Origin of the sequence: Mycobacterium sp. SP-6446, assembly GCF_001954045.1 — a bacterium.
Classification (GTDB): Bacteria; Actinomycetota; Actinomycetes; order Mycobacteriales; family Mycobacteriaceae; genus Mycobacterium.
The window spans coordinates 1-47,219 of sequence record NZ_MBEM01000097.1 but is presented as its reverse complement, the minus strand read 5'-3'; the positions used below and the strand labels follow the sequence as shown (position 1 = coordinate 47,219).

Genomic DNA, 47,219 nt, shown 5'->3' with positions numbered 1-47,219 from the left:
ATCACGGCCGACGTGACCACGGCGCTGGCGCTGTTCGATCGATCGGCATGGTCTATCCAGAGATAACCCAGCGTGAGCGCGGCCAGCACCAGCCAGACGATCAGAAGCCGCTTGTTGAATTTGATCACCGATCACCTCACCACGTACAGCAACGCAAAGATGAGCACCCAGAGGAAATCGACGGTGTGCCAATAGGTGGCACACGTTTCGACAAGTTCCTGCGACCCCTGGGATTTCGGCGCCGCCGGGCCGCGAAGTTGGTAGACGATGACACCCAGCACGACGAAGCCGATCAGCAGGTGCACAAAATGGATCCCGGTGAGGAAGAAGTAGTAGGTGAAGAAGTCGTTGCTGTCCAAGCCATTTCCCATGCCGACCAGCCGGGCCCACTCAAACACCTTGGAAAACAGGAAGACCGCAGCCAACGCTGCGGTGATATAGACGTCCCTGAGCGCCGCTCGATACGCGCCGGCGCGAGAGGACTGAACGCAGCGCGCCACCGACCACGAGCTCAGCAGCAACACCAGGGTGTTGAAAACCCCGATCCGTACGTCCAGGTGAGCCTGGGAGTGCAGGAAAAGCTCGGGGCTTCGGGCGCGATAGAACAGGTAGAAGCCGAAATACCCGGTGAAGACCAACGTCTCGAACAACACGAACGCCCACATGTCGGGCTGGCCGGGCACGAATCTGGCCCGCTTGTCCTTATCGGCGACGTCGGTCATTGCGCGGTCGCCCTCTTCCGGGAGAGGTCGGGCAGTGGCCCGGCACCGAAGTCTTCACGTTGGATCATCCGAAAGAGCATGACGATGAAAGTGACTTGATAGACGCCGAACACGACCATGTCCAGCCACCAAGCGATTTGGCCATTCCATGCCAGCACGCCACGCCGGAAGATCCAGCACGGTGCTACGACAACCTCGGTGAGCGCGTTGCACAGATTGAGATAGCCGAACCACTTGGGAAACACCCGATTCTGGTCGAGCAGAATCGCCAGCATCCAGATCAGCGAACCGATCAGGAACACTCCCATGGTTCCGTCGAAAGACAGGAAGGCGAAATCGTAGAGCCAGCCGACCGCTTCGGGGTCTCGCTCAGGTCGAAGCGTCGCGACGATCAACGCGATACAGAGCAGCAGCATGCCGGGAATCGCACTGAGCGAGTAAATGAGCAGGTAGGAATAGCCGAACGCGCGGCTGACCGACATGCGTCGCATCGAATACGCGATCAGCGCATTGTTCACCGCGGTCATGCCCGTGACCGCGAAGATGATGCCAAAGCCGATCGGTATCCCGAGGTGGCGTTCGTGGAACCAATGAACCTGGGTCGCTAGGTCCCACGTCGGCTGCGGCGGCGGCTGAACTTGCGCCACGATGAAGAACACCGGGAAGAACAAGTTGTAAAAGACGATGAGCGTTGTCCACGCCAACCACAGCTCGCGCTTGGGACCGTGCCGCAAGTGCCAGGCGATCCGACGATGCAGCGGGCCCGCGGGTGGTGTGGCCGTGGATTCCTGCGGTGTCAGCACCGCGCTCATGCGGAGACCAATTCTTCGCCACGCCGCCGATACTCCGCGCGCTCGCGATAGACGGCTTGCCCCAGAACAACGCCCATCACGACGATCCAGACCGCAATGGCAACGTTTTTCACCCAAAAGGACAGAAGTCCATCCCAGGCGAGGGGCCCGGTCAGGGTCACGCCCACGAACGCGGCCGGGACTAGCGCGGCGGCCACCAGAAGGTTGAAGTGGGCCACCCAACGCTGAAATATCGGGTGCGGCTGGTCGTCGAAATAGATTGCCACGGCGAGGATCACGCTTTGCCCGATCAGAAAGGGGACCACGATGGTGAAGGTGATCCAGCCGAAATCGTTGAGCAATTGAGTCAACTCGGGACTGCGCTCTGGGCGAAAGGCGGCCAACAGCCAGCAGACGTTGGCGACGAGGAACAGGGTGGGACCGCCTGCCACACAGCCCAGCATCGCGTAGGAGAAGATCGGCGTGCGATGGGCCATCCTGCGGATCTGCATCACGATCAGGGTCAGAACCGGGACGAGACACACCCCGAACCAGTTGAACACGATCATGCTGTAGCGGATCTGCGGGAGGTGGGCGGGATCGCGGTAGAACGCGGCGACCTGCTCGGCCGTCATGCTGGGTGACATCGGCGGATTGAAGCCCGGAAACAGGAAAAAGCAGGCAACAAAAATGATCACCGTCACCGGCAACGTCCAGAGCAGGAGCAGCTCGCCGTCGGTACGGCGCAGCGCTGCCCGCGGAGATCCCCGGTCTGGTCCCTCGTTCCCGCCGATGTCGGACATCGTTGGCTCCTCCCGCCACGAAATCGCGTGGCCCACTCGGCTCGTCAGCGAAGCTAGCCGATCGGCTAGCTTCGGTCAATAGCCGATCGGCTAGCTTCGGTCAATAGCCGATCGGCTAGTCTCGTCGTGTGAGGACAGCACGACAGGCGGTTACCGACGGCGAGCTGAGGATCGTCCAGCACAGCCCCGCCCGCACGCGCGTACTCGATGCCGCCCTGGAGTTGATCGCCGAGCACGGCGCCAGCGGTACGTCGCTGCAGATGATCGCCGATGCCGTCGGGATCACGAAAGCCGCTGTCTACCACCAATTCCGGACCAAGGACCAGATCGTGCTCGCGGTCTCCGAGCGCGAATTCAGCCGACTGCTCCCGGCGCTCGAGGAAGCGGAAGCGCACGGCGACGGGTCCGAGGCTCGCGACGCGCTGTTGGTTCGCATGGTCGAGATGGCCGTTCACGATCGCCAGCTGGTGCGCACGCTGCAGTTCGATCCCGTGGTGGTTCGGCTACTGGCCGAACACGAACCGCTGCGACGCTTCATGGACCGCGTGTATCGAGTGTTACTCAGCGATGCCGGTCTGGACGGACGGATCGAGGCGGCCATGTTCTCGGGCGCGATCAGCAGCGCGGTGATGCACCCGCTGGTCGCCGATATCGATGACAAGACGCTGATCGATCGGCTTACCGACCTCAGCAGGCGACTACTTGGCCTGCATCAGCAATGAAACAGCGCGACTACGTGTCGCCGCGCACCCAGCTCGTTATGCCGTCATGGCCTACGCAGACGAGAAAGAGGCCATCGGGCGCCTGCGCGACGTAGTTCAGGTACTCGTGACAGTCGGCGCCCTCGTCCTTGACTCCCGCCATCGGAGGTGAGCGGAACCAGCGGGGCTGGTATCTCCTCGGCGAGCCGCAGAACATCAGCCGCCCGGGCTCTGAGGCGAAGGAGACGTAATAGTCCGCGGTCCCGAATGCGTAATAGGTGGTGTTGTCGCACGGCGCGCCCAGGACCTGATGCGCCATGATGCCCGGAGTGCAGGCGGGGTAGTCGCACACCGTCGGCCCCGCGGAGACGGGCGGCGCCGCCAGGAGGCCGGCACCGAGCAACGCAGCAACCAGCGCCACGATCGATCGCACCCCATTACTTTGCCACACCCGAAAAGCACTGGAAAGAAAATTCTCCTGATTGGAGAAGATGATTGTGGGGCTCGCTTGACGCCCGCGTCAACGCCCTTGCCCGCGCGGCTGGTTGGCCACAAAACAACGCACTCGGGTAGCGGCATCGCCCGGCGCGACTCCCATGTCCACCAATCGCTGGACTATTTGGGCAGAGGGAACACCACCATCGAAATCGTGCTGGATCACATAAACGCTCGGAAACCAAACTTCTGCATTTACCCCCGGCGGCGGCGGCTTAGTGTCGCCGCCTACGCAACTTACGTAACCATCGATCCCAGTGTCAGCGTGAGCAGACGGCACCCCCATTAGCACGCCCGGGGCGATGAGCGAGACGGCGATGGCCATGCCGACCACCGCGGTAACTCGCTGACCGGTGCCGAAATTGGGGATCTGCATCGTAATCTTCTCCCAATACGTCATGTAGCCAACATGGTCGCTTCACGCTACTCGTTTTCAAACGGACCCACTAGCGATTGCCTCGGCACCAAGCGATGTGCGCGCGCAACGACCCGAACGCTCTTCGCCCCTTGGCAAGGGGTACATTTCCGCAGGTAAGAGGCCGCGCGGCAGGCGCCCGATGACGGGATTCAGCCCAGGCCCAAGTGATAAGCTACTGCTCCGTGCACGATCCGGAGGGGCCCGACGCTGACGATTTTGGTGACCCGACGGAGGTAACCGACCCCGCCGAACCGCAGTCGCGCTCAGGGAACGACGCCGGCGCTGTAGGTCACGCGCCGGATGCGGGCGCAGAAGACGAAGTTGCCGAGGCTGAAGCGCGCGCTGAGGCGGCCCGGGCGCGCCTCGTACAGCTGCGCGGGGCCGCGGAAACCGAGGACACGGACGACGACGCCATGTCCGGCGATGCCGAGCAACCTTCTCCAAAACAGACCCGGAAACGGCTACGGTTGCCGCGTCGTCCGAAGCGACCTCGGTGGCTCCACCGCCCGGGGCGGAAAACAGTAGCTGTTGCCGTCGGCGCCGTCCTCGTGTCCGCCTCTCTCGGCGCGAGCGGGTACATGCTGTGGCAGCACCACACCGCTGTGCATAAGCGACAGCTCACCGCCGAGTTCACCGCGGCCGCCCGGCAAGGGGTCACGGCGCTGATCTCGATCGACCCCGATCATGCCAAGGAGAGCGTCCAACGGATGATTGATGCCTCGACGGGCGACCAGAAGAACCAGCTTTCGGTGCTGTCCGTTCTCATCGTCAAGAAGGCCGAGGACACGAAGGTTGGCAGCAAGGTCACTATCGAAGGCGTCGCCGTCCAGTCGTTGAGCGACAATTCGGGAGTCGTGCTTGTGGCGGCGAAAACCGCTCCCTTTGGGCCGGATAACGTCAAACCGCCCCCGGCCTTGTTTCGGCTCAGTGTCAATTTGGACCGCGACGGGGGTCAGCTCAAGATGTCGAGAGTCGAATTCCTGTCATGACTGTCAAGCGTGGCGCGTCGCTGGATAGCAACGAAACAGCATTTGACGACATGGGGTCCCCCCGCGCCGAAGAGGATGAGCGGCCGCCCGCCGACGAGGGATCGGCACGCTTGCGCCGGCTGACAGCGGTCCGGTGCTGGGCGCGCCGGTATTCGGCGGAGTGGCGCTCAATAGTCGCGAGAACGTTGGTCGTCGCCGCCGTGGGAGCCGCCGCCGGCATTTACTTCATCGTGTACCGGCCGGATCAGCGGGTCGACGATGCGACGGCGCGTCGTGCCATCCAGGCGGCGTCAGATGGTGCGGTGGCGGTGTTGTCGTATTCCTACGACCATTTGAATCGCGATTTCGACAACGCGAAATCGCATCTCAGCGGCGACTTTCTGGCCTACTACAAGAAATTCAGCGACGATGTCGTCGGGCCGACGGCGCAACAGGGGCAACTGACGGCGACCGCCAAGGTGATTCGGGCCGCAGTTTCGGAATTGCATCCCGATTCGGCCGTCGTGCTGGTCTTCGTCGACCAGACGACATCAAGCCTGCAAAAAAAGGATCCTGAGAAAACCCAGAGCGCCGTTCTGGTCACGCTGAAAAAGGTCGGCGATTCCTGGCTGATCGCGAAATTCGATCCAACCACGTGAGCGCGCCAAATCTTGTTCCAGCCGTTACCTCCTCGGCCGAAGCGGTGTAACGTCATCGCTCGGGAACGCCGCAACCGACGGCGAAAAAGGTGCCACAGGCACTGTCGCATTACGCGTTTCGAGGAGCACCTGATGCGTTCAGTCAAAACACTCACCACCGCAACGCTGGTGGCCGCAACCGCATTCGGTGGTTTGAGCACTGCACCCACAGCCCACGCAATAACCAAGGAAGACGTGGCCCTCAACGGGACTTTCCGCGCCACGTCCATTGGCGATTGGGCGATGAGAAATGACCAGTACTTCGGCGAGCCGACGGTCTACCAAACGTGGACCATCAGTTCGTCGTGCGTCTCAACCCAGGAATGCCATGGCACGCTGACGAGCGACCAAGGATGGAGCGCGCCTCTCTATATGCTTGACGGGCAGATGTGGAAGGCGAAACACGAAGTGCCGGACTGGGAGCGGTGTCAGGACGGCGGCACCGCGTTCAGCGGAATGCAAACCTTCTTTTTCTACCCGGTGAACGACAATGGTGGATATCAACTCGGGTCGCGGACCCTCGCCGGCAAGGACAAGACAGTCGGCCCAAGCGGTGCCTGCGGGCAAAACCAGTGGCTTGATATCACCATGCCATTGCGCCTAGACCAGCTCTCCTGACCGGGCGGTCGTAACTTCACTTCTCCGCCCCTCGGGCCGGATTCAGGTGGGCAGCAGGTCCTTCCACGTCTTGGTTGCCTTCGAGGCCGCGAGATCCGACTGCTCGTACAACTTTCCGTCCGGACCGACGTAACGACCAGTATGCGGATCGTACTTTGCCACCACGACCGAGGGCGCCGGCTTAGATCCGTTGCCTCCGAACGAGCTTGGCGCAGCCTCGGGGCCTCCGCCGCTGACGATGTCGGCGGGTGCGGGATCGGGAGGAATGGCCGGTGCTGCGGGCGATGCTGGCGCGGCGGGCGCTGCGGGAAGTTCACCTGCTACCGGGACGTCGAGTGGCGCTATGGGCGGAAGGTCAGCCGACATTCTCGACATGGGCGCCAGCGGGGGCGGTCCAGACGACGGCACAGGCGGAACTGCTGCGCCGGCCGTGCCCGGTGGCGGATTTTCTCCGCGCGGGCCCGCGGGTGTGCCGCGCGGCACCGCGCCAGGTGGCAGCGGCGTGCCCTCGACCGGGCCGAAGATTCGGTCGTTGGCGGTAACCCGGTCATCGGGCGGGACGCCCTGGGCGATCAGGTTCGGGTCCAGTGGGTAGGGGCCGAGGGTGTGCTGGCGCATCGCCAGCGGCATGAACGGCTTGTCACTGTTGCAGATTTCGACGGTAGGCGCGCGCTTGCCCGGGTGACCCATGCAGGGATAGTTGCGGGCACCGCGAACCGCGATCGGTGAATCCTGCGGCAGTTTGCAATACAACCCGTCCGGCGTGTCGATGTCGGTGAGGTCGTCCGGGGATCGCCATTGGCTGGGTGGCATGAAGCCGACGGTGCAAATGGGCGGATCGTCGACCGTGAATGCGAAGTCACCGTGAGCCATACCATCCGTCTGGTTTTCACCCGTAGCGGCCTGCTCGACAGCAACCCCCGACGGCAGCAACACCAGCAGTTGCTCGAGCGAAGGGTGGTAGGTGACGCCGATCTGCCCGATGGTGGTCAGGTTGGCAAGCAACACCGGAAGCGTCGGTTTGATCTGTTCGAGAAGCCGGGACGCCTCGTTCGCCGCCTCAGGACCATTGCGCAATATGGTGCGGAAATTCGAATCGTCCTGCACCAGCACATCCGAAATGCCGGCGAAGCTACGTGCCCAGGTTCTGATCGAATCGGCGGTGCGCGCCTGCGTATCCAGCAGCGGCCCAGTGTCTTCGGTGAGAGCTTTGGTGCGATCGACGACGCCGTTGGCGTCGCGGGATATCGTCGTCGTGGAATCGAACAGTGACCCCAGGTCGTATCCGGTTCCGTTGAAACCCTGGAAGGACTCGTCGAGCAATTGTCCGAGTTTGGTCTTCGGGATGCTTTGGACCAAGGCATTGACCTGATCGAGCATCGGCCCGACCGGCTGCGGAATCGTCGTGTCGCGCGCGGCGATGACCGAACCGTCGTGCAGGTAGGGCGGCGAATCGGTTTTGGGCCGCAGGTCCACGTACTGTTCACCCACCGCGGAGACGCTGAGCACCTCCGCTGTCAGGTCCGCGGGGACCTTGGGTGAAGTGCTAAGCGACAGCGTGGCTTTCGCGCCGGTCGGCGTCAACCCCACCGAGGTGACCTTGCCGAGCTGAACCCCACGGTAGGTCACGTTGGAAAACCGGTACAAGCCGCCGGTGGAAGGCAGCTCTAGCGTCACCGTCATTCGGCCAATGCCGAGCAGGGTCGGCGCCTGGATGTAGAAGAGGACCATGGCGATGACGCCGATGATCCCGACGGTCGTGAAGATGGCCAGCTGGATCCGGACGAAGCGCGACAGCATCTACCCACCGCCTTCCGTCGGCGCCGACTCCGCACCCTGCGGCGGCCCGGGCGGGGGCCCAAAAGGCCCGGGCGGGGGCCCATAATTCGCCGGTCCCGGCCCCGGTCCCGGTACCGCACCCGGCGGAGGTGGGGGCAGCGGCAGGGCATTGGGATCGACCCACGGTGGCCTCAGGGGGTTATGCAATGGGTCGAGCGTGTATTGCAAGCGATACGGGTCGCCGGGCACCGGCGGCAGGGGCATGTCCAGCTGCCCCCAGTGGGTTCCCGGCAGCAAAGTCCTCTTGAGCCGTGGAATCGTCAGGTCGAAATCGAAATGCAGGTTGAAGTAGTCGCCCCGGACCGCTCGGTCGACGAAGTTCTGGGTGAACGGGAATACGAACGAAGCCGCGATCGCCGCGCCGAACTCCGGCCCGACGTCGGCGAGCGCTTTGATGGTGGGCTCCAGGTTTTTGAGATTCTTGACGAGGTCGGCCTGAGAGTCGTTGATCAACCTGTTGGCGGTGTTGCTGAACACGCGAAGATGATCCAGCGCGGCCGTTAAACGCGGCCGCTCCTTCACCAACACCTCGAGCGCCGGCGGTATCTTGCGCAGCGCGTCGGTGAGAACGTCGCGTTGGTCGGCGAATGTGCCGGCAAGCCGGTTCAGTGCCTGGATGGAGGCGACGATGTTGTCGCGCTGGTCGTCCAGCGTTCCCACGAAAGTGTCCAGGCGGGTAATCAGGTCGCGTATGGCGCCCTCATGGCCGGACAGGGCGGCGGAGAAATTGTGGATGACCTCCCCGATCTGTCCCAGCCCGCCGCCGTTGACGACCGCGCCCAACGACGACAGCGTCTGTTCCGTGGACGGGTAGGCCGATGACCGGCTCAGCGGAATGGTGGCCCCGGGCTGCAGCCGTCCGCTTCCCTGCTGACCGGGCGGAGTATTGAGCTCCACGTGCATCGAGCCCAGCAGGCTGGTCTGACCGACGGTGGCTACTACGTTGGCCGGGACGACGACATCGCGCTTGACCGAGATCTCGACATCGGCGTGCCAGGCTTGCACCCTCATCTCACCGACACTGCCGACGACGACGTCGTTGATCATCACCGGCGAATTCGATTCCATCGTACCGACATTGGGCAACTCGACGTGGTAGATGTTGGCGCCGGGCCCGCGTCCGACCGCACCGGGCAGGGGTAGTGAGTTCAGGCCGTGGAATGCGCACCCCGTCGACGTCAACACCACGCAACAGCCGACGGCGAACACCCGCCGAGCCGCCACCCGGGCGATCATTGTTGGGGCCCGTCTGTTGGCAGCAGCATGTCCGACACGGTCGGCGCCGGCGGCGGCGGTGGCGGTGTCGACGCGGGCGGCGGCAGCGGCATCGCCGCGCCCGGTATCCGCTCCGGCGGCACCGCCCCCGGTGGTCCCACCGGATCACCCGGCAGGCCGGTGTAGGCCGATACGGCGGGAGGGATCTCGGGTGGTCCGGGTTTCGGGCCCTCGCCGCCGGGCGCCAGGCGCTGTTCGGTGTACAGGATCTTGGACGGGTCAATCGACTTGGCGATGATCGGGTTGAGCGGAATTGGTGAGTTGTTGAAGTTGGTTAGTCGCAATCCGGGTCCGATGAACAGAGCGCACAGCTTGCCCGATTCGACCGAGGTGATGTTTGCGATGGCGCCGATCTGGTCGCAGCCCGGTACGGACAGCAGAACCTGGCCCCCCCATGTGGGATTGGCCATATTCATGAGCCCGAATCCGCCCACGATGGTTCCGGTGTCGGCGTTGTAGTCGTTGAAGAAGTTGCCGAACGCGTTCGGCGCGGCGTGCAGTATGTTTTCCAGGGCCATGTGGTGATCGACCAGGTTCTGCGTGACGTCGGCCAACCGGGCGATCTGCTCGCTGGTCTGGTTGCGAGTCCCGGCGATGAACCGCCGCACCTCGCCGACCGCGGTCGACAGATCGGTCAGCGCCGCGTCGAGGTCTGATTTGCTGTCGTTGACCACGCTGGTGAGCGTGGCCAGGCGGTCGTTGAACTGCACGAGCTGGATGTTGCTGTCGCGCAGCGCACCGACGAAGGTCTGCAGGTTTTTGATGATGTCGACGATGTTGCCGCTGCCGTTGGCGAGGATCCGCCCCACGCCTGACAATTGACCGAGCGTTTGGCGCAGCTTGTCGCCGTTGCCTTCGAGAGCGTTGGCGGCGCTGTCAATGAAGCGGCCCACCGATGTGCCCGATACTCCACTCTTGGGCCCCAAATCCGTTGCCAGCCGCATCAACTGGGTTTTGACCTCGTCCCACTCGACCGGCACCGCGGTACGTTCGACGGGTATGACGGCCCCATCGCGCATGACCGGTCCACTATCGCGATAGGCCGGCGTGAGCTGGAGGTACCGGGCGGCCACCAGATTCGGGGCAACGATGACCGCCTTTGCGTCCGCCGGGATGGGCACGTCGCGGTCGACCTCGAGGGTCATCTTGGCCCGGGTGCCTTGCGGTTCAATGGATTTGATGTTGCCGACTTTGACACCCGAAACCCGCACCTCGTCATTGGGGTAGATCGCGGTGGCGGTGGTGAAATAGGCGGTGATCGTCCGCGGGCCGAAGAACGTGTTGCGGACGACGACGGCGGCGCCGGCAACGATGAGCCCGACTAACACAACCGCCGCCACGGCCGCGAGCCGCTTGCGCGGGATCCGGGAGATCATTGTGACCCTCCGATCCGTCCGCCCAACGTGCAACCAGGGCACATCGGTATGGAGTTGTACGGCCAGGGGGTCAGCGACCGAGGTATCGGCGATGGGAAGCCGGGCCCCTTCGAAGTGTCAAAGGTGCGGAATCCCCAGAGGTAGTCGAACAACGCGTTGAAGAGTTGCGGGATAAGGAAGTTGGGGGCGAACGCCTGGTAGGCGTACATGCCGGAAATGGCCTCACCGACCGTGATCTGGAACTTGGCGAGACCCGGCAGCGCTTTGCCGATGTTGTCGCGGTTCTTTTCCAGCACCGCGGTCACGCGGTTCAGCCTCTCCAGCGTGGGCGCCAATATGGCTTCGTTTTCGTGCACCAATGCCGTTAGCTGCTTGGCCACCGCCGACGTGTTGGCCAGTAGGTCCACGATCTCTTGTCGCCGCGCCACGAGGACTTGGAGCAGATCGTCGGAGTTGAGGATGAGCTTGTTGACCTGCTGGCTGCGTTGGGAAAGTATGCCCGTGACGTCGCTGGCACTCTTGAAAAGGTCGCTCAAGTTCTTATTACGACTGTTGAGGGTGCGCGATAACCGGGTAAGCGCGTCGAACGCCGGGCCCATTTGGGGTGCGATCTGATCGAGCGTCGTCGACAGCGTGTCCAACGACTGATTCAGCGCCGCGGTGTTGGTTTCGGCGGTGTTCGATGCGAAGTCGCTGACCGCTTCCGTCAGCGAGTAGGGCGAGGACGTACGCGATACCGGGATGATCGCCATCGGGTGCATCGTGCCGCTGCCAGCGGACTCCACCGTCAGCATCCGCTCGCCCAGCAGCGTGCCCGTGCGGATGTGTGCGGAAGTGTCCGACCCGAGCAGGATGTTGCCCCTCATCGCGAACGTCACCAGAGCATCGCCGTGGCGCAGCTTCACATCCGACACCGTGCCGACCTTCATCCCCGACACAACTACGGGGTTGCCGACCGCAAGACCGCCGGCTTCCGAAAACAGCGCCTGGTAGCGGACCATCGTCGCCCATGAAATGAACCGGTCAGGCGACAGACCCACCAGGATGACCAGCACGATCAAGACCGCGCCGATGAATCCGGCCTTAATGAGCCCAGCTCCGCGATACTTGAGCATCAGGGTTCCGTGCACCTTCCTGCATCTGACCTAAAGATATTGGCGCGCACGGTCTTTCCCTGAAGATCCGTGCCGCGGAGCCCGAACTGGCAGATGTAGTACGGGATGGTGGCGCCGTTCACGCCGAGTCGCACCAGCTTGCGGTAGTTCTGTGGCGCCTTGGCGATTGCGGCGTCGAGGCGGTCCCTATCGCCATCGAGTATCGGCGCCAGCCGATTCAACTGCGCTATGGTGCCAGACAGCGGCGGGCGGGCCTCGGCGAGCAGATCCGCCAGCGAGGCGGTTCCCTGATCCAGAGCGTCAATGGCGGACCCGATCGTGTCGCGGTCATTCGACAGGCCGCTGACAAGCTTCTCGAGGCGATCGATCGTGCCGGAGAAATTGCCGCCCTCCTTGTCGATGTACGACACCACGGTGTTGAGGTTGTCGATCAGTTGCTGCACCGTTTGATCGTTATCGGCCAAGGCATTCGAAAATGACGTCGTCTTGGTGAACAGCGACTCGAGAGTCCCGCCTTGGCCCTGGAAGACCTGCAACAATCCCGACGTCAATGCGTTGACATCGCGCGCGTTCAGGCCCTGGGTAACGGGTTTCAGTCCGCCGAGCAGCAGATCGAGGTCAAGCGCCGGCGCGGTGCGGTCGACGGGAATCTGACCGCCGGAGGCCAGATGCCTCATCGACCCCGGACCATCGACGAGTTCGAGGTAGCGATCGCCCACCAGGTTGAGGTAGCGGACCGCCGCCCTGGTGCCCTCGGTAAGGACGACGTTGCGGTCGGCGTCGAACTTGACCACAACTTTTTTGTCCGGCCGCAGCGACACGCTATTGACCGTTCCCACCCGGATCCCGGCGACCCGCACCGACTGCCCCGCCTTGAGGCGGGACACGTCGGTGAACACCGCGGAATACTCGGTTGTCGAACCCGTCCGGTACTGGCCGAAGATGAAGAACAGGAACGCAGTGAGGACCGCCATCACGACCGCGAAGATGCCGAACTTGACCAGCGTGGCGCGCGTTCTCATCCGGGCATTCCAATCTGGGCGGAGTTGCGTGGCGGCCCGGCGATCGGCCCATACAACAGCTGTTTGAGAAGATCGGAGTTGAGCAGCAGCTGTGGGTTTCCGTACTGCGTCGGATTGGCGCCGATATCGGCGATCAATTGCGGCGGCGCCGAGTTGAACGGAATCTTCGGCAGGCCCACGCATCGCGGGCCGCCCGTCGCCGCGACCTTGGGCAGGTTAGTCGGATACCGGTAACGTTCGGCGCCCCACGTGAGGCTCGCCGAGATGTTGATGCTCGGTTCCGACAACGGCGCCCCGTGCGAAATCTGGATGAGGCCGCCGAAACTACAGGTGAGCGCCTCGTGGTACTCGTTGGTCAGATCGGTGGTCGGCACCAGCAGATGCAGCACATTCGTCAGCGGCTGGCGGTTCGTCGACAAGACGTCGTTGCCGATGTCGGCCAAGCCGATCGCACTGATCAGCAACGCATCCAGGTTGTGCTGCTCGTCGACAAGGGTCTTGCTGATCCGCGCCGCGTTGGCCGCGGTCTTCACCAGGTTCGGTGCCGCGTCGGCGTAGGCGTTGGATACCTCCGGTAAGACCGCGAGGTCATGCCTGAATGCGGGAAGGCTCGGCTCCAGCTTGGCCAGAAACGAATCCAGGTCGCTCAGTGCCTGGCCGAGCTGCGGGCCCCGCCCACTGAACGCTTGTGCCAGCGCACCCAGTGACTCGTTGAGCTTCGGCGGGTCGATGTGGGACAGCACCGACACCAATTGCTGGAAAACCGTGTTGATTTCGACCATGACGTGCTGGCCCTGCAGAGTCTGGCCACTGCGTAGCCGCTGTGCCGAGGGCTGCTCGGGTGGCACCAGCTCGACGGACTTCGCGCCGAACACCGTCGATGACGCGATGTCGACGAGCACGTTGCTGGGAATGAAGCGTAACTGCGACGGATCCATCGCCAAATGAATGGCCGCTTGGCCGTTCGGCAGCGAATCGATCGAGGCCACCTTGCCCACCTGCACGCCGCGCATCTTGACCTTGGCGTCCGGGTTCATGACCAGACCGGCGCGTTGCGAGATCACCGTCACCGGCACGGTTTCGCTGAAGCCGCCCTGAAACAGCGTTATCGCCACGGCGAAAATCGCGCAGATGATCGCGACGGTCAGCAGTCCGAGCAGCGGTGGCATGTAGCTGCGCGGCCCGACCCGACGGGTTGGCCCGAGATGGGCGGTGCGTGGGAGCCGGCCGCCGACTGAACCGCGACCCGCTGGCACGTTCTGCGTCACTGCCGTCCCACCTCCTCTGCTACCCGGATAAGTTGAAGTTGCCGTTGCTGCCGTAAATAGAAAGCGAGACCAGCAGCGTTACCGATACCACGACGATGAGCGAGGTGCGCACCGCGTTACCGGTCGCTTGGCCGACGCCGGCGGGCCCGCCGGCGGCGAAATAGCCGTAATAGGTATGTATTAGCAAGATCGTGATCGCCATCAGCGCGGCCTGTAGGAAAGACCACAACAGGTCGATCGGGTTCAAGAACGTCGAGAAGTAGTGCTGGTACAAGCCCTGCGACTGGCCGAACAAGTACGTTGTGGTGAATTGGCTGGCGACGAACGAGAGGATGACGGCGATACAGTACAGCGGCGTGATCGCCATCATGCCGGCGAGGATCCGAGTGCTCACCAAGTACGAAATCGGGCGAATGGCCATGCTTTCCAGCGCGTCGATTTCCTCGTTGATCCGCATCGCACCCAACTGAGCGGTCACGCCCGCACCGAACGTAGCCGCCAGACCGATCCCGGCGACGACCGGGGCCGCGATGCGCACGTTGATGAACGCGGCGAGGAAGCCGGTCAGGGCCTCGATGCCGATGTTGCCCAGCGAGCTGTAACCCTGGACGGCCAACGTTCCACCCGCGGCCAGTGTCAGGAAACCGACGATCACCACGGTTCCGCCGATCATGGCCAAAGTGCCTGCGCCCATGCTGATCTCGGCGATCAGGCGGATCACTTCGCGCCGGTAGTGCACGGCGGCGAAGGGCATCCCGCCAAGCGCCTTGCCGTAGAAGAGGGTGTGGTCGCCAATCCGCCCCAACGAGGCGACCGGCCTCTCGAGTTGGCGGGTCAATCGTGGATATGCAGCCCTCAGCGCCACCGGTAGCCCCCCTACTTCGCCGTCATCTTGATGCCGATCGCCGTGACGACCACATTGACGACGAACAGGGACATGAACGCATACACGACGGTTTCATTGACCGCGTTGCCGACGGCCTTGGCGCCGCCGCCGGTGATGATCAGGCCGCGATAGCAGGCGACCAATCCGGCGATGAGGCCGAAAAGCGCTGCCTTGACACAGGAAATGATCACCTCGGGCACGCCGGTGAGCAAGGTGATGCCCGCGGCGAAAGCACCGGGATTTACGTCTTGCACGAACACCGAAAAGACGTAGCCGCCCACAATCCCGATGATGACGACCAGGCTGTTCAGCAGCAGGGCCACCAGCCCGGAGGCCAGCATGCGCGGAGTCACCAGGCGCTGAACCGGATTGATACCCAAGACCTCCATCGCGTCGATCTCTTCGCGGATGGTTCGCGATCCGAGGTCCGCGCACATGGCCGTGGAGCCGGCGCCGGCCACGATCAACACGGTCACCAGCGGGCCGACCTGGGTGACGGCACCGAAAGCGGCGCCCGCCCCGGACAGGTCCGCGGCGCCCAGTTCACGCAACAGAATGTTGAGCGTGAAGCTGACCAGGACGGTAAATGGAATAGCCACCAACAACGTCGGCATCAGCGCGACCCGCGCGACAAACCAAGACTGTTCCAAGAACTCGCGTGCCTGGAACGGCCGGCGGAACGCAAACTTGATCGCTTCCGCCGACATCGCGAAAAGACCACCGACCGCCTGCATCGGCCCAGAGAGGTTCCTCGTCAGCCTCAGCTGGGGGAGCCCCGGTGACCAGCGGTCGTCGCTCCTATCTGCCATCGGGCTCAGTTCCTTTCAGAATTTCGAGACCGATAGTCTTGTTCTTGCGCGCCTGCTCCGGTAAGTTCGGCTGAACCAGGGGATTCGAACGGGGGCCGCCGGATGCGAAATGGTCAGCGAGCAGCCACATTCCGGCATTTTGCTCCAGCGCGGCAGCCGCTACCATCCTCACGCCACTCCTCCGTTCTGTCGCGTGAGTTGGCGCTGCAAAACGAGTCGGCCGGGGCAAAGCCACTCGTCTTGTAGCGTCCGGCGATTATGCCTCATGCCGCGTCCAGGCGGAATGGAAAATGCATAACCGTTATCGGGCCGGCTTTAGGCACGGCACGCGCGTAACGTGGCTGCGTCTCAACAAAAACGACGTTCGGCTCAGGCATTCCAGGCAGCTCCGGGGTTAGGTGACGGCGCCGGCCGTCTTGAGTTCGATAATGCGGTCCCAGTCGAGTCCGATTTCCATCAAGATCTCGTCGGTCTGCTCGGCGAAGCCGGGCGCCGGTCCGGTATGCGGCGGAGCGACATCGAACTGAACCGGATTCGCGACCAGTTCCAGTTCGCCTGCGCGCACTACATACTCGTTCGCGCGGATCTGCGCGTCCTCGGCCGCCTGCAGGGTGTCCTGCACCGGCGCCCACGGTCCTGCCAGCGTGGCAAAGCGTTCGCTCCACTCGGCAAGAGTGCGGGTCGCGATGACCTTGGTCAAGATCTCGACCGCATCGGGCGTATTAGCCGCGATTTTCTCGACGGTGGCGAAGCGCGGATCGTCGGCCAATTCGGGTCTATCGATATGCCGGCAGACGTCGCCCCAGAACTTGGTGGGCTGCATCATCACGAAGGATATGTAGCGGCCGTCGGACGTCGTGTACAGCCCGACCAGCGGGTTATTGGGCGCACCGTGTACGCCCGGCGGCGGCGCTTCCAATCGCTGGCCGAGATGCTTTGTCAGCGCCACCGTGTGGCCCATCGACCACAGACCACTGCCCAGCAGCGAGACGTCGACCACGGATGGTTCCCCGGTGCGCTCGCGCTTGAGTAACGCCGCCGCAATGCCACCGGCGAGATTGGTGCCGGAGATGGTGTCGCCGTAGGCCGGGCCGGGGGGCGCGATCATGCCGGGCATCCCCGCGGGCGTGATGGTCGCAGCGGTGCCGGCACGACACCAAAAGGCGGTCATGTCGTAGCCGCCCTTGGTCGCCTCTTCGCCGCGCGGGCCGAGCGCGCTGCCACGGGCGTAGATGATCGCCGGGTTCACCGCGCGGATGTCGTCGACGTCGATGCCGAACTTCTGCCGCGCCCCGGGCAGGAAACTGGTCAGGAACACATCGGATCGGCGCACCAGCTCGTAGAGCACTTCCTTGCCCTCGGGCACCGACATATCCAACCCGATGCTGCGCTTGCCACGGTTGGCGTGCTCGATGTTGGGATTCGGGTCACCCTCCACGCGCAACATGCCGGTCTGCCGAAGCCCACGCTGCGGATCGCCGGTAACCGCGTGCTCGACCTTGACCACCTCGGCGCCCCACTCCACCAACACGGCGCCCGCCGATGGAACGAACCCGTACATGGCGACTTCCAGGACCCGGATGCCCTCCAGCGGCCTCATGCGGGCGCCCCCGAGGGAACGGCAAAAGTCTTGCGCTCCAAGAACTCTTCCAATCCCGCGACGCCCATCTCGCGGCCGACGCCGGACTGCTTGAAGCCCCCGAATGGGCTGTCCGCACCGAAGTAGTTGCCGCCGTTGACGGAAAACGATCCGGCACGGATGCGGCGTGCCACCGCGAGTGCCCGGTCTTGGTCGCGACTGAAGACGGCGCCGGCCAGACCGTAGATCGAGTTGTTCGCGATGCGCACCGCGTCGTGGTCGTCGTCGAACCCGATGACCACCAGCACGGGGCCGAAGACCTCGTCCTGAGCGATCTCGCTATCGGGGTCGACGTTGGTGAGCAACGTGGGCGCATAAAAATAGCCGGGATCCAGCCGCTTGCCCCCGGTGACCAGGGTCGCCCCCGCGGCGACCGCGCGCTGGACCATGCCGTCGACTTTGTCGCGTTGGCGCTCGTTGATCAGCGGTCCCATCAACGTCTTCGGATGGGCCGGGTCACCATGGCGCACCTTGGCGAAGTTGGCCGCGATCAACTCGACGATCTCGTCATGGTGCGACTTGGGGACCAGCAGCCGTGACGTGAGCGCGCAGCCCTGGCCCGCGTGGGTGACCATGCTGAACGCCGCGAACATGCTTGCGTTGGCGAAGTCGGCGTCGTCGAGCATGATCACCGCCGACTTGCCACCCAACTCGAGGAAGACGCGTTTGACGGTGTCGCTGGCGGCGGCCATGATCTGGCGGCCAACCGCGGTCGACCCGGTGAAGGTCACCACGTCGACGTCGGGGCTGGTGGTCAGCGCGGGCCCGACGGCGGGATCCGACGAGCTGAGCACGTTCACCACGCCGGCCGGGATGTCGGTGTGGTTGGCGATCAGTTCACCCAGCGCCAGCGTCACCAGCGGGGTATCCGGCGCGCCCTTGAGTACCACCGTGCATCCGGCGGCAAGCGCCGGCGCCAGCTTGGCGAGCGCGAGCTGGTTTGGATAGTTGTAGGCGATGATGGCCGCCACCACTCCCGCGGCTTCCTTCTCCACCCAGCGGTGATGCAGCATGCCCCGCGATTCCTTCTCGCCGAGGTCTTCGGAGAACTGATAGTTGCGCAGCAGATCCGCATAGAAGCGAACGATGCCGATCGGCTCGTCGAGCTGAGCGCCGTGGGTGAGCGCACGGGTGGCGCCAACCTCGGCGATGGTGAGCTCGCGCAACTCGTCGGCGTGGTCGATCAACGTCTGATGCAGTTGGTCGAGGCAGCGGATCCGCAGCTCGACGTCGGTCGACCAGCTCGTGGTGTCGAATGCCCGGCGGGCCGCCGTGATCGCCGCTTCGGCCTCCCCGACGCCGGCGTCCGGTGCATACCCGAGGACCTCACCGGTGGCGGGATTGATCGAGGGGAATCTCTGGTCCGCAGCGACGAGCCTGCCGTCGATCAACAGTCGGCGGTCGACCTGTGACTCGGGCGCGGCGTCCGCGCTGGTCGACACCGTGTCCTGCGCTGCCATTCGACTCCCTGTGGTTACGGCCACGAAAATTTCATTCTCTTCCCGGGCGAATCTTACATTCGAGTCTCGAGAATTCAAGAAAGTCTCAGGATTCAGATCACCTGCTGACCAGCGGCGCAATTGCACAAGCGTCGAGCTTCGGCGCAGGCCGACGGGGGTTTCCGGGATAGGTTGCAGCTCGCTTCGGCGCGAGAGTAAGGTTCTCATAATCGTAAGGGAGATTCTTTGTGGATGAGACGGCGCAGGCCGCAGTGAGGGCGTCGGCATGAAGACCGCGGTGGTCACCGGTGGTGGATCCGGCATTGGCTTGGCCGTCGCGCATCGGCTCCGCGCCGACGGTCTCGATGTCGCGACCGTCGACCTCAGGCCATCCGAGGCCGATCTTTCTTTCACCGCGGATGTGACCGACCGCGCTCAGGTGGAAGCCGCGCTATCGGCGATCCGCGCCCGGCTCGGGCCGGTGACGGTTCTGGTCAACGCCGCGGGCCTGGACGGGTTCAAGCGGTTCAACAACATCACGTTCGAAGACTGGCAACGGGTGATCGACGTCAACCTGAACGGGGTTTTCCACACCATTCAGGCGGTGCTGCCGGACATGGTGGAGGCCGGGTGGGGGCGGATCGTAAACATCTCGTCGTCGAGCACGCATTCCGGCGCGCCCTACATGAGTCATTACGTGGCGGCCAAATCCGCGGTGAACGGGCTCACCAAGTCGCTGGCACTCGAGTACGGGCCCAGCGGCATCACGGTCAATGCGGTGCCACCCGGTTTCATCGACACCCCGATGCTGCGTAGCGCCGAGAAGCACGGATACCTGGGCGACATCGAGGAGACCATCGCCCGCACCCCGGTCCGCCGGATGGGCAAGCCGGAAGACATCGCGGCGGCATGCGCCTTTCTGATATCAGCGGAGGCCGGCTACATCACCGGCCAGATATTGGGCGTCAACGGCGGCCGAAACACCTGACCGCACCACCCGATCCCCTGGAGGAGACACCGTGAAGGTCTGGGTTGATTCCGAACGATGCCAGGGCCACACCCTGTGCTCAATGATTGCCCCGGATTCGTTCCAGCTCAGCGACATCGACGGAAGTTCGTCGGCGATCGACGAAATCGTGCCGGCCGAACATCGGGACCGGGTTCGCGAAGCCGCGCAATCGTGTCCCGAGCAGGCCATCGTCGTCACGGATGAATAAGGGAGACAGCGCTTTGAGTGTCGACGACGTCGTCAACGACAGCGATCGCAAGAAGAACAGCTATCACTTCGATCGGCATTCCGCGGAGTACCGCTCACGGTTCAAGACGATCACCGAGGAGATGCACGCCAAGTGTCCGATGGCGTGGAGCGACACCTACGGCGGGCACTGGGTCGCGGCCGGCAGCCACGAGGTATTCGAGCTCGCCCGCTGCCCCGCGGTGTCCAACGACCACGACGTCAACGGCGAACGCCGTGGCTACAAAGGCATTTCGATCCCGACGGCTAGTCGCATCAACGGGGTGCGCGGCGGCATCCTGGAGATGGACGACCCCGAGCATCGCACCTACCGCACCGTGCTCAACCCCTACCTGTCACCGGCCGCGGTCAAGCGCTGGGCGCCCTTCGTCGACGATGTGACGCGGGCCTGCCTCGACGACAAGATCGAGCAAGGCAGCATCGACTTCGTCGACGACCTCGCCAACATCGTGCCCGCCGTGCTGACGCTGGCGATGCTGGGCATTCCGCTGAAGAGATGGAAGATGTACAGCGAGCCCGTCCATGCCGCGGTATATACGCCCGAACACTCCCCGGACATCGAGCGTGTCACCGAGATGCACCGGCAGATGGGTCTCGACCTGGTCAACAGCATGATCGAGATTCGCAACAATCCCCGGCCCGGTTTGGTCAACGCCCTGGTCGAGATGCGGATCGACGGCGAACCCGCTCCCGACCTGGAAATCCTCGGCAATCTCGGACTGGTCATCGGCGGCGGATTCGACACCACCACGGCCCTGACCGCGCACTCGCTGGAATGGCTGTCGGAGAACCCCGACGCGCGGGAACGGCTGCGGCACAACCGCGATACCCTGCTCGATCCCGCGACCGAGGAGTTCTTGCGCTACTTCACCCCGGCACCCGGTGACGGCCGGACATTCTCCGACGACGTCGAGCTCGACGGCAATCGCTTCAAAGAAGGTGAGCGGCTGTGGATTTCGTGGGCGATGGCTAACCGCGACCCCTCAGTGTTCCCCGAACCGGACAAGATTGTCCTCGACCGCAAAGGTAACCGGCACTTCAGCTTCGGCATCGGCGTGCACCGCTGCATCGGATCCAACGTGGCGCGGACCGTCTTCAAATCCATGCTCACCGCGGTCCTGGACCGCATGCCCGACTACCGTTGCGACCCCGACGGCGCCGTCCACTACGAGACCATCGGGGTCATCCAGGGCATGCGAAAGCTGCCTGCCACCTTCACACCCGGCCCCAGGGTCGGCGCCGGACTCGACGAGACACTCGACAAGCTGCAACGCATCTGCGACGAACAAGAGCTCGCCAGGCCGGTTACCGAGCGGAAGGAAGCCGCGGTAATCGACTGAGCCGCTTTCCGTCAGCGTGGCCCCGCGTTATATTCAGCCCCAAGCGCGTGCGCAGAGATGGGAGACGCATCCGTGAAGAGTTTTGCAATTGGCGTTGCGCTTGCCACTGCCGCGCTGGCTCTTGCGCCGACAGCCCAGGCTGACATGCAGGTCGGCAACTACAGATTGGACACAAACCGGGATCCCGGCCACAGCTGGATTTGGGCGATTAGCCCGTGCATTTCTAAAGCGCCGGGATGCCTAACCATCCAAGGGATACCGCAACCCAACGGCCAAGCGGCCCCCTGGAAAGCAGACGCTCACCTGTCCAACGGCCAATACACTATGACCGTCGACGTGCCCGATGGCGTGCGCTGCGTGGTGCAGTTCTTCCCGTCGCACGACGTGTATACGTGGGATCAGCTCTCACTTGGCGGCCAGGTCGTCTCCACGTACGACACCGGCTGCGGCGGCGGGCCCGGGGGCACGAACACCTACCCCTTCTCGCTCGTGCGGTGGTAGCCGACCGCTGGCGTTAGCCGCGCGGCAGCCCTAGCACGCGCTGGGCGATGATGTTGCGCTGGATCTCCGATGTGCCCCCGGCGATCGTGCCGGAAAAGCTTCGGGCGTAACGCTCGAACCAGCTGGCGAAGTAGTGGTCGAGGTTCATCGGCGCGTACGGGCCGGTCTGGCCGGGGTGGATGAGCCCGTCGGATCCGGCGGCGGACAGGGCGTGTTCGGTTGCGCGCAGCTCCGCTTCGGAGCCGAGGAGCTTGAGCACGGATATCGCGGCGACGTCGTCTTCACCGCGGGCCGCGCGAGCCAAGGCCACGGATCCCAGCAGCCGCAGCGCCTGCTTGTCCATGATGGTGGTGGCGTACTGGTCGCGTTCGAGCTCGGTCCTGGGATAGAAATCGGCAATCACGTTATCCAACCGGTCGGCGAAACCCAGCCACATCATGGTGCGTTCGTGCCCGAGCGATCCGTTCGCAACCCGCCATCCCTGATCGAGCTCGCCGACCAGGTTTTCGGCCGGCACCCGCACGTCGGTGAAGAACACCTCGTTGAAATCCAGGTCGTCGGCCGCGCAGATCGACGGGAATGGCCGCCGCACGACGCCCGGGGTGTCGGTCGGGATCAGCAATGCGCTGATGCCCTTGTGTTTTGGCGCGTCCGGGTTGGTGCGGACAAACGTCAACAACACGTCGGCGTCGTGGGCACCGGAGGTCCACACCTTCTGTCCGTTGACCACGAAATGATCGCCGTCGAGCACCGCGCGGGTTCGTAGCGACGCCAGATCGGAGCCGGCGCTGGGCTCGCTCATGCCGAGCGAGGCGGTGATCTCGGCGCGCAGGATCGGTACTGCCCATCGCCGCTTCTGCTCGTCGCTGCCGAACGTTAACAGCGATGCCGCAATGATATTCACGCCCTGCGGGTTGAAGCTGTGGTAGATCCGCCGCCGGCATAGTTCCTCGAGGTGGACGAATTGCTGAATAACCGTCGCGTTGCGCCCGCCGAATTCGGGGGGCTGACCGGGTAGCAGCCAGCCGTTGTCGAACAGCAACCGCTGCCAGCGCCGTGCCCACTGCGGCATATGCGAAACGGAACGGGGACGCTCCATGGTTTCGATTGCGGGAGGCAGGTTCTCGTCGAGGAATGCCGCGAACTCCGCCCGAAACGCTTCGACGTCGGGATCAAAAGTCAGCTGCACGATATTCCTCAGCGATCCGCGCCCGATGTTCCGCCGCGCCGCCGAGCATGAGCTCGCCCGCTTTGGCCCGCTTGAGCGCGAACTGCAAGTCGTTCTCCCAGGTGAATCCCATTGCGCCGTGCAGCTGCAGGCCGTGCCGAAATACCAGCGACTGGCACTCCCCTGCCGACGCTTTGGCCATGGCGGCGGCCAGCCGGCGCCGGGGATCGTCGGCCGAGATCGTCAGTGCGGCAAAGTAAGCGAGCGCGCGGGCGCGTTCCACGGCGACATGCATGTCGGCGCACTTGTGCTGGACGGCCTGGAACGAACCGATCGGCACGCCGAATTGGTGCCGGCTGCGGACGTGCTCGAGGACCAGATCCAGGATGCGCTGGCAGGCGCCGACGATGTGAATTGCCATGCCCGCCAACGCAACATGATGGGCACGCTCGGGGTCAACAGTCAACCGGTCGTCGTCGGATACCCGAACACCGCCGAAGGACAGGTCGGCGACATGCAGCACCGGGTCGAAAACCGAAGAGCGCCGAACGGATACCTGATTTCCCGCCACCAGGAACACCCCGGCATCGGTGACCACCGCCAGCCGGTCGACGCGATCGCCGTCGAGGACGTGCCGTGCCGTGCCGTCCAACACCCAGCCGTCGGCGTCCCGGTGCGCCGACACCCCGCCGTGCACCGCGGTGCCCGACTCGTGCGGGTCAAACCGGTCCGCTGCCAGCGGCGCGAACTGACTCATCGTCGCCAGGAACGGGGTGGGATCGGTCGCGCGGCCCAACTCTTCGAGCACGATCGCCAGCTCCACCGTCCCGGCTGGGTCATTCAGCTCCGTCCAGCCCTGGTCGACATACGACTTCCACAACGGGCTCGGATCCACGCCGTTTTCGGCCACGCTGCGCACCAGCGACGGCGGGCACTGCTTGGCGACGACATCGCGCACCGTGCTTTGCCACAGCCGCTGATCAGCATCGAGTTCCAAGAGCATCCGGGCAGCCTCCTGTCGTCACCGCAATCGCGAGAATACCATTCTCTCTTCCGAAAGTAGTAATCTCGAAAATGGCGTATGACGTCACCAAATGCGCGGCAATGCCTTCGGGGGCTAGGTCACCGCGGCGACCAGGCCGGCCGCCGGCTCGTTCCAGTGATCGAGGTTCACGAACTCAGCAAGCGGGCGGCGGCGAAGCGGTCCGTGCTTGCCCTTCGGCCAGCCCACCACGATGTGGCCGGCAACCATCCAGTCGTCCGGTATGCCGACGGCTTTCCGCAGCAGTTGCTCGCCGCCGTACGAAGCCCAGCTGGTAAGGCATGCCCCCAAACCTTGCGCGCGGGCGGCGAGCAGAAAGTTCTGCATGGCGGGAAAGATCGAACCGCCGAGCAGGAGTTCAGACGCCGTCGGATAGTGCTGTTGGGCGAACAGGACCGAGGTGAATTCGCCTGCTCGGTCGTGCAATTCGTAGGTCGCGCGGTAGGTGCGAGCCCGACGGCTGTTGTCGTCGGCGGCTGGCCGGGTCATCCCGTATACCGGCTCGATGACTTCCAACGCGTGGGCCGCGGCCTTTGCAACGGCGGCCCGCTGCTCGGGTGATCGCAGCACGACGAAGCGCCAGCCTTGCGCGTTGGCGCCCGACGGCGCCCACCTTGCCGCTTCGAGGCACCGGGCCAGCGTGGCGTCGTCGACCGGTTGGTCGGTGAAGCGTCGGATCGTCCTGGCGGTCGACATCACTTCCCAGATGTCGCTGCTTGCTCCCGTCATGGTTGACAACCTATGCGATGTCGTCGTCGCCCATCCAATGGACGAATCGCTGCAGTGGATACATGGCATCGTGCGGACTGCCCAGAACGTGCGCGTTCGCAGTTCCCAAGCGGCACAGGCGTTGAGCCCCCGCGCTGGCCATCCAATCCCGCAGCTGCGCCTTGCGCTCGTAGGGGTAAACGCCGATGGTTTGAGTGGCGACGTTGACGTAGCGGACCGCTTTATCGAGCGAATCGACCGTCACGACGTTCGACGTCTTGTTGGTCGGCTGGAACTCCACCGGGCGATCCGACAGGATTACCAGGCCGCGGCCATCGAAGCCGCCCCAGATCTTCAAGTCGCCCATCGCCTCCATCACCTGGAGTTCTTCGCGGCGTTCGGCCGATAGCGGCGGCCCGCCGGCCGATGCGAACTCACGGTCGACGCCTAGGCGCTCGGCAAGCCTGGCGCAGAACGATTCCACCTGGGGCCCTTGGGCTTCCACGAAGGCATAGCGGCTGGCCAGGCAGGCCTCCTGGTTGAACACCGTCGTGTCGGCGGCCAGGCGCTCGGCCACCTCAGCCATCCGGTCCTCGGAGTCGAATGCCTCATGACCGATCATCGAGATCGAGGATTTCGGGTCGAACGAGATCAACTGGATACCGGGCCCCAGGTATCCGATCACGTTGTTGATTGCCTCGCCGCCGCCCCAGGCGACGATCTTGTCGAAGTACTGCGGCCGGTACAGGGCGCGTTCGATCGCGGTGTCCCCGCCCTGCCAGTAAACCGCCGACATCGACCGCACAACAGGGTGTTTCGGATCGATTTCCGCCATTGTGCGCAGCACGGCCACCGTCGTGAACGGGTCGCTCGAGGGCATCTTGAAGAGGTTGACCGCCTTGACCAGCGCACCCTGCGCGATCGATGACACGCATCCCGATGGGGCATTGCCCGCCAGCATGTGCACCATCCGTGGCGGGAAGGCACGGACCGCGCCCTTGTTGCCGTATATGTCGACGCGCTCGACCCAGCCGTCGAGCGCCTCCCGGTTGGCAAAGTTCGAATCGACGATGCTTTCCAGCAGCTGCCTGTTCAGGAAATTGGGGGCCTGGCGGTACAGGTTCTCCACGACGCGCCGCGGCAACGGATTGGTGGCCGCGATCAGTTCGAGGCACTCCTGAAGGTGCGGGTTGCGATCCAAGTGCAGGCGTTCGCCGGTCTCGACCAGGAAGTCGATGATCTCGGCCAGCTTCACATCGAGCAGTGGCGGCAGCTGCGACCGTGGCAACACGAGGGCGTCGAGATCGATTGCGGGCGTGACGAAGTCAGCGCCGAGATCGCGTGATCGGTGGCGAATGGCGTCACCTTCAACCAAGGCGCCCTGCACGAAATGCGGAGCCGACAGCGCGGTCATGCGATCCCTCGCACGTAGGCGTCGATGCTGCCCGCGCAGGTGATCTTGTCACCGCCCGGCAGGTCGGCGTAGCGGGTGATGTCGCGACCCACGGTCGGGCCCTGATGACCGCATGGGCACCGGGCGAGGCTGACACTGACCCGGTCTCCGCTGATCACCCCGCCCCAGCGGCCTTCAATCGACGCGTCGAAAAAGGCTGCTCGGGCGTCGATCTCACCGTTACCGGGATCGAGCAATTTCTCGCCGGTGGCGTCCAGCGGCAGCAATATCACCCAGGGCGATATGTGGTATCGATCGGCATGGCAGAGCGGGAACGTCGCATTGATCTCGCGCATGCTGTACGCGTGGTATAGCCGCTCCTCGGCGACGTTGAACGTCTCCAGCACGTATTCGCGGTAATTCTCTGGTAGCGCAGCACCTTTGAGGCCTCCGGCGACCATCATCGCGTTGTTGGGATTGAAATCGTCACCGCCGTGGCCGTTGGCGCGGATGCCTTCGGCGATCTGATAGAGGGTGGCGAACATACCCGTCGCCAACAGGGGCAGGTCGCGGGCGTCGATCACCGCGTCGATCGCCTTTTTCGCGGAGGTATCCATATCGCTCGCCCGTTGTGCGGCGATGCGTTCGAATTCGACGATCTCATTGGGGCGCGCGGTGCCATCGGCCAGCTTGCGTCGCAACGTGATCATGTCCACCATCGACCCGACGGTGATCGGCTCGCCGTCGCCGAATTGGTAAGGCGGGTACCGCGACGAGAAGCAATCGACCATGGCCTGCCGGATCGCGTCCTCGCGCGGGGCGGCGAATTGTGGCCCCAGGCCCAGGAATTTGCGGTCCTCGCCGCGGGTGAGCCCGGTTGCCCACAAGAGCGCCTCGATGTTGATCCGCGCCGAGAGTTCGATGTCCCCCTCGGTGCAGGACAGCATGGCCGGCTTCCCGGTGGTGCCGCTGGAGCACGACAAGTAGTGGCCAACAGTCTCGAGCTGCTCGATCCAGTCGTCGAGTGTCTGCACGCCGTCGGTGTCGAGGCCCTCGACGGCACGGGTTGACACGGTAGCCAGCCACTGTCCCATCCGGTCCCACCGCCGCTCGTTGAGCCATCCCTCCGCGTAGGTCTTGTAGGTGGTGTGGGCGAAGAGCAGGGGCACCAGGTCGGCGGGCTGTTTGATGGTTCTTATCCCGCCCGATTCCGCGCGGTTGGCCAGGAGCGGAATGCTCGCGGCCTGACTCTGCAGCCGCTCGTTGGCCGCCGCCAGCTGCAGAGGCAACAGATCGACGGGAGGAATGTCAAAGCAGTCATTGGCCCCGACCAACTCCACCAGCCGCTGAATTGCAGATGTCATCCGTGACTCCTCTTCGACGCGGCATTAAGTACACATGATTGTATATTATTGCCCGAGGTGCCTCGCCCTCGGCTACCGGGTCATGGATGCGCGGTCGCAGCGGTGCGCTGAGCTTGCTGCCGGGCAATGCGTTGGTCGTGGATTCTGACCAGCTCACGGAAGCCGAGCCGCGGGTATTCCGGCACGGGTTGGATTCCCCACGTGTCCTTGGCGGTAGTGATGCCCGCCCCTTCGGGTGCGCCATTGATGGGTGGGCCGGGGAAGGGGTATGGGTACTGACATTCCAGCGACTCGTTGTTGTAGCGCACCTTCATCAGCTCGCTGCAGATATCGCGGAAGCTCAGGGTCGGATAGCCGTACCAGATCGCCAGGAATGGCAACGTGAACGCGCCCTCGATGACAAGCCCGACCAGGCACACCATGATGCCACGGCGCAACCACTTGTGCAGGCGCACATAGTCTTTCGCGGTTCCCGCCGCTAGATCGTCGGCCGCGCCTGCATCCTGCGACCTGGTCTCTGATGTGCTCATCGGATTCTCCTTAATCGGAAAAGATTTCACGATTGACGGTGTGCAGATACGGAATCGCGAGGAACGGGGTGATGTACATGATGTCGTAGATCCACCACCCCAAGACCGGGAAAACCACCCCGGCATAACGAACGTCGGCGTACACGGTCATGTTCATCACGTAGCCGACCCAGATCACTACGCCGAACCAACAGGTCACCAGCAGCCACTGGTGGCCCCAACGCTTCATCTGCAGGAAGGCTATGGCCGCGGCGATCCGCATCGGAAACACGGTCAGGATGCACGTAACTTCCCAACCCTTCTCGCCCGGTGCGGTTGCCCCACCGATCCAAAGCTGGTTGTAGTGCCAGAAGTATCCGGCGTCGAAAGCGTTGCCCCACCCCGTATATAGGACGCGGTAGATGAGCGTGTGGTTGGCGACCATGTCGAGGATCCAGCCCTGCAGGTTGAGACCCGCATCGAGTATCACCAGGTAGCCGATCAAGGTGACCATGATCGGGCGCACCGACAGGCCCGATCTCGACGCCCGTCGAAGCAACGCCAGGCCGTAGAGGAACACGGGTAGGCCGAAGATGCCGGGAACGTTGGCCCCCATCAGCAGCGTCCCGGCAATGAGCCATTTATCGGCGCGGCGTTGTGCCGAGCGACTCTGCTCGAGGTGGTCATCCAGTGACATCGACGGGACGGTTGCGGCGGCCCTGTCCTTTCCGCTACCGGAAAGGTGGTTGATCAGTGGCGAATTCACGTTTCTCCTACCAGTTCCGGGTCGCCCACATCGATAGTTGGATGCCGAACATGAGTAGCAGGTAGCCATAGATGAAGATCTGGAAGACGATAAGTGCCCGCTTTCGCTGGCGCTCTCGTTGGTTCACGGGCGGTCTCCTTTCATCAGAAGGTGCCGATGCCGCGCATCACGTAGTACCAAAAGCCAACCAGCGCAGCGGCTCCGCCCCATCCGAGGGCGAGCGACACCAGTTCCTGCCACACGGTTGAACCTCCAATCGTTCGATGAACCCCGGTCGGTCTACCGGGCCTCTAGACCCCGGCGTGCGCTCGCGACAAACTCGTCGAGCAATCGGCTGCGGGCGGCCTTGGAGTCGTGGTGGGTGACGAGCAGCGCGTAGAACCCCAGCAAGAAGAAGAGCGCACTGCTCTCGGGGTTGGCATCCGGATGGGCCGCACCCTCCTGCTGCGCCCGCCTGATCTGCTGAGCGACGAGTGCAACCAGAGGATGTTCGGTGGGCTTACCGAATCCTGGCGGGCGAGTCTGCGAAAAATGTAACGCCAGAACGTCCCTGAATAGCCTTGTGCCAAGTCGGGATTCCGCCGCCACCACGAGGCGCACCACCTCCGACATGGTCGACCACACGTCGTGCTCGGACTCGACGAAGCTGCCCAAGTCGCCGGCGAGCCGAGAGACCAACTTGCGCTCGACTTCCTCGAGCACGTGCTCCTTGGTGGGGAAGTGAAAGTAGAAGGTCCCGCGGGCGATGCCCGCTGCGGCGATGATGGCGCCGATATCGGCATCCGCCACGCCCACCCGTTTGAACTCGACCAGCGCAGCGTCGTAGACGCGCTGGCGCGTCTCGAGTCGCTGCGCCTGGCGCCCGCGCGGCTTCGCATCGGTAGTCATTGCTTAATATCGTGAGCTCTTCACTGACAGATGTCAATGACATATTTCAGCGAAAATGGACCGATCGGAGGGCGCGGTGTCCTAGTGGTCTGCGCGCGCTCGGCAACGTCGCGCCAAGATGGCGGCCAGGCGCGCGGGGTCGGAGAACATCACGTCGTGGCAGCCGTCAAGGCAAATCATGGTGTCGACGCCGCCGAGTGATTTGATCGCGTACAGCTGCTGCCGCACCGACAGCGCTCGGTCATCCAGTGTCATGATCCATGTCCGCGGAACGTCAGCGGGCAGCTCGCTGCGATCGGCCGGCTCGAAGATCACACTCGGCGATTCCATGCACAGCCGCGACAGCGTTAACCTTCGCTGCTCACGCGTCATCCCATTGCAGAATGCGTAGCGCGCCAGGGCGGGAGGCATTGGGAAGGACCTTCTTTCGATCCAGCGCGCCGATCGCGCCAGCGGGGCAAGCGGTCCGCGCAGCGTGTCCACGATCGACTTTCGCTGCGGTGGGACGAACGCCGCCAGCAGGATCATCTCGCGCACGCGCGTCGCCCCGAGCTTGGCGACGATGCCCGGGACGGTGAGTCCCGCCATCGAATGCCCAACGACCACCACGTCGTCCAGCCCGGCCTCCTCGATATCGGCCACGGCGGAGTTCACCCAGTCGCTGACGGTGACGGTCGCCAAATTCGCCGGCCTGCCGGCGCGCCCGGGTAGATCAATCGCGAGGACCCGCAATTCAGGCGCCTGCCTGGCCAATTCGGCAACGGTCAGATCCCAGCAATCGGCGGCGTGTGCGCCGCCGTGCACCAGCACAAGACCGGGCAATGCCATTGCGGGGAGACCTCAGTCGCGGGGCTGGACGCCGCGCAGGAACAAATCGACGGCGTGTTGCAAGTGGCGCTCCTCCTCATCGGCGCTGCGGTAGATGCCGCAGTCGGCCAGTCGCGCGGGTAGATGCTCGATCATCGCAATGAAATGCCCCGCGGTTAACTCGAGGTCGTCCACCTCGATGCTTCCGCTCTCCTGGTGCCGTCGCAGCAGATCCATGACCTGCCGGTGGCGTGGCGACCACAACATCGAGTGCGCGCTGACCGCGAACTCGGGAAACCGCGCCGATTCGCTCATCGCAATCCGCGTCAAACGCACGATGTCCGGGTCGATGGCGCGCGCGAGTCCGGCCCGGCCGAGTGCAATCAGGGAGGCGCGCAGATCGCTCTCGTCGATGTCGTTGTCGGCGTCGCGCTCGGTCCTACGCGTCAGCGCCCAGGGAATGACGTCGACGAAGACCGCGCGCTTGTCGGGATAGCGAGCATATAGGGTTCGCCGCGTGATGCCGGCCGCTCGGGCGATCGCGTCCATGGTGGCCCCGTCATAGCCATACTTGACGAAGGTCGCCACCGCGGCCTTGCGCAACTTCTGGTGCAGCTTCTTGGCTTCGGCCTGGGTCGGCCGTCCGCGTCGAGTCGTTGTCACCACGATGGGAAGTATATATACAGTGTCGTATAAATAATCGTTGGCGACACACAGTCAGGGGTCACCGTGACCATCACACAGTCGTTCATCGATGGCGAATCGGTTGCCTCGGCGGACCTGTACGACAACATCGATCCCGCTACCGGCCGGTCGCTGGGTCCGGTAGCGCGCGGCGGCACACACGAAGTCGATCGCGCGGTGACGGCGGCGCGCGTGGCCCAGCAACGCTGGCGGAGCGTTTCACCGGAAGAACGCGCGACGCTGCTGACGCGGATCGCCGATCTGATCGGCGAAGATCACGAGCGGTTGGCGCGGATCGAAAGCGAGGACACCGGAAAGCCGTTGAGCCAGGCGCGCGCGGACGCGACGGTCGCCGCTCGATACTTCCGTTTCTACGGCCACGCGATCGACAGCTACTATGGCCAAACCATCCCGCTGTCAACGGATCTGCACGCGTATACCCGACACGAACCTTTCGGCGTCACCGGCCACATCATCGCCTGGAACTACCCGATGCAATTGCTGGCCCGCGCCGTGGCTCCGGCGATTGCGGTGGGTAATTGCGCGGTGGTCAAACCGGCGGATGAAACACCGCGCACCGCAGTGGAATTGGCGCGGCTTGCGGTTCAGGCCGGTCTGCCGCATGGCGTGTTCAACGTGGTGACCGGAATCGGTTCCGAAGCCGGCGCCGCGCTGACGGCACACCCCGACGTCGACCATCTGGGCTTTGTCGGGTCGACTGAGGTCGGCTCGGTGGTCGCGCACGCCGCGGCCGATCGGGTGGTGCCGACGACCCTGGAACTGGGCGGGAAATCGCCGCAAATCGTTTTTCCCGATGCGCATCTGGAACGCGCCGGCAAGTCGATCGTGAAGGCCATCCTGCAGAACGCCGGTCAAACCTGCTCGGCCGGCTCGCGGCTGCTGGTGCATGATTCGATTCACGACGCCTTGGTGGACACGGTCTGCCGGCTCATGAAGTCGGCAACGATTGGACCGGGCATCGAGGACCGCGACCTCGGACCGTTGATCTCGCGCAAGCAGCAACGGCGGGTGCAATCGATGCTCGGCGGCGACGTCAAGGGTGAAATCCTTTGTGGTGGAGGACCTCCAGAGAACGCGCAGCTCGCCGACGGTGCATATTTTGCTCCGACCGTGATCGCCGACGTCGATCCCACCTCGCCGATCGCGCAGGAGGAGATCTTTGGTCCCGTGCTCGCCGTCAACAGATTCTTCGGCGAGGATGAGGCAATCAGCCTGGCCAACGGCACGCAGTATGGGTTGATCGCCGCGGTGTGGACCACCGACCTTTCTCGCGCCCATCGGCTCGCGGCCGAGATCCAGGCGGGGCAGGTCTACGTCAACACCTACGGCGCCGGCGGCGGCGTGGAGCTGCCGTTCGGGGGCTTCAAGAAATCCGGGTACGGCCGCGAGAAGGGTTACCAAGCGCTCGACACGTTCACGACCACCAAGACAGTCGTTGTGCGCCTGGAATGAGGTAAAGGAGAACACCATTGGACCGCGACACCTACCGGCGCGGGTTGGAGATTCGCTCCGCAGTACTGGGCGAGGAGTATGTCAACCAAGCATTGGCGGGCGCCGATGACTTCACCAAACCCCTGCAGGATCTCCTCACCGAATACTGCTGGGGAGCGGTGTGGGGCCGCGAACAGCTGCCCCGCAAGACCCGCAGCATGCTCAACTTGGCGATGATCTCGGTGCTCAACCGACCGAACGAATTGCGAACCCACGTCAAGGCGGCGCTCACCAACGGCGTCAGTCGCGAGGAGATCCGCGAGATCTTTCTACAGGTCGCCATCTACGCCGGCATGCCGGCCGCCGTCGACAGCTTTCGGATCGCCGGCGAAGCGTTCGCCGAACTCGACAACACCTCGGCACAATGACGCAGATCGGGTTCGTCGGGCTGGGCAACATGGGTTTTCCCATGGCTCGTCGGATTCTCCAGGAGCATCACGACGTCGTCGCCTTCGACACTCGCGGCGACGCGCTCGACCGCGTTGTCGCGCTCGGGGCCCGAGCCGCGTCGTCGGTCAAAGAGGTCGCCGACCGGACCGAGACGGTGATGGCCAGCCTTCCCACTCCCGCCGCGTCACTCGAAGTCGCGACGGGCGCGCAAGGAGTGATTGAGGGTGCGCGGATCAGACGCTACGTCGACCTGTCAACCGTCGGGAGCCAGACGGCCGTGCGAATCCATGACCGACTGGCCGAACGGAACATCGTTGCGATCGACAGCCCCGTCAGCGGCGGGGTCGGCGGAGCCGAAAAGGGAGCGCTTGCCGTCATGGTTTCCGGCCCGCGCAGCGAATTCGACGTCATACGAACGGCACTCGAGGCGATCGGCCGGCCGTTCTACATCGGCGACAAACCGGGCTCGGCGCAGACGATGAAGCTCGTCAACAACATCCTGGCCGCCAACGTCTTGGCCGCGACGTCGGAAGTCGTCGTGATGGGCGTCAAGGCCGGTCTCGACCCCAGCGTGATGATCGAGGTGCTCAACGCGGGTTCGGGTGCGACCAGCGCAAGTCGCGACAAGTTCCCCCGCGCCGTCCTGCCGCGAACGTTCGACTACGGGTTCGCCACCGGGCTGATGCTCAAGGATGTGCGGCTCTACCTCGACGAAGCCAAGGCGCTTGGCGTGCCGGCCGACGTTGCCGAAACGATCGGCCGGCTCTGGGAAACGACCGCGCGAGATCAGGGTCCCGAGTCCGATTTCACGACGGTGATCAAACCGCTGGAGAAGGCCGCCGGCGTCACCGTCGGCCCGGCCGACGCGACGCCGGACTAGGCCGCCCCCGGCAACTTCGACGCCGCGAGCGGCGTTCGCCGACGAGTGGGAGAATGGTATTATCCTCGTTGAAGAACGATACTTGCCCGCCTGGTCAAAAAACAGCCAACTACCAGCGGCGATGTTTAACCGAAACGCTTACCGGAAATGCATTGATCGACGGCCGATCAGAATGTTAGGTTATCTATCATATGACTGATCTCCACTCGCTTTGGCTACCGGAAGCCGAGGGGCGGCTTCCGTGATCGAGCACGCTGACGGAACCCGCATGCCGGTGATCGACGCCAGCGTGCACATCTTCTTTCCGTCCAACAAAGATCTGCGCTCGTTCCTGCGTGAGCCGTTCAAGAGCCGCGGTTTTCCCGACTACGAGATGGACTGGTACGGGTCACCCGGCGGCGAGTACGCGCCGAACACGGAGGGACCGGATCGGCAGTACCCGGGATCGGATCCGGAATTCGTTGCCCACGAACTGTTTTCGAAGCGCGGCGTCGACGTTGCGGTCCTGCATCCGATGGGGCGCGGCATCATGCCCGACCGGCATTTGGGCAGTGCACTGCATGCCGCGCACAACGAGATGATGGTCTCGCGCTGGCTCGAGCACACCGAGTTCGGTGACCGCTTCCGCGGCACTATCCGGGTCAATCCCGACGACATCGCCGGCGCTCTGCGTGAGATCGAGAAATGGCGCGGGAACCCGCGCGTGGTCCAGATCGGCGTTCCGCTGCAGTCCCGCGAGCTCTACGGCAAGCCGCAGTTCTGGCCGCTGTGGGAAGCGGCCGCCGACGCGAACCTGCCGGTGGCGGTGCATATCGAATCGGGCGAGGGCATCGGGTTTCCGCCTACGCCGTCCGGGCACACGCTGACCTATGAGCAGTACGTCAGCTTCATGGCGCTCAATTACGTGTATCACCTGATGAACATGATCGCCGAGGGCGTATTCGAGCGCTTTGCAGGCCTCAAGTTCGTCTGGGCGGACGGCGCCGCGGACTTCCTGACGCCGTTCATCTGGCGGATGGACACCTTCGGCCGACCGCACCTGGAACAGACGCCGTGGGCGCCACGGATTCCCAGCGACTACCTCCCTGGTCACGTGTATTTCGTCCAGGGCGCCCTCGACGGTCCGGGCGACACCGAGTTCGCCGGTGAGTGGTTCGGCTTCACCGGCAAGGAAGACATGGTGATGTTCGGATCCAGCTATCCGCACTGGCAGTGCGGCGACGTCACGAAGCTGCCCAAAGCGCTGTCCGCCGAACAGCGCGAGAAGTTGTGCTGGCGCAACGCGGCCAACCTGTACGGGATCGACGTTTCTGTCGACCTGGCAGCGGGCTAGTCGCAGAATAGAAGCGAGGGAGACTGAGGAGTTCGAAATGACGTTGACCCATACGCAGGAACGTGTTCCCGCCGCCGAGCGCATAGCCGTCCGGTGCGTGGACTCGGACGTCCACCCGGTGCCCAAACGGGGCGAGATCACCCAGTACATACCCGAGCCCTGGCGCAGCAAGTTTTTCCTCGACCACCGGGTCGGCGAGCTGATCTACTACGACGCTCCCGACTACGCGCACAGCTTCGCGATGCGCACCGACACCTTCCCGCCCGATGGCGAATTCCCCGGCAGCGACCCGGACATGGCCTTCCGCCAGCTGATCATGGAAGCGGGTTCCGACATCGCGATCCTGGAGCCCGGCGGCCGCACGCCGCGGCTGGCCGAGGCGCATCAGGCTTATTCGACCGCTCTCAATCACTGGCAGGCGAATCACTGGCTGGACAGCCACAACAACTGGCACGAGCGCTGGCGCGGTTCGATCTGCGCGGCGGTCGAGGATCCCGAGGGCGCGGCCCGCGAGATCGAGACGTGGGCCGGGCACCCGTACATGGCGCAGATCCTGATCAAGGCCGAGCCGCGGCCGTCATGGGGTCACCCGAAGTACAACCCGATCTGGGAGGCGGCCACCAAGCACGACATCACCGTGAGTTGTCACCTGTCGCGCAGCAATTACGAGATGCTGCCGACCCCGCCGGTGGGTTTCCCCAGCTACAACCACGACTTCATGGTGACCTACTCGCTCTTGGCCGCGAACCAGGTGATGAGCCTTGTCTTCGACGGCGTCTTCGACCGGTTCCCGACGCTGCGGATCGTGTTCGTCGAGCACGCGTTCACCTGGATCCTGCCGCTGATGTGGCGTATGGACGCCATCTACGAAGCACGCAAGTCGCGGGTCGACATCAAGCGCAAGCCGTCGGACTACGTCAAAGAGCACATCAAATTCACCACCCAGCCACTGGACTACCCGGAAGACAAGACCGAGCTGACCCGCGCGATGGAGTGGATGGAGTGCGACAAGATCCTGCTGTACTCCTCGGACTACCCGCACTGGACATTCGATGACCCGCGCTGGCTGGTCAAGCACCTTCCCAAGGCGGCGCGGGATGCGGTGATGTACAAGAACGGCATAGCGACATATCACCTGCCGGAGACGGTGCCGGTCCTCGAGGGCCAAGTCCGGGTGCTCTGAATTGGCGGAAGAGACCAAGCGGCCCGAGCCCCGCCTTGCCCAGGGCCGCGAGCATGTTGTCGCGACAGTAGACGAGATCCCTCCGGGCACCCACAAGCTGGTGCCGATCGGGCGCCACGGCGTGGGTGTCTACAACGTCAACGGAACGTTCTACGCGATTGCGAACTACTGCCCACATCAGGGCGGACCGCTGTGCTCGGGGCGCCCGCGCGGCCGGACCATCGTCGACGAGACCGCCCCCGGTGACGCGGTCATGGTGCGAGACCTGGAGTACATCTATTGCCCTTGGCACCAATGGGGTTTCGAGCTGGCTACCGGCACGACCGCGGTCAAGCCGGAGTGGAGCATCCGCACCTACCCGGTGCGTGTCGTCGGCAACGACGTTCTGGTGATGGCGTAACTACAGGAGAGTCGCGTGTCTTCTATCGAGGTGAACGGTGGGAACGTAGTCTACGAAATCCTCGGTGACTCAGGCGATCTCATCGTCCTGACGCCGGGCGGGCGGTTCAGCAAGGAGATCCCCGGTCTGCGTCCGCTCGCCGAAGCGCTGGTCGCGGGAGGCTACCGGGTACTGCTGTGGGACCGGCCCAACTGCGGCGCTTCCGACGTGCAGTTCTACGGACAAAGCGAGTCGCACATGCGCGCCGAGACCCTGCACGGCCTGCTGGGCGCGCTCGGTGTGAAGCGGTGCATCATCGCCGGCGGCTCGGGTGGCGCAAGGGATTCCATGCTCACGACGATGCTCTACCCGGAGATGGTCGAGAAGCTGGTGGTGTGGAACATCGTCGGCGGCATCTACGGCACCTTCGTACTGGGGTCCTTCTACATCATTCCCAGCATTCTGGCCGCGCGCGGAACCGGCATGGACGGCGTGATCAAGGTTTCTGAGTGGCAAGACCGCATCGAAGAGAACCCGGCTAACAAGCAGCGATTCCTCGATTTTGACAAGGACGAGTTCCTCAAGGTGATGCTGCGCTGGCTCAACGCGTTCGTCTCCAAGCCGGGCCAGACCATCCCGGGCGTCGAGGACGAGATGTTCGAACGAATCCAGGTGCCCACCTTGATCATTCGCGGCGGCGAGAATGACTGGGATCATCCCAAACGGACGTCGCTGGAAGTCAGCTGCCTGATCAAGGGCTCCAAACTGATCGATCCGCCCTGGCCGGAGGATGCCTGGGAGCGTGCGTCCGAAGAACGCGCAGCCGGCAAGGTTTCGCACTTCAACATGTTCGACACCTGGGTGCAGGCAGCGCCCGCGATCCTCGAATTCCTGGGCAGCTGATGCGTTTACTCGGTGCGAATATGGACCTCACAGTTGAGCGACGCCTCGAGCGCCGTGTGGATCCGGCTCTCCGGGATGCGCTCGAGGTCGTCCTCGCGCAGCGTCACATAGACGATGTCGAAGCCGTCATCGCCTGGAACGCGGGCGATTTCGCCGGTGAGTCCGAACCCAGCCAGCACGCCGCGGGCGTCGTCGTCGGTTCCCCGGCTGACGAAGGTGACCACGCCGAGGGCAGGAGCGGTGCTGAACGCCTTGGCGCACAGGCCCATTGCGGCCTGCTGTGCCGCGTCGACGTCGTCGGCCGCAATGAGCAGCTCGACCTCACGGCGGTTGGCCGGCATGGCCGCGAGATTGTTTTCGACCACACGGGCACCGATCTCGTCACCGAGCCCGAGGAGTTCGTTCATGCCGTCTTCTAATTGCGCGGGCGTGAGCACACTTCCCGGGTCGACGTTCACGCGCACCACCGCAGTCCGCATGTGCGCAAGCCTAACTAAGACGACGGCAGGCCTGCAGTGAACACCGCCCAATCCACCAACATCACCACCGCCAGCGCACCCGGATGCCAACCCCGGCTACTGGGCGAACAACCCGGACGCGAAGACCTCACGTCGTATCAGCGTCTCGGCGGTTATCCCCCGCTTGCCGACGCGGAGCAATTGCTGGCCGAGGTCGAGTCCAGTGGGCTGGTCGGCCGCGGCGGTGCCGCTTTCCCGCTGGCGGTGAAGTTGCGCACGGTGCGCGACAACGGGAGCCAGGCCGGCGGCACGGTCGTCGTCGCCAATGGCGAAGAGGGAGAACCGGCTTCGGTCAAGGACCGATGGCTGCTGCGCAGCCGCCCACACCTGGTTCTGGACGGATTGCGATTGGCCGCGGCGATCGTTGCCGCGGACCGCGCATATATGTACGTGTCCGACCCGGAGTCGGCGCAGAGTGTCCAAGCCGCGCTGGGCGATGTCGACCCTGGCGCGTTCGGCCGCGTCACCGTCGACTTGATCACGGTGCAGCCCGGCTACGTGGCCGGCGAGGAGACCGCGGCGGTTCGTGTGCTCAACGGCGGCCCGGCCAAGCCGACGGACAAGCCTCCGCGACCGTTCGAATCGGGTGTGGGCGGGCGGCCCACGCTGGTGAGCAATGTCGAGACCCTGGCGAATCTGCCTTATCTGCAGCGCCACGGTTCGGCGGCGTTCCGCTCGCAGGGCACCCCGCTGTCCACGGGCACCTTCCTGGCTACCATTACCGGTGCCGGCCGGGGCCCGGCCCTCTATGAGCTCCCCCACGGCATGCCCTTCACCGAACTACTTGCGCTGCACGGCGTTTCGCCCGACCAGGTGCGAGGGGCGCTGTTGGGCGGCTATTTTGCGGGTTTCCTCAACCGCGACGTGCTGGAGACGACGCTGGATCACGAGACGATGCGACGCTTCGGCAGCGGCCTGGGCTGCGGAGCGATCACGGTGATCACCGACGACTGCCCGGTCGCCGTGGCGGCGTCGGTCCTGGCCTACTTCGACCGCGAAAACGCCGACCAATGCGGGTCGTGTTTCAACGGGACGGCCGCGATGGCCGCCGCGGCCGGGGCGCTGCGGGACGGCGCCGCGACCATCGAAGACGTCGACCGATTGCGCCGCTGGTCGGTGGTGTTGCGCGGACGCGGGGCATGCGCCACGTTGGACGCTGCCACCAACGTTGCCGCCACGCTGCTCAAGCAATTCCCGGACGACGTTGCGCGCCATCTCGACGGGGCGTGCCAGGACTGCCGGAGTCACCCGTTCCGCTTCGACCGGCCCTACGAGGCGGAGGCTGCGAGGCAGGCATGAAGATTCGTTTGGACCGCACCGTCTGCGACGGCTTCGGCATCTGCGCCAAGCACGCGCCGGGCTACTTCTCGTTGGACGACTGGGGCTACGCGTCGCTCATCGGCGATGGCACCGTGGCCGAGTCGGACCACGACGCCGTCAAGCGCGCGCTCCTCGACTGCCCGGTCCACGCCATCACCGAGATCGGTGATCGCACACCCAGCGTCCCCCACCCGTTCCACGCCGAGTCGGACGAGGATCCCGCCCCGCATGTCAAAACCGAATCGAACGAAGCCCAATGGGGTTTCACGCGGTGACCTAGCGGAGGAAAGTCACGGACACGCCCTGGTTCTGCCAGCGTGCAAGGCATAGGCTGAAGCAACCCAACTTCGGGATGGTCCCTCTGGGAGGCCTGCCATGATCCGGTTTGCTCGCCGTATGGCCGCCGCTATCGCGGTTGTGTTCGTGTTGATTGCGACTGCGGTGCTCACGAGGCCGGGGATCGCCGCGGCGGAATGCGCCCCCAACATGTCGCGGAATCCCACGACCCTAGAGTGCAAGATGCCACCGCCCGTGCCCGACTGGTACAGAGCTCCGCCGCCCTACGCGCCCATGTATGCGCCGCCGGACGTGCCCCCGCCTCCGCCAACGCCGCCGTGGGCGAAGACGGACCCGGTGTGGAGTAACGGCTTCCAGCGGTGGGGCATTGTCATAGGCGGGGCCTGGGTGCCGCTCTGAGCCCCTTCCCAACAGTTAGCTAGCTAGCCGCGCGCGGCGCCTTTACTCGATCTTGACCATGCATTGAATCGCCCCACCAACGATGGCTGATGTGAGTACGCTTTCAACGGTGGAGCTGGGGGTTTTGGGACCTCTCCAGGTCCGGCAACATGGAGCGCCCGTCGCTGTCCCGGGCGCCAAACCTCGTGCCATCCTCACGATGCTCGGGTTGCACAGCGCTTCCGTTGTCTCGGCCGACACCCTCGTTGAGCTGCTCTGGGGCGAGGATCCGCCTCGCACCGCGGCCAAGGCCCTACAGACCCACATCTCCTCGCTCCGTCGCACCCTGGGCGACGGCTTCATCTTGACCCAGGGCGCGGGTTGGGCCCTCTCCGACAGCGAGGTCGACGTCGCGCGCTACAAGGCCGCCGCGCGACTCGGGCGCGATGCCGCTGCCGCCGGCGACATCAGCCAAGCCGTGGCCCGCTTCGAGGAGGCGCTCGCCCTCTGGCGCGGAATCCCCGAATTGCCCGATGGCAGGCGCGGAACGTCCGAGAAGACGCGGTGGATCGAGGGCCACGCAGCGCTCGTGGAGGATCGAGCCGACGCGCTGCTCGCAACGGGCCGCGCCGCGGAGATCGTTGGCGAGCTCGAGGCCGCGGTGGCCGATGCGCCGCTGCGCGAGCGGCGTTGGGGCCAACTGATGCTCGCCCTGTACCGGGCCGGTAGGCAAGGCGAAGCCCTGGGCGCCTATCAGCGGGCCCGGGCGCTGCTCGCGGACGAACTGGGGGTCGATCCCGGGCCGGACTTGCGTCGACTCGAGGCCGCGATCGTCGCGCAGGACACTTCGCTGGAAATCCCTGCGGCACAACAACCTTCGGTGATGATGCGCGCCGTGACGTTCCTGCTGACCGACATCGAGGGGTCGACGGCGGCCTGGGAGGCAGAGGCCGACGCCATGGCCGTCGCGCTGGCAAGGCACGACGAACTCGTCGAACAGGTCGTCACGTCCCGCGGCGGGCGGCTGATCAAGACGCGCGGCGAGGGCGATGCCACCTTCTCGGTCTTCGAGCGACCCTCAGCGGCAGCATCTGCCGCTATCGAGCTGCAAGAGGCGATTGTCCAGGAGCCGTGGGCCTTGCGGGAGCCCATGCGGATCCGCGTGGCGTTACACACCGGGGAGGCCGAGCTTCGCGACGGCGACTACTTCGGCCGGGCGGTCAACCGCGCGGCGCGGCTGCGGTCACTGGCCGTGGGTGGCCAGATCCTGTGCTCCGGTGCGACCGCCGAACTCGTCATCGACTCGCTTGCCGATGACGTTGTGCTCGCCGACCTCGGGATGCGCGAGCTACGCAACCTCGCTCGTCCGGAACACGTCTTTGAGCTCCGGCTGGAAATCGCCGAAACTCAACATCCGCCGGTCCCAACCGATGTGCCCGTCAAGCGCCCAAGCCTCCCCGCGGTGCTCGCCGGCCCGGGCCCGTTCGTCGGACGCGGACGCGAGTTGGAGCGGCTTTTCACCGCGTGGCAAGCCGCACTTGCCGGTGGCACGAACGCGGTGCTGATCGCCGGTGAACCCGGCGTCGGCAAGACACGTCTGGCCGGCGAATGGTCGCGCCAGGCCTATGACCAAGGCGCCCTGGTGATTTACGGCCGGTGCGACGAGGACCTGGGTGCGCCGTACCAGCCGTTCGCCGAGGCGCTGCGCTCCCTGGTGCCATGCCTCGGCACCGGTGGGCTTCAAGGGTTGCGCGGGGTAGAGGCATTGCTCGCACTCGTCCCCGGGCTGTCCGATGTCTTGCCCGACCTGGCCACGCCCACCCGCGCCGATCCGGACACCGAGCGCTACGCACTTTTCGACGCCGTCGTGGCGCTACTGGGAATCGCGTCTGCCGGCGCACCCATCATCCTGATCCTCGATGACCTTCATTGGGCAGCCAAACCCACGCTGCTCCTACTGCGCCATCTCCTGCGTTTCGGCGAGCACGCCCGCGTGCAGATCGTCGCCACGTATCGCAGCACCGACCTCGACCGCTCCCATCCCCTGGCGGCGATGCTCGCCGACCTACACCGCGACGGCACCGCGAACCGCCTTCAGCTCGGCGGCCTCGACGAGGACGACGTGAGCGCGTACGTCGCCGAGGCCGGCTACGACGACGAAGAGCTGGCCCGGGCATTGGCCTCGGTCACCGGCGGCAACCCCTTCTTCCTCATCGAGGCATTGCGCCACGTCGACGAGAGTGGTGGCCGGTGGGACCAGAGCACCCTGCCGCAGGGGGTTCGCGAGGCCGTGAGTCGCCGCCTGTCGCGGCTTGCACCGGAGACGAACAAGGCCCTTGCCGCAGCCGCGGTCGTCGGCAGCCGGTTCGCGTTGGACTTGGTCGAAAGCGTTGTGGGCGAGGACCTCGTCGACGCGTTGGACGAGGCATGCAAGGCCGGAATTGTCATCGAAGAGCCTGGCGGGCGCTACCGGTTCAACCACGCCATTGTTCGGCAATCGCTGCTCGCCGAGTTGCCGTCGGTTCGGCGCATGCGGCTGCACCAGCGGATCGCCACCACGCTGGAGAGCGAGCCCGGCGCCGACGACGAGCTGCTGGCCGAACTCGCTCACCACTACTTCGAATGTGCATGGGCGGGAAACGCTGCCAAGGCCGTCGAGTACTGCCGGCGGGCGGCGGATCAGGCGATGACTCGGCTCGCCTACGAAGGGGCCGCCGACCTTTACGATCGGGCCCTGCACGCGCTCGAGGAGATCGACGACGAGCTGCCCGACCGCGACGACCAGACCGCCGAGCTACTGATCGCGCGCTGCGAGGCTCTGCTGGCCGCCGGCGACGTGGCTTCGGCGGCTGGTGCGGTCTCTCAATTGCAGGGAGCGACAGTCGATTCGGCCCGGCTAGCGGCGTGGGCGACGTGCTTTGACGGCCAGCTGTCGATGCTTACCCATCCCGAGCGACTGGAAGAGGTCGAGGCTGCGGTGAGCGCGGCCGCCGACAAACTGGCCGAACTAGACGACGCCGCAGGGGAAGCGAGCGCTCACACCGTCCGTGCCGGATGCCTCGCGCGTCTCGGAAGAATCGGCGACGCCGAAATCGCCCTGGATGACGCTCTTACGGCGGCGCGGCGCGCAAGTGAACACCGACGCGTCAATGCAGTGCTGGCGAATGCGCCACTGGCCGCGCTGTGGGGGCCTAACCCGGTCCCGCGCGCGGGCGGGCGGTGTCTGGACGTCGTGCGCCTACTGCGAATCACGACCGACTCGCCCGCGGTCGAAGCGACGTCGACGCGATGCCAGGCCGTGTTGGAGGCCTTCCGCGGACGCGCCGCCGCCGCCCGACGGATGATCGACTCGGCCAGGCGCACGGTCAGCGAACTGGGTCTGCGCCATGCCCTCCTCGAGGTCGAGCAGTTTGCTGGCATCGTCGAGCTGGTCGTGGACGATCCGGTCGCGGCCGAGCCGCATCTACGTAAGGCCTACAACGGCTTTCGTCGCATGGGCATCGACGTCTGCACCGCCGAGACCGCCGCGTTGTTGGGTCGCGCTTGTCTCGTGCTCGACCGAGACGCCGAAGCCGACGAATTGTGCACGGAGAGTGAACGTCTCGCGGGCAGTGCGCTCAAGGCGTCGATAGCCTGGCGTACGCTTCGGGCGCATCTGCTGGCGCGCCGGGGCAAGCACGATGAGGCCCGGCGCGCCGCCGAGGCTGCTGTCAGCCTGGCCGAGCGAACCGACGCATTGGTCGACCATGGCGACGCCTGCCTAACGCTCGCAACAGTTTTGGGCGCTGCCGGCGACGCTGCTGGTGCGCGTGCCGCAGCCGAGCGGGCAGCGGACCTTTACGAACGAAAAGGCGCTGCGGCACTTGCCGAGAGGGCGCGGCGCGTTCTCGGTGAACAGGCGGTCCCGTCCATCCCGACGCCACCCGCACCACCGACCGTGGAGCCCGCCAATGATTGCGTCCGAGTACTGGGCCAGATAGAGGCTGCCTTCTACGCCCAGGCCTGGGACGCGTACGAGGCGTTGTACGCGCCCGACGTCTTCGTCGAGAGTCGCCGGAAGATAGTCCGGTTCACCCAGAGCGATCTTCCGTCGGGCGACTGGCCGCGCGAGGCGAGACGTCTTACCGAGATGAGCGGGGGGGTTCGTCAGGTAGTTATCGCTGTACGAGGCGAGCGCTTGGCTCTCAGCCGATTGGAAGTTGGGACTGAAGATCTGAGCCCCGGGGCGGCGCAGGACGAATTCCTCCAGCTATATGGGATCGATACCGAAGGTCGAATCGCTCTACAAGTGTTCTTCGACATCGAAGACGTCGACGCTGCGATGGCTGAGCTCGACGCCGCGCATGCCCGATTCGAGGAGGAACACCCTCGAGCCCCGCTCGAGAACGCCGCGAGTCGAGCTGATTATCGCTTCAACATGCTCTTTGCCGAAAGGCGTTGGGACGACGTGGGTGCGCTGCTCGCCGACGACATCCGCGTCGAAGACCGACGTCGAGGACTCCGGCGAGAAGGGAATAACCGCGCTACCGAACTCGCGGAGCTACGCGCGATCGCCGACGTCGGTATCAAGAACATGACGTCAGACGTCCTTGCGATCCGCGGCGAGCGCCTCGCCCTCCTTCGCACCCTCTACACGGGCCGAGACCAGCGGCCCGAGGCGTTCCACACCGAGTTGATCCGCATCGCCGAGGTTGGTGCCGACAGGCGGATCGCGGCGTACATTGCGTTCGACCCTAACGACTTCGATGCCGCCATCGCCGAGCTCGACGCCCGATATCTCGCAGGCGAGGCGTCCGCGCACGTGCGCACTTGGTCGGTAATCACGGGGGCCTACGCCGCGCTCAATCGGCGCGAACTGCCTCCGACGACGCCGAGTTGGGTGAACATCTACCACCGCCGGGGAACATCGTTTGCGTCCGGTGAAATGCCGGCGCTACTCGATGCCGTGTGGAAACTCACTACTGATATCAGGCACTCCATCGAGGCTGTCCATCGGCTGAATGATGTCGGAGCCGTCATCACCAACGCATCGCATGAGACCTCACAAGAGGGCGTCGACGCGGAGTGGCGGGTGATCACGGTTGTAACGGTGGAAGGCGAAATGCTCAGCCGCTGCGAAGTATTCGATGAGGACGACCTCGATGCCGCGATTGCGCGGTTCGAAGAGCTCGACCGGCCCGCATCAAAACTGGAAAACACCGCAAGCCGCGTATTCGAGCGCCTCTATTCGTACGTTGCGGTCGACGACTGGCACGCCGTGGCTCAAATAACGGCCGAAAACGTCTCCGTCGATGATCGCCGACGAGTGGTGAACGCCGGGATCCTCCATGGGCGAGATGCCAACATCAGAGATGCGCAGGCGACCGCCGATGTCGGCTTCACGATGGCCATGGTGGGCGTCCTGGCAACCCGCGGAGGACTTCTCGCACTCACACGGGTTCGCGTCTCTGGCCGCGACCCCGAGGCGATTGAAAACGATGCCCTCTCCATCATCGAGGTTGATGCCGAAGAGCGAATCGCGGCAGTTGTCGTGTTCGATCTTGACGATTTCGACGACGCGATCGCCGAGCTCGACGCCCGATACCTTGCCGGCGAAGGAGCTACCCATACGCGCACCTGGTCGATCATCACGGACGCCTATGCCGCACTCAACCGACATGAGATCGCTGCAACGACAACTGACTTCGCGAGCATCGACCACCGCCGAGGGGCGAGATTCGCGCCCGGCGACTTGATTGCATATGTCCGCTCCGGGTGGGAGCTCGACCAACACATTTCTACCTACATCGAGCGCATCCATCAGCTGACCGACGTGGGAGCTGTCATCACACACGTGGTGCGCGGAGGCCCGCAAGAGGGCTTAGATGCCGAGTGGAGGGAAGCGATTCTGATCACTGTCGACGGTGACGTGATCAATCGCTCCGAGATGTTCGATGAGAGAGACGTAGACGCCGCGCTTGCGCGATTTGAAGAGCTCAACCGGCCCGTACCGAGGCGGCTGGAAAATGCGGCCAGCCGGATGTACGAGCGTTTCAAGGTGTGCTTCGCGGCCCGAGACTGGCCCGGGGTAAAGGAGCTGTACGCCGACAACATATTGAGCGAGGACCGTCGCCACCCAATTAACTCGGGCGTTCGGCAAGGGCCAGATGCACTGGTTGCCGAGATGTCGGCGATTGCCGAGGTTGGGATTGACATTACGACATCGGCCGTGGCGACCCGAGGCGAACACCTCGTGCTCAGTCGTATTGACGGTCTTGGCCGAGACGAAGGGGCTGATGGGTTCCAAGTAGTCGCCCTCGACGTTCTCGAGCTCGACGCCGATGAACGGTTCGCGGCCCGCATCCTGTTCAATCTCGACGACTTCGACGCCGCCGTCGCAGAACTCGACGCACGGTACATCGCCGGCGAAGCGGCACCGTATGCGCAGACATGGTCGGTGATCGCAGCGAGCTACGCAGCAATCAATCGACACGAGCAGCCACCAACGACGCCAGACTGGGTCAACGTCGACCACCGACGGGAGGTTGCGATGGGTCCCGATGACCTAGTCGCATACATCAGCGCCGGGTTGGACTCTGATCAAGACATCACGACCTATGTCGAGACTGTGCATTGTCTAAACCGCGGCGGAGCAGTCCTCACCTACGCCGCGCAGGAAACATCGCGAGAGGGCTTCAATGCCGAGTGGCGCGGTGTCGTAGTCCTCTTAGTCAGCGGTGACAAGGTCAGCCGCAGTGAGCTATTCGACGAGACGGACCTCGATGCCGCGGTCGTCAGGTTCGAACAGCTAAGCCGAACGGCGCGACGCCTGGAGAACGC

Annotated in this window: 44 protein-coding genes; 18 read left to right on the top strand and 26 right to left on the bottom strand. The window is 64.4% G+C overall.

What is annotated here, in order from left to right:
- Window positions 1-131: 131 nt before the first annotated feature.
- From A5736_RS08005 to A5736_RS07995, 3 genes are read right to left on the bottom strand one after another with little or no spacing between them, the layout of a single operon-like run.
- Window positions 132-722, bottom strand: a complete 591-nt coding sequence (locus A5736_RS08005; protein WP_076245483.1) for a cytochrome c oxidase subunit 3 family protein — start codon at window positions 720-722, stop codon at window positions 132-134.
- Window positions 719-1,534, bottom strand: a complete 816-nt coding sequence (locus A5736_RS08000; protein WP_076122492.1) for a hypothetical protein — start codon at window positions 1,532-1,534, stop codon at window positions 719-721. The genes A5736_RS08005 and A5736_RS08000 overlap by 4 nt, the downstream gene beginning before the upstream one ends.
- Window positions 1,531-2,316 carry a hypothetical protein gene (locus A5736_RS07995; RefSeq protein ID WP_076245487.1) on the bottom strand — a complete coding sequence of 262 codons (786 nt, stop codon included), beginning with the start codon at window positions 2,314-2,316 and terminating at the stop codon, window positions 1,531-1,533. The genes A5736_RS08000 and A5736_RS07995 overlap by 4 nt, the downstream gene beginning before the upstream one ends.
- A 128-nt stretch (window positions 2,317-2,444) precedes the next feature.
- Here A5736_RS07995 and A5736_RS07990 point away from each other — a divergent pair, with 128 nt between their 5' ends.
- Window positions 2,445-3,038: a TetR/AcrR family transcriptional regulator gene (locus tag A5736_RS07990; RefSeq protein ID WP_076245481.1), complete on the top strand. Its 594-nt coding sequence runs from the start codon at window positions 2,445-2,447 to the stop codon at window positions 3,036-3,038.
- 10 nt (window positions 3,039-3,048) lie between these two features.
- On the opposite strand, the gene A5736_RS07985 is transcribed toward A5736_RS07990, so the two are convergent.
- Entirely contained in the window at window positions 3,049-3,450 is a 402-nt protein-coding gene (locus A5736_RS07985) for a hypothetical protein (RefSeq protein ID WP_233147951.1), read from the bottom strand.
- Between the two features lie 87 nt (window positions 3,451-3,537).
- Window positions 3,538-3,837 (bottom strand): hypothetical protein, encoded by a 300-nt coding sequence (locus tag A5736_RS07980; protein ID WP_083667254.1) that lies wholly within the window; start codon window positions 3,835-3,837, stop codon window positions 3,538-3,540.
- 275 nt (window positions 3,838-4,112) lie between these two features.
- On the opposite strand from A5736_RS07980, the gene A5736_RS07975 reads away from it, so the two are divergent.
- The 3 genes from A5736_RS07975 (at window position 4,113) to A5736_RS07965 (ending at window position 6,214) form a co-directional block, all read left to right on the top strand.
- Window positions 4,113-4,919, top strand: a complete 807-nt coding sequence (locus tag A5736_RS07975; RefSeq protein ID WP_076245480.1) for a hypothetical protein — start codon at window positions 4,113-4,115, stop codon at window positions 4,917-4,919.
- Window positions 4,916-5,557, top strand: a complete 642-nt coding sequence (locus A5736_RS07970) for a hypothetical protein (protein ID WP_139333196.1) — start codon at window positions 4,916-4,918, stop codon at window positions 5,555-5,557. Before A5736_RS07975 ends, A5736_RS07970 begins: the two co-directional genes overlap by 4 nt.
- Window positions 5,558-5,689: 132 nt before the next feature.
- Window positions 5,690-6,214: a hypothetical protein gene (locus A5736_RS07965; protein WP_076122495.1), complete on the top strand. Its 525-nt coding sequence runs from the start codon at window positions 5,690-5,692 to the stop codon at window positions 6,212-6,214.
- A 42-nt stretch (window positions 6,215-6,256) separates the two neighbouring features.
- On the opposite strand, the gene A5736_RS07960 is transcribed toward A5736_RS07965, so the two are convergent.
- The 10 genes from A5736_RS07960 to A5736_RS07915 all read right to left on the bottom strand — a co-directional run bounded on the left by A5736_RS07960 (window position 6,257) and on the right by A5736_RS07915 (window position 18,903).
- On the bottom strand, window positions 6,257-8,014 hold the full coding sequence (locus tag A5736_RS07960; protein WP_076245478.1) for an MCE family protein: 1,758 nt from the start codon (window positions 8,012-8,014) through the stop codon (window positions 6,257-6,259).
- The gene (locus A5736_RS07955; protein ID WP_076122497.1) at window positions 8,015-9,289 is read right to left on the bottom strand and encodes an MCE family protein; all 1,275 of its coding nucleotides are present in this window, start codon (window positions 9,287-9,289) and stop codon (window positions 8,015-8,017) included. It lies immediately after the preceding gene.
- The gene (locus A5736_RS07950) at window positions 9,286-10,704 is read right to left on the bottom strand and encodes an MCE family protein (protein ID WP_076122498.1); all 1,419 of its coding nucleotides are present in this window, start codon (window positions 10,702-10,704) and stop codon (window positions 9,286-9,288) included. The genes A5736_RS07955 and A5736_RS07950 overlap by 4 nt, the downstream gene beginning before the upstream one ends.
- Window positions 10,701-11,819 (bottom strand): MCE family protein, encoded by a 1,119-nt coding sequence (locus A5736_RS07945; RefSeq protein WP_076122750.1) that lies wholly within the window; start codon window positions 11,817-11,819, stop codon window positions 10,701-10,703. Before A5736_RS07945 ends, A5736_RS07950 begins: the two co-directional genes overlap by 4 nt.
- Window positions 11,819-12,841, bottom strand: coding sequence for an MCE family protein (locus A5736_RS07940; RefSeq protein WP_076122499.1), 1,023 nt, complete (start codon window positions 12,839-12,841; stop codon window positions 11,819-11,821). Before A5736_RS07940 ends, A5736_RS07945 begins: the two co-directional genes overlap by 1 nt.
- Window positions 12,838-14,109: an MCE family protein gene (locus A5736_RS07935; protein ID WP_076122500.1), complete on the bottom strand. Its 1,272-nt coding sequence runs from the start codon at window positions 14,107-14,109 to the stop codon at window positions 12,838-12,840. Before A5736_RS07935 ends, A5736_RS07940 begins: the two co-directional genes overlap by 4 nt.
- 19 nt (window positions 14,110-14,128) lie before the next feature.
- Window positions 14,129-14,974 (bottom strand): ABC transporter permease, encoded by an 846-nt coding sequence (locus tag A5736_RS07930; RefSeq protein ID WP_076122501.1) that lies wholly within the window; start codon window positions 14,972-14,974, stop codon window positions 14,129-14,131.
- 11 nt (window positions 14,975-14,985) lie between these two features.
- A complete protein-coding gene (locus A5736_RS07925) occupies window positions 14,986-15,804 on the bottom strand; it encodes an ABC transporter permease (RefSeq protein WP_076122502.1) in 819 nt (272 codons plus the stop codon).
- A 394-nt stretch (window positions 15,805-16,198) separates the two neighbouring features.
- Window positions 16,199-17,404 (bottom strand): CaiB/BaiF CoA-transferase family protein, encoded by a 1,206-nt coding sequence (locus A5736_RS07920; protein WP_076122503.1) that lies wholly within the window; start codon window positions 17,402-17,404, stop codon window positions 16,199-16,201.
- Window positions 17,401-18,903, bottom strand: a complete 1,503-nt coding sequence (locus A5736_RS07915; RefSeq protein WP_076245476.1) for an aldehyde dehydrogenase family protein — start codon at window positions 18,901-18,903, stop codon at window positions 17,401-17,403. Before A5736_RS07915 ends, A5736_RS07920 begins: the two co-directional genes overlap by 4 nt.
- A gap of 265 nt (window positions 18,904-19,168) precedes the next feature.
- Between A5736_RS07915 and A5736_RS07910 the strand changes: the two genes are divergently transcribed.
- From A5736_RS07910 to A5736_RS07895, 4 genes are read left to right on the top strand one after another with little or no spacing between them, the layout of a single operon-like run.
- Window positions 19,169-19,870, top strand: coding sequence for an SDR family NAD(P)-dependent oxidoreductase (locus tag A5736_RS07910; RefSeq protein WP_076245474.1), 702 nt, complete (start codon window positions 19,169-19,171; stop codon window positions 19,868-19,870).
- 31 nt (window positions 19,871-19,901) lie between these two features.
- Entirely contained in the window at window positions 19,902-20,099 is a 198-nt protein-coding gene (locus A5736_RS07905) for a ferredoxin (RefSeq protein ID WP_076245472.1), read from the top strand.
- A gap of 13 nt (window positions 20,100-20,112) precedes the next feature.
- Window positions 20,113-21,477 (top strand): cytochrome P450, encoded by a 1,365-nt coding sequence (locus A5736_RS07900; protein WP_076245470.1) that lies wholly within the window; start codon window positions 20,113-20,115, stop codon window positions 21,475-21,477.
- Window positions 21,478-21,534: 57 nt separating this feature from the next.
- Entirely contained in the window at window positions 21,535-21,978 is a 444-nt protein-coding gene (locus tag A5736_RS07895; protein ID WP_076122508.1) for a hypothetical protein, read from the top strand.
- Window positions 21,979-21,991: 13 nt separating this feature from the next.
- Here the strand turns inward: A5736_RS07895 and A5736_RS07890 are convergent, their stop codons facing one another.
- The 10 genes from A5736_RS07890 to A5736_RS07845 all read right to left on the bottom strand — a co-directional run bounded on the left by A5736_RS07890 (window position 21,992) and on the right by A5736_RS07845 (window position 31,289).
- Complete coding sequence (locus A5736_RS07890; protein WP_076122509.1) at window positions 21,992-23,167, bottom strand: acyl-CoA dehydrogenase family protein; 1,176 nt, start codon at window positions 23,165-23,167, stop codon at window positions 21,992-21,994.
- Window positions 23,151-24,149 carry an acyl-CoA dehydrogenase family protein gene (locus A5736_RS07885; RefSeq protein WP_076245469.1) on the bottom strand — a complete coding sequence of 333 codons (999 nt, stop codon included), beginning with the start codon at window positions 24,147-24,149 and terminating at the stop codon, window positions 23,151-23,153. The genes A5736_RS07890 and A5736_RS07885 overlap by 17 nt, the downstream gene beginning before the upstream one ends.
- Window positions 24,150-24,263: 114 nt before the next feature.
- Window positions 24,264-24,917: a nitroreductase family protein gene (locus tag A5736_RS07880; RefSeq protein WP_076245467.1), complete on the bottom strand. Its 654-nt coding sequence runs from the start codon at window positions 24,915-24,917 to the stop codon at window positions 24,264-24,266.
- A 10-nt stretch (window positions 24,918-24,927) separates the two neighbouring features.
- Window positions 24,928-26,310 (bottom strand): acyl-CoA reductase, encoded by a 1,383-nt coding sequence (locus tag A5736_RS07875; protein ID WP_076245465.1) that lies wholly within the window; start codon window positions 26,308-26,310, stop codon window positions 24,928-24,930.
- Window positions 26,307-27,653 carry a hypothetical protein gene (locus A5736_RS07870; protein WP_076122513.1) on the bottom strand — a complete coding sequence of 449 codons (1,347 nt, stop codon included), beginning with the start codon at window positions 27,651-27,653 and terminating at the stop codon, window positions 26,307-26,309. Before A5736_RS07870 ends, A5736_RS07875 begins: the two co-directional genes overlap by 4 nt.
- An 80-nt stretch (window positions 27,654-27,733) precedes the next feature.
- Complete coding sequence (locus tag A5736_RS07865; RefSeq protein WP_076245464.1) at window positions 27,734-28,183, bottom strand: hypothetical protein; 450 nt, start codon at window positions 28,181-28,183, stop codon at window positions 27,734-27,736.
- Window positions 28,184-28,193: 10 nt separating this feature from the next.
- Window positions 28,194-28,859, bottom strand: a complete 666-nt coding sequence (locus A5736_RS07860) for a hypothetical protein (protein WP_175611225.1) — start codon at window positions 28,857-28,859, stop codon at window positions 28,194-28,196.
- 348 nt (window positions 28,860-29,207) lie between these two features.
- Complete coding sequence (locus A5736_RS07855; protein ID WP_076245462.1) at window positions 29,208-29,816, bottom strand: TetR/AcrR family transcriptional regulator; 609 nt, start codon at window positions 29,814-29,816, stop codon at window positions 29,208-29,210.
- Between the two features lie 81 nt (window positions 29,817-29,897).
- Window positions 29,898-30,644, bottom strand: a complete 747-nt coding sequence (locus tag A5736_RS07850) for an alpha/beta fold hydrolase (RefSeq protein ID WP_076122517.1) — start codon at window positions 30,642-30,644, stop codon at window positions 29,898-29,900.
- Between the two features lie 12 nt (window positions 30,645-30,656).
- On the bottom strand, window positions 30,657-31,289 hold the full coding sequence (locus A5736_RS07845) for a TetR/AcrR family transcriptional regulator (RefSeq protein WP_233147954.1): 633 nt from the start codon (window positions 31,287-31,289) through the stop codon (window positions 30,657-30,659).
- 63 nt (window positions 31,290-31,352) lie between these two features.
- On the opposite strand from A5736_RS07845, the gene A5736_RS07840 reads away from it, so the two are divergent.
- The 7 genes from A5736_RS07840 to A5736_RS07810 all read left to right on the top strand — a co-directional run bounded on the left by A5736_RS07840 (window position 31,353) and on the right by A5736_RS07810 (window position 37,887).
- Window positions 31,353-32,780, top strand: coding sequence for an aldehyde dehydrogenase family protein (locus A5736_RS07840; RefSeq protein WP_076245460.1), 1,428 nt, complete (start codon window positions 31,353-31,355; stop codon window positions 32,778-32,780).
- A 17-nt stretch (window positions 32,781-32,797) separates the two neighbouring features.
- On the top strand, window positions 32,798-33,187 hold the full coding sequence (locus A5736_RS07835) for a carboxymuconolactone decarboxylase family protein (RefSeq protein ID WP_076245459.1): 390 nt from the start codon (window positions 32,798-32,800) through the stop codon (window positions 33,185-33,187).
- Window positions 33,184-34,089, top strand: a complete 906-nt coding sequence (locus A5736_RS07830; protein ID WP_076245457.1) for an NAD(P)-dependent oxidoreductase — start codon at window positions 33,184-33,186, stop codon at window positions 34,087-34,089. The genes A5736_RS07835 and A5736_RS07830 overlap by 4 nt, the downstream gene beginning before the upstream one ends.
- A gap of 241 nt (window positions 34,090-34,330) precedes the next feature.
- Window positions 34,331-35,422: an amidohydrolase family protein gene (locus A5736_RS07825; RefSeq protein ID WP_076245455.1), complete on the top strand. Its 1,092-nt coding sequence runs from the start codon at window positions 34,331-34,333 to the stop codon at window positions 35,420-35,422.
- A gap of 37 nt (window positions 35,423-35,459) precedes the next feature.
- Window positions 35,460-36,605, top strand: coding sequence for an amidohydrolase family protein (locus A5736_RS07820; RefSeq protein ID WP_076122522.1), 1,146 nt, complete (start codon window positions 35,460-35,462; stop codon window positions 36,603-36,605).
- A gap of 1 nt (window position 36,606) precedes the next feature.
- On the top strand, window positions 36,607-37,005 hold the full coding sequence (locus A5736_RS07815) for a Rieske 2Fe-2S domain-containing protein (RefSeq protein WP_076059019.1): 399 nt from the start codon (window positions 36,607-36,609) through the stop codon (window positions 37,003-37,005).
- Window positions 37,006-37,020: 15 nt separating this feature from the next.
- Entirely contained in the window at window positions 37,021-37,887 is an 867-nt protein-coding gene (locus tag A5736_RS07810) for an alpha/beta fold hydrolase (protein ID WP_076122523.1), read from the top strand.
- 5 nt (window positions 37,888-37,892) lie between these two features.
- On the opposite strand, the gene A5736_RS07805 is transcribed toward A5736_RS07810, so the two are convergent.
- Window positions 37,893-38,366 carry a hypothetical protein gene (locus tag A5736_RS07805; RefSeq protein ID WP_076245454.1) on the bottom strand — a complete coding sequence of 158 codons (474 nt, stop codon included), beginning with the start codon at window positions 38,364-38,366 and terminating at the stop codon, window positions 37,893-37,895.
- A 36-nt stretch (window positions 38,367-38,402) separates the two neighbouring features.
- Between A5736_RS07805 and A5736_RS07800 the strand changes: the two genes are divergently transcribed.
- From A5736_RS07800 to A5736_RS07785, 3 genes are all read left to right on the top strand, one after another.
- A complete protein-coding gene (locus tag A5736_RS07800) occupies window positions 38,403-39,704 on the top strand; it encodes an NADH-ubiquinone oxidoreductase-F iron-sulfur binding region domain-containing protein (protein ID WP_076245452.1) in 1,302 nt (433 codons plus the stop codon).
- On the top strand, window positions 39,701-40,000 hold the full coding sequence (locus A5736_RS07795) for a ferredoxin (protein WP_076122526.1): 300 nt from the start codon (window positions 39,701-39,703) through the stop codon (window positions 39,998-40,000). Before A5736_RS07800 ends, A5736_RS07795 begins: the two co-directional genes overlap by 4 nt.
- A 620-nt stretch (window positions 40,001-40,620) precedes the next feature.
- A partial coding sequence (locus A5736_RS07785) for a BTAD domain-containing putative transcriptional regulator (RefSeq protein ID WP_254848318.1) occupies window positions 40,621-47,219 on the top strand: 6,599 nt, incomplete at its 3' end.

Bases quoted from the DNA above. Each gene is read 5' to 3' on its own strand.
- A5736_RS07820 (WP_076122522.1), top strand. From the start codon at position 35,460: ATGACGTTGACCCATACGCAGGAACGTGTTCCCGCCGCCGAGCGCATA.
- A5736_RS07955 (WP_076122497.1), bottom strand. From the start codon at position 9,289: ATGATCGCCCGGGTGGCGGCTCGGCGGGTGTTCGCCGTCGGCTGTTGC.
- A5736_RS07865 (WP_076245464.1), bottom strand. From the start codon at position 28,183: ATGAGCACATCAGAGACCAGGTCGCAGGATGCAGGCGCGGCCGACGAT.
- A5736_RS07920 (WP_076122503.1), bottom strand. From the start codon at position 17,404: ATGAGGCCGCTGGAGGGCATCCGGGTCCTGGAAGTCGCCATGTACGGG.
- A5736_RS07850 (WP_076122517.1), bottom strand. From the start codon at position 30,644: ATGGCATTGCCCGGTCTTGTGCTGGTGCACGGCGGCGCACACGCCGCC.
- A5736_RS07940 (WP_076122499.1), bottom strand. From the start codon at position 12,841: ATGAGAACGCGCGCCACGCTGGTCAAGTTCGGCATCTTCGCGGTCGTG.
- A5736_RS07925 (WP_076122502.1), bottom strand. From the start codon at position 15,804: ATGGCAGATAGGAGCGACGACCGCTGGTCACCGGGGCTCCCCCAGCTG.
- A5736_RS07805 (WP_076245454.1), bottom strand. From the start codon at position 38,366: ATGCGGACTGCGGTGGTGCGCGTGAACGTCGACCCGGGAAGTGTGCTC.
- A5736_RS07895 (WP_076122508.1), top strand. From the start codon at position 21,535: ATGGGAGACGCATCCGTGAAGAGTTTTGCAATTGGCGTTGCGCTTGCC.
- A5736_RS07965 (WP_076122495.1), top strand. From the start codon at position 5,690: ATGCGTTCAGTCAAAACACTCACCACCGCAACGCTGGTGGCCGCAACC.
- A5736_RS08005 (WP_076245483.1), bottom strand. From the start codon at position 722: ATGACCGACGTCGCCGATAAGGACAAGCGGGCCAGATTCGTGCCCGGC.
- A5736_RS07885 (WP_076245469.1), bottom strand. From the start codon at position 24,149: ATGCTCTTGGAACTCGATGCTGATCAGCGGCTGTGGCAAAGCACGGTG.
- A5736_RS07945 (WP_076122750.1), bottom strand. From the start codon at position 11,819: ATGCTCAAGTATCGCGGAGCTGGGCTCATTAAGGCCGGATTCATCGGC.
- A5736_RS07950 (WP_076122498.1), bottom strand. From the start codon at position 10,704: ATGATCTCCCGGATCCCGCGCAAGCGGCTCGCGGCCGTGGCGGCGGTT.
- A5736_RS07980 (WP_083667254.1), bottom strand. From the start codon at position 3,837: ATGGCCATCGCCGTCTCGCTCATCGCCCCGGGCGTGCTAATGGGGGTG.
- A5736_RS07970 (WP_139333196.1), top strand. From the start codon at position 4,916: ATGACTGTCAAGCGTGGCGCGTCGCTGGATAGCAACGAAACAGCATTT.
- A5736_RS07960 (WP_076245478.1), bottom strand. From the start codon at position 8,014: ATGCTGTCGCGCTTCGTCCGGATCCAGCTGGCCATCTTCACGACCGTC.
- A5736_RS07830 (WP_076245457.1), top strand. From the start codon at position 33,184: ATGACGCAGATCGGGTTCGTCGGGCTGGGCAACATGGGTTTTCCCATG.
- A5736_RS07880 (WP_076245467.1), bottom strand. From the start codon at position 24,917: ATGACGGGAGCAAGCAGCGACATCTGGGAAGTGATGTCGACCGCCAGG.
- A5736_RS07995 (WP_076245487.1), bottom strand. From the start codon at position 2,316: ATGTCCGACATCGGCGGGAACGAGGGACCAGACCGGGGATCTCCGCGG.
- A5736_RS07875 (WP_076245465.1), bottom strand. From the start codon at position 26,310: ATGACCGCGCTGTCGGCTCCGCATTTCGTGCAGGGCGCCTTGGTTGAA.
- A5736_RS08000 (WP_076122492.1), bottom strand. From the start codon at position 1,534: ATGAGCGCGGTGCTGACACCGCAGGAATCCACGGCCACACCACCCGCG.
- A5736_RS07910 (WP_076245474.1), top strand. From the start codon at position 19,169: ATGAAGACCGCGGTGGTCACCGGTGGTGGATCCGGCATTGGCTTGGCC.
- A5736_RS07860 (WP_175611225.1), bottom strand. From the start codon at position 28,859: ATGTCACTGGATGACCACCTCGAGCAGAGTCGCTCGGCACAACGCCGC.
- A5736_RS07855 (WP_076245462.1), bottom strand. From the start codon at position 29,816: ATGACTACCGATGCGAAGCCGCGCGGGCGCCAGGCGCAGCGACTCGAG.
- A5736_RS07870 (WP_076122513.1), bottom strand. From the start codon at position 27,653: ATGACATCTGCAATTCAGCGGCTGGTGGAGTTGGTCGGGGCCAATGAC.
- A5736_RS07795 (WP_076122526.1), top strand. From the start codon at position 39,701: ATGAAGATTCGTTTGGACCGCACCGTCTGCGACGGCTTCGGCATCTGC.
- A5736_RS07915 (WP_076245476.1), bottom strand. From the start codon at position 18,903: ATGGCAGCGCAGGACACGGTGTCGACCAGCGCGGACGCCGCGCCCGAG.